The organism is Romboutsia sp. BSD2780061687b_171204_C1 (assembly GCF_015560225.1).
Lineage (GTDB): Bacteria > Bacillota > Clostridia > Peptostreptococcales > Peptostreptococcaceae > Romboutsia_C > Romboutsia_C hominis.
This window is the reverse complement of sequence record NZ_JADMRK010000001.1, coordinates 115,343-173,013: the sequence shown is the minus strand read 5'-3', so window position 1 is coordinate 173,013 and position 57,671 is coordinate 115,343. Positions and strand designations below refer to the sequence as shown.

Genomic DNA, 57,671 nt, shown 5'->3' with positions numbered 1-57,671 from the left:
TATCAAATAATGCATCATATAATGGTCTTAAATATGGATCTACTTTATCTTTTAAATCCCCTGGTAAAAAACCTAAACTTTCGCCTGCTTCTACCGCTGGTCTTGTAAGTATTATTCTACTTACTTCATCCTTTTTAAAAGCTTTAACAGCCATTGCTACTGCTAGATATGTTTTACCTGTTCCAGCTGGCCCTATTCCAAAAGTTATATCATTTTTCTTTATTAAATCTATATATGTTTTTTGACCAAGAGTTTTTGGCCTAACAGGATTACCTTTTTTAGTTAATACTATAGTTTCTTCTAGGTCTTTTATCTTTTCTTCACTACCTTCAAATAAAAGAGATAAAGAATAAGATATACTTTGCTTGTCTAAATGTTTTCCATTTTGTACTGTTGAATGTAGTTCATCCATTAGTCTTAAGGCTTTTTCTACATATTTTTCTTCACCCATTAAAACTATATTGCCTTCTCTTAATATTACATCTATATTTAAAGCATCCTCTATCAATTTAATGTTTTCATCAAAGTTACCAAATAATTCTCTTTCAAACTTCTCTTCTGATACTATAAATTTCTTTTGTACTATCAATTTACGTCCTCCTTAGTTTGTATTTGAATTTTTATCTTTTTCTTTGCTTTTATCATTTTCTTCTTTATCTTTATCTTCAAATTCATTTCTTATATCATTAATCGGTCTTTTATCAGGATTTTTAGGAATTTCTTCCTCTGACTCATTTTTTTCACTTTCTTTTATATATTCCTCTGCTTCTGACTTGCTAAGTGCGTAAGTATGCGCAATATTCTCAGTTGTTTGTACTGTTAACACATATTCTAACATATTATTTTTATTTACTTTATAATCATGGTCTACTTTTATGATTCTAGCTGATGGAGGTATAATATATTCTATTTCTTTTTGAGCCCTTTCTGATATTTCTTTTTTCAATTCTTCTTTATTCTTGCTTATCTTTTTATTCTTAGCTTCATAGAAAGTACTTACTTCAATTTTTATAGGAAAAGTATAATCTCCTATAGATAATTTATGTGTTTTGTTTTCTATAATATAATCCTTATACTTTATATTTCTCCTTAATGTATATTTTTTATCATAGAAACTTATGGTATATACTCTTTTTTTATTTCCTGTTTTTTCTTTTATAGTATCTTCATAGCTATCAGTTTTTTTAACTTCATAAAAAGTTGTTGCCCATATTTCAGGGAGAGACTTTGTATTTGCGCCACTTACTAACACATCTCCCTTTTTTACTATATCTCCAGGATTTACACTTGGGTTTCCACTTCTTGGTATTACCTTTTCTATTATACCATTTTTACTAGCAATTATATTACAATAATTTGAATCTTTAGTAGATTTTAGAGTTTCTGCTTTTTTCGTTACAGTTACAAATATATTTGTACCTTTAACATTTATAGATATGTATGCTATATCATTAAATTCTAACATTATATGGTCTCTTATTTCTTTTCTATCAATATTCTTTTTATAAACTCCAGGCTTTAGTCCTGCATTATATAGCTCTTTTCGTACATCATCTTTGTTTATCCCTTCTGGAACCTTTATGTATATATCTGTTACAAATTGAGATGTCATAATAAGTAAAAACAACGATATTATAGCACAAATCCACATTCCCTTTAATTTATAGATTCTCTTAAGTATAAAGGGTACACCTGTTTTTTGCTTTACCTTTATATCAAAATTATTTCCCCTATAAGCTCTTTTTAAATCCTTCATATCTTCTCTATTTACACAAAATTCTATTTTAGTCTTACTTATTCTTTTTACATTATAAACTTTTACATTACTTCTTATTAAAAGGTTTATAAACTTTTCTATCTCCACTCCCTCTACACTTATAACATAATATCCCCTTATATAGCTTATCATACGTATTTCCCCCTAATCTATATATTCTACTGTGTATATAACTCCTTTTACACCTATTTCTTCTTCTTGTATATATTTAAGTGAAAGATCACTTCCACATATTTTTATTGTTTTTTCTCTAGTTTTTATTTTTATTAAATCTGATTCATAGGTGATTATAGATATATAATTTTCTATACTTACGAAGGTATTTGAAATTATAGTAACTGTTGGTTTATTTACTAACAATTCTTCTGAAATATCTATCATACTATTCCTCCTTAATTTTTTTACTTATTTTTCTTTTATGGAATTTAAGCCTAATAACTCAATACTAATATGATTATTTTTTTATTTAAATAAAGTCAGCGTGTAAACTTATAATATCTATTTGAATAAAATATCTATATATTTATGTTATTAAAAAAGAGGTGATTAAATGAAAAATATTTTTGTAAAAATCATACAAAATTGCATTTACCTAGATATATATTTAAGCTATCTCATAGATTATTCTTATTCGATTGATACGTTAACTTCTATAAAAGAGGAAAATAGTAGGAATACGAAGCTACTCTCTCAACTTTATAAAAATATATATCATAATTCTCTAGATAATGAATTTATAAGAACAACAAATTCATTATCCATAAATGAGGTAGATTTAAATTCTATACTTATACTTAGCTTTAATATACTTTCTGATCTAAAACGTTTAAAAAAATATGCGATAAGTAATTATTCGAAAAATATACTTACATCTCTTAATAATAGTTATTTTAATTTAATTTCATCTATGCAATCTTTATATCCATTAATTAAACCTAAATCTAAAATTAACTTAAGAAATTCTTATAATTTATCAAGTGACTCACGCATATTAAATATATGCGAAAAAACAAAAGATGATACTTTAGATACTACTTCCGATGAATATTTACGTTTTATTTGTATAAAAACTATAAATGCTATATTTGATGATTCTCTTTGTGAAGAATCTATAATAGATGAAGATTTTGATATATTTTTCGATAATAATGATGCACTTAAGTTTTATCAGTATTTTTTTAAGACTAAAAATAAAATTTACAAAATAAGAATTTCTAAAAAAGATAATAAAATATTTTATATCTATCAGCGACCATATTTTAATTTAAAAATTCTTCCTATTCAAAGCAAAGATTTTTATCAAAAAATAGTTGATGAATTTTTAAAAAATAAATTAAGTAATTCTTATAATGATTTATACTATGATAAAAACTATATAAAAACTTATCAATATGATAATATAATTGAAAGTTATACATTTAAATATGATTATAAACATAATAATCTTAATAAAAGTTTATATATAAATATAAATACTCTTAATTCTCTAGTATATGAGTTGCTTCTTCTAGAGAATAAAATATAAAAAATACTGAGAAAAATCTCAGTATTTTTTATAAGCTACATATCTTTATTCATGCTCTATTAATCCATACCCACCATTTTTCCTTTTATATACAACATTTATTTCATAATTATCTTGATTTCTAAATATAAAAAAATTATGTCCTAAAAGTTCCATCTGAAGTACTGCCTCTTCTATGCTCATAGGTTTTAGATTGAATTTTTTTCTTCTTTTTATTATTATTTCATCATCTTCTTCAGCTTCTTCTGAGTCTTTTATTATTAATGGGTCTGTACTAAATTTCAATTTTGATTTATACCTTATTAGCTTGCTATATACTTTTTCAAAGGCAGCATCTACTGCAGAGTACAAGTCTTCATTTATACTTTCCACTTTTCCAATATTTACATTATCTTCACTCATTAAAACCTCAATGTTATACATGCTTTCATCTTTTTCTATAATAACTTTGACACATCCATCTTCTAAAGAGCTTTTTAACTTATCAAATTTTGAATTAATATACTCTTTTATACCATCCCTTAATTCTACATTTCTACTACATATACTACGTTTCAATCAAATCCTCTCCTTAAAGTCTAATAAAATTGTATTTTATTTTTCACTTTATAGTCTCCCTTAATTTAATCATTGGCTTCTACTAATGTTTTATATTATAAGTTTTTTAATTATGATTAATTAAGTATATGTAGTATGTTATATATTGTTGCTTGTTCTATTTATTTATTATCCATATAAAATAATTTAAATATAAAGCATACATAAGCCATAGAATATACGGTATATTTATATAAGTTGCTTTTTTATTTATTTTAAAGAATTTATATGTCATAACTATTACAATTAACAATATTATTACAAGCACTATTAATGCTGTTAGTCTTAAATCAAATCCAAAAAATAATATGCTCCATAAAAAATTAAGTCCAAGTTGTAACCAATAGTAAAACATTGCATCTTTTACTTTAGTAGATTCATAACCTTTTTTTAATATTAAATAAGCTGATATTCCCATTAATATGTATAGAATTGTCCATGCTATTGGAAATATAAAGCTGGGTGGTGCAAAGTCTGGTTTTATTAAACTTGCATAGTTGGCTGCTGTATTTGTTCCTGCTATTATTTGAGATATCATACTACTAGCATATCCTACTACTAGTGGTATGAGGACACTTATAAAAAAATTTATAACTTCTTTTACGGATATAATCAAAGTTATCCCCCTCTTTTCATTGTTTTCTTATTTATAAGTATGTACAAGTTCTCTTTTTTATGACAAGTTTATTTTCGGTATGTCAATATAAAAAATCATATATATAATTTCATAAGCAGTATTTCTATTTCTCAAATTTTATAGTTTTTAATTATAGATTATCAACAAAATAGGTAACTTATGATTTCTTAATATAAATAAAAGCCAATTCTAATTAGAACTGGCTTTTATTTATATATTATTCTTTTTTCTTTTTTTTATTATAAATACAATGATACCTATTAAAGCTATAATACCAACTACTAATATAGCTATATTTTTTATATTAGGTATTTTAACTTTAGCATATATATTATCTACTTTTCCTAAGTTAAAATTCCAATTATATGTATGTATACCATCTTTTTCTGAGTTAGATGTTGCATTTGATTCTATCAATTCTAAAGGTGTATTTAAGTGGAAATTCAAATCAAAACCAGAACCAAGTAGACCTAACATACCTACTTCTTCACTACTCATATTTTTTTGCATATAATCTTTTAGCATTATGTTAACATCATATATATTATATAAAAATTTATCTTCTTGATTTATTTTTATTAAATCAGCGTATTTGCTTAAATCCTTGTTGTTATCAATTTTTATATCTTTGATATTTCCTATGTTTTCTGTTATTTTATAACCTGTTTTTCCTGGTTCTGTTATTTTTTCTACATTAGAATATGATTCTTTTAATTTGGCTTCATCTATACCTTTCATTAGGTAATCACTACTTAATATTTGTGCCGATGCACTTATATTTCCCTTTTTGTCTATATCTAATGTTATGTCTGTATTTACACAACCTGTCAAAACAAAAATAGATATAAATATTGTTATTAATGTTGTTAGTTTTTTCATATTATCCTCCAGTTGTTATTGCTATGATTATTTTACCATATTATATGGAAAGTATTTAAATTTTATATTTTAATTCATAATTTATTCCATTTTTAATATAATATAAATACAAGCAAAAGGATATACAAATCTTAATTAGATTTATCTTTACTTTCGTTTTTAGATTTTATAGCTTTGTATACAACTCTTTCAATAGAAGCGTTACATCTTCCACATCCCATACCAGCTTTTGTTTTTTTCCTTACTTCATTTATAGATGTTATCCCTTCATTTACCGCATTTTGTATATCAGCTTTAGTTACTTCAAAGCAACTACAAACTACTTTATTTTTGTTGTCTTTGTTTTCTTTATACTTTTTAATTATATTCTTAAGCATTTTATACTCCTTAAACTTTTATAATATTTATATTATACCCATAGTTTCATACTTAAAAAACATCTACTACAAAGTGTTTTCTATTTAGTAAATACATTTTTCAAGTATTTTTAATTTTATCTGATAAATAAATATTATTATATTTAATATAAATTTAAATAACTAGACAATATAAACTCCTTATACTATAATAGTTGCAAAGTAAATGAAGTATTTTATATTATGTAAATTTAAAATATAGAAAGGATAATTATGAATAAAATAGGATTAATATTAGAAGGTGGTGGTATGAGAGGAATTTATACTGCTGGCGTATTAGATTTTTTCATAGAAAAGAATATAGGAGTTGATATGGTTGTTGGAGTTTCTGCTGGAAGTTGCCATGCTTCTTCTTATTTATCAAAACAATATAAAAGAGCTTATCATGCTACTGTAGATTATGTAAATGATAAAAATTACTTAAGCTTTCGTAATTTAATTAAAACAGGTTCTATATTTGGTATGGACTTTATGTTTAACAAAATACCTAATGAGTTAAATGTTTACGATTACGATGCTTTTAATAAATCTACTACTAAATTTATAGCTGTTGCTACTAACTGTGAAACTGGAAAACCAGAGTATTTTACTTTAAGTGATTTAAGAAAAGATATTATTTATCTTCAAGCCTCTTGTTCTATACCTATGTTTGCAAATATAGTTGAGGTAGACAATTATAAGTTGGTTGATGGTGGAGTATCTGATTCAATTCCTATTGAATACGCTATAAATCAAGGATATAAAAAAAATATAGTAGTACTTACTAGAGATTATACTTACAAAAAAAATAAACAAAAATTTACTTCAATTGTAAAAAGAAGATATAAAGCTTATCCTAATCTTGTTAGTGCTATTGAAAATAGACATATTAATTATAATAAAAGCCTTGATTTAGTAGATGAATTATCTAAAAAGGGAGATGTCCTTGTTATTAGACCTAAAAAACCTGTTAAAGTTAGTCAAGTTGAAAAAGATGTTAATAAACTTACAGCATTGTATGAAGAAGGTTATAATGACGCAAAAGAGCTATACGATGAAATATTAAATTTTATAGTTTAAATTTAAAATTCAAATAAGGACTAGAAAAATTTCTAGCCCTTATAATAATCTTCTTTAGTTATCTCACATCTATGGATTTTTCCCATAACCATTTTACCTTGTAGCTTTATTTCTCTTTCTTCACTTCCTAAATATTTCATACCACATTTTTTCATTACATTACCTGATTTTATATTTCCGTCATAAAATTGTGCTTCTATTTTTTCTAATTTTAAATCATCAAATCCAAATTTTATTAGCCTTGTTACAACTTCAGTCATTATGCCTTTATTCCAATAGTCTGGGTTTAGACAATATCCTAGTGTTGCTACTTTATTTTCTATTCTACAAAACCCTGATGTTCCTATAAATTTGTTATTTTCTTTGTATGTTATACCATACTCATAAGATATTCCTTGTTTATACCTTTCTATAAAAAAGCTTTCTATTAAGTTTTTAGTATTTCCTAAACTTTCATGTTTTGGGAATGTCATATATCTTACTACTTTTTCTTCTTTTGCGTATTCATACATATCTTTTGTATTTTCTAGACACACTTCTTTCAAAATACACCTTTTAGTCACTAATATTGGTAGCATAATATCCTCCCTTAATTAAAAATTTAATACATATTCTATATTGATACTTTCAAAATACCCCACTTCTTTTAGATATATTTTAATATTGTAGCAGAACATTATATGTGTTTCATTAATATTTGTATTTATTTATATGGATATATTGTTTTTCAATGGCTATAATTTAAGTATAATTTTTATTTAAACTTATTTTTAGAAACTCTATATCTATTTTTTTATATAATATTTTAAAGGAGGATTTTATATGGATATTCTATTGGATATAGGTGAAATTATTGCCGACTTTATATTAACTATATTTTCCGGTGATGACTTAAAAAAATTAAATAAGCACATTAAAAAACCTAGAGACTAGTCTCTAGGTTTTTCTATCTATTGTAAGTTAGCTTTCACTAACTCGTTTATTAGTTTTCCATCAGCTCTTCCCTTAACTTTAGGTCTAACAACTGACATAATTTTTCCCATATCCTTCATAGAAGTAGCTCCTACTTCAGATATAGTTTCTTTTATAATTGTGTTTAGCTCTTCTTCGCTTAACTGTTGAGGTAGGTACTCTTTTAAAACTTCGATTTCAGCCTCTGCTTCACTTACTAAGTCTTCTCTTCCAGCTTTTTTAAACTCAGCTAAACCATCTCTACGCTGTTTTAACTGCTTAGCTATTATATCTATAATGCCTTCATCATCAAGCTCAACTCTATTGTCAACCTCGAATTGCTTTATAGAAGCTCTTATTAAAGTTACCACAGATTTTCTTACTGTATCTTTATTTTTCATAGAAGACTTTAAATCTTCTTGTAACTTTTGTTTAAGGGACATTACCCTCACCTCTTTATTTCTTTTTTAACTATTTCTTAGCGTTTTTTCTTCTAGCAGCTTCTGCCTTCTTCTTACGTCTAACGCTTGGCTTATCATAGTGCTCTCTTTTTCTAACTTCAGACATGATGCCAGACATTGCACATGAACGCTTGAATCTTCTTAACGCGCTGTCTAATGTTTCGTTTTCTCTTACTCTTACTTCTGACATTTCATTTTCCCTCCCTCCGATAGTGCGAATTCTGCTGTGTCTATAACAAAGATTATAACATTTATATGTATTATAACCTCACACTTTGTTTATTATAAACTACTTTTATTTTTTTTTCAAGTATTTTATTTAAGAAGAATTTTTTAAATTTTTCTTACTTATTCATAGCTTCATACATCGGTAATTTTTGGCCACCTAGTATATGATAATGAAGATGTTTTACTTCTTGACCTCCATTTACGCCACAGTTGTTTATAACTCTGAAACCATCTTTATCAAAGCCTTGTTCTTTAGCTATTTTGTTTATCACCTTATGTATATGCGCCATTATGTCCATTTGTTCCTCAGATATATCTATTAAACTATCAAAATGTTCTTTTGGTATTACTAATATATGTATAGGTGCTACTGGATTTATGTCATTAAATGCTAATACTTTATCATCTTCATAAACTTTAGAACATGGTATTTCTCCATCTATTATTTTACAGAATATGCAACTCATAATATTTCTCCTTTTTGTTTATTATTTAACTTTTTAGGCTACTTAATCTATTTGTATATAATTATTTTACCTACTATTATTTAAAATGCCTTACACAAACCTTTAAACGCGTATTACGCAATTTTTTTAATATATACTGTATTTAATTAAATGTACTAAAAGAAATTATGACAGTTTTTATAAATAGCCATAATTTCTTTTAAGTCATTTTATATTTCTACATATTATACTAAAATTCCTTCTACAAATTCATCATTAACCTTAGTTATCTTAACTTTAAGTATTTGACCTTGTATATCTTTTTCACTATCAACTATAACTCTTATATAATTAGTTGTTAATCCTTCAAATTTATTATCCTTCATTCTATGTTCAAATAGTACTTCTACTTCTTTACCTTCATATTTTGATGCAAACTTTTTAAAGTTTGTATGACCTAAAGCTATAAGCTTATCACTTCTTAACTGCTTCATTTGAGGATCTATTTGATTTTCCATAGTTGCAGCTGGTGTCCCTTTTCTTGGTGAATATTTAAATACATGCATTTGTGAAAGTTCTATTTCTTCTAAGAATTTATTTGTTACACTAAATTCTGCATTAGTTTCCCCTGGGAAACCTACTATAATATCTGTTGTTATTGCAACATCAGGTATATGTGCTCTTAATCTATCAACTATTTCTTTGTATTCTTTAGTTGTATATCTTCTATTCATTCTCTTTAGTGTTTCGTCACATCCACTTTGTAATGATAAATGATAGTGAGGACACACTTTGTCCATTTTAGAAACTTCTTCAACAAACTCTTCTGTGAATAATACTGGTTCAACTGAACTTAATCTTATTCTTTCTATGTTTTCTATTTCATCTATTGCTTTTATAACAGTTAATAAATTCATATTAGCATCTGTTACATCTTTTCCATAAGATGCAACATGTATACCTGTTAGAACTATTTCTTTGTATCCTTTATCTGCTAATTTGTTAGCTTCATTTACTATACTTTCTAAATCTCTACTTCTTACTTTTCCACCTCTAGCATAAGGTATTATACAGTAGGAACAAAATCTATCGCATCCATCTTGTATTTTCATAAATGCTCTAGTTTTTCCGTTTGTTTGATTTATTTCTATTTCTTCAAAGGCTCTTACCTTCATTATATCATCTACTGTACTAGCTTTTTGAGATGCATCTAGTTTTTTAATTTCTTCAACTATTTGTCTTCTTTCGTTAGTACCCATTACTAAGTTTACTTCTTCTATCTCAAGTATTTCTTCTGGTGATACTTGAGAATAGCAACCAACAACTGCTATTATTGCGTCTGGATTTTTCTTTTTCATTCTTCTTATATATTGACGTGATTTTCTATCACTCATATGTGTTACTGTACAAGTGTTTATAACATAAACATCTGCATAGTCTTCGCTTTCAACTTGAACATATCCATCTTTTTTGAACATTTCAAGCATAGCTTCTGTTTCGTATTGATTTACTTTACAACCTAATGTGTAAAATGCTACTTTTTTCACTTATGCTTGTCCTCCTAAGTCACTTAATTCATATAAAACTATAGAAGATGCTACTACTGATGCCGTTTCAGTTCTTAGTATTCTAGGTCCAAGAGATACCGATTGACCATTTATATCTTCTATTTGTTTAATTTCTTCTTCTGCAAATCCACCTTCTGGGCCTACAAATATTCCTATATTATTTATATCTATATCTTTTATAGCTTGTTTTATAGACTTCGTTCTTTCATTTTCATAAGGAACTATATTAAAGTCATTATTTTTCATATCAGCTAATGCTTCTTCGAAACTTAAAACGCCTCTAAGTGTTGGTATTTTTCCTCTTTTACTTTGCTTTGCAGCTTCGTATATTATCCTTTCCCAACGCTCTATTTTTTTGTCTTCTTTTTTATCATCAACTTTGGCTACACTTCTTTTAGTTTGTACTAAGATTATTTCATCCACTCCAACTTCTGTTAACTTTTGAAGTATCATTTCCATCTTAGGACCTTTTGGTAACCCTTGGTATAGCCTTACTTTAAGGTCTGATTCTCTTTTTATATCTATAGTTTCTACTATATCTAGAGTTACTTCTTCTTTAGATATACCCGAAATCTCTGCTATATACTCATTATTGTCATTGTCACATATTTCTAGGCATTCTCCAACTCTACATCTTAAAACTTTTGATATATGTTTTACGTCTTCACCTTCTATTATGCAAGTGTTATTTTCTAGGTTTATGTTTTTCTTTTCTACAAAAAATCTATCCATAATTTCACCTACTTAGCTATTTTAGATACTATAGCATTCCACTCACCTAAAGATTCTACATGTACTATTTCTAATCCATTTGAAACTAGTGCTTCTTTAACTTCATCAACCTTTGCATGTATTATTCCTGAAGATATAAATACTGCATCATCTTTCATAAAGTTTTTGATATCTTTAGCTAATAATTTTATTATATCTGCTATTATGTTTGCAACTACTATATCAGCTTTATCAGTTACAACTTCCATTAAATTACCGTGAAGTGCTTTAACACTTTTAGATACATTGTTAAGTTCTATATTTTCTTTAGATACTTTAACTGCTACTTCGTCTAAGTCAACTGCTAGTACATCTCTAGCTCCAAGCTTTGCAGCCGCTATTGCAAGTATCCCACTTCCACATCCGATATCAAATACTTTACTTTCAGGCTTAACGTATTTTTCTAATTCTCTTATACACATGCTTGTAGTTTCGTGAGTTCCTGTCCCAAATGCCATACCTGGATCTAGCTCTATTATAAGGTCTTCATCACCAGCTTCATATTCTTCCCAAGTTGGTTTTACTACTATTTTTTCTCCTATTTTAGTTGGCTTGTAGTAGTTTTTCCATTCATTAGCCCAGTCTTCTTCATCAACGTATGATAATTCAACTATTGCTTCTCCTACATCTATACCGAACTCTTTTAATCCATCTATTCTTTCTTTTATAGATTTAATATCTTCACTTACATCTCTTTCTTCTGTTATGTATGTTTTTATTATTACTCCGTCGTATCCACTATTAAATATTTCTTCTTCAACGAAATCCCAATCAAATTCATTTTTCTTTTGGAATTTGAAGTCTTTAGGATCTTCTATAGATACTCCTCCTACATTGTGTTCGTATAATATATTAGTTATAGCTTCAACTGCTTCTGTTGAAGTTTTTATTGTTATTTCAGTCCATTTCATGTACTACACCATCCTTTTAGAATTCCTGTTTTTACGTAAATTTTATTATATCATATTTAGTATTATCTTTAAAAATAATCTTTTATACTTTTAAAGAAAATTAATTTTTAAAAGTAGTTTTCTTTGAAAGTATTATTAATTAATTTTATAATATTAAAAAAGGCCAAGAAAATTCTTGCCCTAATTTACATTAGCATATTTACCTATATATTGTATATTTGCCTTTTATAGCTTCTGTTGTCTTTAATTTATTGTCATGTGCTATACCACCCATATCTTTGACTACTTGTGTATATATAATATCCAATACAAACATCTGAGCAAGTTTTGAATACATTGAACCACTTTCAAATACTCCTTCATTTGAAATATACGATAAACATATGTCTGATAAACTCCTAACCTTAGAATCTTTATCATTAGTTACAGAAATTACAGTAGCTTCATTTTTCTTCGCCATTTCTACTGAACTTACTATATCTTCTGTCTCTCCTGTATGAGATACACAAACTATTATATCTCCTTTTTTCATTAAAGAAGACATCATTAATATAGTGTGACTATCACTAAAGTAATTACAATTTATCCCTATCCTCATAAATTTATAATTAATATCTTGTGCGATTATTCCAGAGTATCCAACTCCAACAAAATACACTTTATTTGCTTCTCTTATTAGTTTTGAGCACTTATGAATATCTTCATAGTTTATTATTTGTGCTGTATTTTCTAAAACATATATGTTGTTATGTAAAAGCTTTTTAGCAGTTTCTCTTGCATGTTCCTTATTATCTATACTGCTATCTATTATATGCTTGTTCTGGATATTCGTAACTTCTTGTGCTAAGGTTACCTTAAAGTCTTGAAATCCACTAAACCCTATCTTCTTAGCAAATCTAGTTATAGTAGCTTCTCCAATATTATTATCTTTAGCTATTTCTGATATAGATTTATATGAAAAGTTTTCCATATCATTTTTTATGTAATCTATTATTTGTCTTTCTGATTTAGTAAATTTTAAATTTTTATCATCTAATTTATTTATTATACTCATTTAACCAGCCCTTTTTATAATAATTCTTTAACTTCCTTTAATTATTTTTAATATTAAAAGGTGTATAAAATATTATACACCTTTTAAGTATTTAGAAACTATATAAATTATTCATTAGTTCCTAATATATCATTTATTATATTTTTATATAAAACTGCTTTGGCTCCAAATACTGCTTGTATTCCTCCACCAACTTCTAATACATCTATTGCTCCTATTTTTTTAATTGTAGCTTTATCTACTTTATTGACATCTTTAACCGATACTCTAAGTCTTGTTATACATGCATCAACTTCTTCTATATTTTCTGCTCCACCTAATGCTTCTATTATAACAACTGCATCGTCCTTTAAAGAATCTTTATCAGTTACTTTAACTTCTTCAACTTCATCGTCTCCTCTTCCTGGCGTTGGTATATTAAACTTTGTTATAAAGAATCTAAAAGACACATAATATATTGCAAACCATAATAATCCTACTGGTATTACTAACATCCAATTTGTTTTGTCATTTCCTTGTAATACCCCAAATAATGTGAAATCTATTATACCGCCAGAGAAAGTATTACCTATTGATATGTTTAATATGTCTGCCACAAAGAAAGATATACCATCTAGTACTGCATGGAAAACATATAAAAGTGGTGATATAAATAAGAACATAAACTCTATTGGCTCAGTTATACCTGTTACAAATGAAGTTAAAGCTGCTCCTAAGAATAATCCACCTACTAAATTTCTTTTTTCTTTAGGTACACAGTGATACATTGCTAAACATGCTGCTGGTAACCCAAACATCATTGTTGCGAATCTACCTGCAAAGAATCTTGTTCCTTCTGTAAATAACCCTACATGATTTGGATCTGCTAATTGTGCAAAGAATATATTTTGAGCTCCTACTACTTGCTTTCCTGCTACTGTTGCTACTCCTCCAAGCTCTGTCATCCAAAACATTGGATATATCATGTGATGAAGTCCTACTGCTCCACAAATTCTCATTAAGAACCCATAAAAAAATGTTCCTACTGGCCCAAGTACTGCTATCTTCTCACCTAATACTACTAACCAACCTTGGAATGTTGGCCATACTATAAAGAATATCGCTCCTACAAATATTGATGCAAATGCTGTTGCTATTGGAACAAATCTTGAACCACCAAAGAAACCAAGTACTGCTGGTAATTGTATGTTATTGTATCTATTATGTAGCCATACTGCAACTGATGCTATTGCAATTGAACCTATAACTCCAGTATCTATTGCTGGTGCATCTGGTGTAAATATTCCAAGCATTGCTTTTATAGATGCATTCATTATAACGTATCCTACCAACGCCGCTAATGCCGCTGTTCCCTTATCTTTTTTAGCTAACCCTACTGCTAATCCTACTCCTAATATTAATGCTAAATTTCCAAATACAGCGTCTCCTGCTGATGACATTATAGTAAATATTGCTTGTAGCCACGGTATATTTAAAAATGGATAAGCATTTATAGTATTTGGATTTGATAATGCTCCTCCTATTCCTAAAAGTAAACCTGCTGCTGGTAATATTGCTATAGGTAGCATAAATGACTTTCCTACTTTTTGTAAGTATTTAAACATATTTGTCTCCCCTTTATATGATTTTACTTTATAGCATTTACAAACTTTGCTGTTATAAGTTGTGGTCTAGTTATAGCTGAACCTACTACTGCTGAAAATGCCCCATTTTCATATACATCCTTTAAATCCTTTGGTGTATTTATTCTTCCTTCTGCTATAACTGGTATATATAATTCATTTGATAATTTTTTTATAAGCTCTAAATTTGGACCTTCATGCTTTTCTGAGTAAGAAGTATATCCACATAATGTTGTCGATATACAATCACACCCTAGATTTTGAGCATTTAAGGCTTCTTCATATGTTGATATATCTGCCATTACTAAAATATCAAAGCTATGTATATAATCTATTAAATCTTTTAAAGTTTCACCATTTGGTCTAACTCTATCAGTAGCATCTATTGCTATCATTTCACATTTTGTCTTTGAAAGTTCTTCTACTTCTTTTTTGGTAGGTGTTATATATATTTCTGAATCACTATAATTTCTTTTTATAATTCCTATTACTGGTAAATTAGTTGTTTTTTTTATTTCTAATATATCTTCCACGCCTTGTGCTCTTATAGCTACTGCTCCACCTTCTTTAGCTGCTTTTGCCATCTTTCCCATTACAAATGAACTATGTAATGGTTCATTTTCTAAAGCTTGGCACGATACTATAAGTTTTCCTTTTATTTGTGTAAACATCATCTTCCCCTCTTCGCAATCGTTTTTTATGTTCAAATTTTATCATATCATTTTTATTTCTGCAAGTTTTTTTCCTTTTTTATTATTTTTCTCAGTCTATTATTTATATTTTAGAAAAATATTTTCATTTTTGAAATTAATCAAAATATCTATATTAAATTCAATTGTGAGTATTATCTTCTTTGTATATAAAAAGCTGTCTAAAAGTATTTTAACTTCTTTTAGACAGCTTTTTTCTTATGTATCTTGATTAGATATTTGCCTTGGCCACGAAAGTAAATCTTTTCTAGATATTTCTAATTCTTTTTCTTTAGGAAAATGTATACTACAGAAATAATTATGATAATTTGCAGTCCATACATACTTGTCCCATACTCTCATGTTTTCTCTATTTATAAATAATTGTTCTTCTATTTTCTTTTTATGTCTAAGTAATAATTCATATTGAACTCTCTCAAATTCATATTCATTACTACACTCTGTATAATATTAAATATAGTATTTAAGTAATTTAAAAAACAATTTCCATCATTATCTATAAGTATCTTATTTTTCTGAGGTGCTACATCATAATGGTTCATATAAGTTTGTACTTTTGATACGGTATTGTTATCTAATATAATCCTTGGGTAACAAGCAATCTTACTTTCTGTGTTGTGGGCATCCAATAGCGCTGGTCCAAAAACTATATCTTCATTTATATAAAAGTCCCCCATGCTTATACCACCACGAACGAAAAGTCCTTCTAAGGATAGTTTAAACTGATACTCTGCTACATTTTCTAATATTTCATCTAGTTCTTTTTCTCCATCCCCTTTTATAGGATAGGCCACTACCATGTTATCCGTAAATATTTTTATTTTACCTTTACTGTATTTATTAGGTATTATACATTGTTTATTTTTATTTATAAGGTAGTTTATTTCTGTTAGTAGATTATTCCCATATCCATTTTTAGAGGAATTCACTATCATTTGTGAAAATCCTAGTATGTCTATTGCACATACAATAGAGTTTACCAACCTTGGATTGTCTCATCATATTTTATTACATTCATTTTTACACATCCTTAACTAATAATCATATATATTATACTTTATTTTTTAATAATCTACTATAAGCTTGTATGCGCACATAAATAAAATTATACTACCTTTAACTTATATTTTTTAGTATAAAAATACTCCATATATTTTTTAATATAAAAATATATGGAGTATTTTAGTAATTCTAAGATTTTTTTCTTTATTTATGTTTTTCTATTAATTCCTCAATTTTAGAAATACATCTGCTGCCTTTACATGGACCAGTTGTTGCTTCAGTCTTTTCTTTTACAGCTTCTATACTTGTTGCTCCTTCTTTTATAGCTTTTACTATTGCTTCCTCACTTATGCTTTTGCATAGACATATTATATTTTCACTCATATTTTCCTCCTTATTTTTGCTTGAATGTAGAACATTTTGTTTCCATATATAAGTTTACATTTTCTCCACTTACTTGTACTACATCTGCATTGCATAATTTGTTATTGTTATATGTACATGTAGCTACATTGCATATTAAACAATCACAAGCATTACTTGAATTTTTACCTTCACTTGCATTATTTATTAACGTTGAGTAATGTCTTTTGTCTAAGAAAGAACCACAACATGTTTCTTCTGTATTTTTTGCTCCTTGTCCACCTATATTTACACGATTAGCATAACAAGTATCTTGACAATTATGAGCACAGTTTGTTACACTACAACTTATTTTTTTCATATATACTCATCCTTCTTTTTATATTTTAAACTAATATTATTTTTAACAATTTAAAAAGTATTATACAACTGTTTACTTAAAAATCTTTTCTGTACTTTATTTTTCTTTTGTATAGATTATAATTTAGATGTCTTATTAGAAGTTTCATACTTTAAAATAAATAACATATGCTAATTATATAAACATAGATGCGATAACTTTTTAAGACATAATATTTTAATTTTTATGATTGAACACCTTTTCCTTGGGTATCTACAATTGTAAGAATACATTAAAGTTTAAAGGAGAATTTAAAATGGAAAATAAAACAGTATGTTTTTGTAAACAAGTTAAATATTTAGATATAAAAAAAGCTATAGAAGAAGGCGCTAAAACAGTAGAAGATATTAAAAATGCTACTGGTGCAGCTACTGGATGTGGTAGATGTGTATCTTCTATAGAAGAAATCTTAAAAGAAAAATAATAAATAAATCTTAAAAATGTTACTCATACAAAAAAAGTGCTTAAATTAAGCACTTTTTTGTTTTATTATTTTTTATTTTTAAGTTTAATTATTTGTTTATAAAATTTATATAATAATTTAACAATAAATGATATAACTTTATATAAAGCTTGTATGTGCCAGGAAACTGGAGTTTATTACTATACTACTTACAACAACAGTCAAATAACTGCTATTGATATATTCAAAGAAAATTTAGATGCAGATACTTTAAAGTCTTTTAAATATATTAATAAACCTGTTATACATTTTGCTAGTTAGTTTATGTAATCTAAAACATACTTTAATTTATTTAAATAAAAAAGAGGATAAGTATCCTCTTTTTTATTTTCTATCTAATTTAGTATAAATACATTTTAAATATATAAATTACGCTCATTTAAGTTTTATTTTTATGCTCCTTTTTTCTCTTTTCTATTTTTAGCATATTCTGCCACGGCTGTAAAAAGCACATCCGTAGAAGAATTTAGTGCTGTTTCACAAGAATCTTGTATAACCCCTACTATAAATCCTACTCCTACTACTTGCATTGCTATATCGTTTGATATACCAAATAAGCTACAAGCTAGAGGTATTAAAAGTAGTGACCCTCCTGCTACTCCAGATGCTCCACAAGCACTTACTGCTGACATTAAACTAAGCAATAATGCCATACCCATATCTACTTCTATTCCTAAAGTATTGACTGCTGCTAATGTTAATACTGATATTGTTATAGCAGCTCCTGCCATATTTATAGTTGCTCCTAGTGGTATTGATACTGAGTATGTGTCTTTATTTAAATTTAATTCTTCACATAGCTTCATGTTTACTGGTATATTTGCAGCTGAACTTCTTGTGAAAAATGCGGTTATTCCACTATTTTTCAAACATTTAAATACTAAAGGATATGGATTTTCTCTCATGTATACATAAGCTATTATAGGATTTACTACTAATGCTATAAATGCCATACATCCTATTAATACTACTATTAAATGTCCATAACTAAGAAGTGATTCTATTCCTTGTGTTGCTATAGAATTAAATACCAATCCCATTATACCAAGTGGTGCAAAATTTATTATCCACCTTACAACCGTTGATAGAGCATCTGATACATTTGATATTACTAATTTTGTTGAACTTGAGGCATTTTTTAAAGCTAATCCTAGCATTAATGACCATGATAATATACCTATATAATTTGCATTTAAAAGTGCACTTACTGGATTATCAACCACATTCATTAGTAATGATTTTAATACTTCTACTATACCTTCTGGTGGTACAACATCTTTAGCTCCCTCTACTAATGTTAATGTTGTTGGAAATATAAAACTTCCCACTACTGCTGTTAATCCAGCTAAAAATGTTCCTAACAAATAAAGTACTAAAATTGATTTCATATTTGTTTGCTGACCTTTTTCATGGCTAGATATCGCTGACATTACTAAGAAAAATACAAGAATTGGTGCTACTGCTTTTAATGCCCCTACGAATAAAGAACCAAAAATCACTATTGGACTTGCTATGTCTTTAGCTGTAAGCGCAAGTATTATTCCTATTATCAGTCCTATTAATATTCTTTTTACCAAACTTATTTTATTCCATTTGTTTATTAAACCCTTCATGATCTCCCCCTTTTTCTTTCTTCTATTTTTAGTTCTTATAGAGTATATATGCTTTTTTACTAATCCTATTCTATTTATTTTTAACTTTATATATAAAGTTAAGTAATGATTTGATTGTATAGATTCTAAATTTGTTAATAGTTAATTTTTATAATATTTTTTGAATTTTTAGATATGTTTTTTTGATGTGCTTTAGGGTAAGTACACTACTAATAACAAATTTTATAAAAAAGGAAGCGATTTTTATGTTTGATTTACTAAACAAAATAGTTAATGAAAACAAAAAATACATAAAAAATGGTCATGTAGCTACCTATATACCAGCACTTGCTGAAGTTGATGAAAACCAGCTTGGTGTAGCTATTGTAGATTTGAGAGATTGCAATTGTAAGGAATACTTTGCTGGAGATTATAATAAATCTTTTGCAATAGAAAGTACTTCTAAGGTCATAGCTCTTATAATGGCTATGATGGATAATTCACCACAGTATGTTTTTAGAAAAATAGGGGTTGAGCCTAGTGGTTTTGCTTTTAATTCTATTCTTAATATGAAAATAAATAATAAGCCTTATCCATCTAATCCATTTATAAATGCAGGTGCTATTATTGTTAATTCACTTATAATGGGTAAAAATAGTAATGAGAAAACCAATAGAATATTAGAATTTACTAGAAAGTTAACTAACAATCCTAATATTCATGTAATTGAAGATATTTATTTATCTGAAAAAAGAACTGGTGATATAAATAGGTCTTTAGCTTATTACATGAAGGGGCATGGCCTAATTGATAATGTTGAAGATGTTTTAGACTGTTATTTTAGACAATGTTCTATTTCTGTTACTGCTATGGATTTGGCAAGGATTGGGGCTATTTTAGCTAACAAAGGAGTCAGTCCTTTTACTGGCGAAATGATTATACCTAGAGATATTTGTACTATTGTTAAGTCTATAATGGTTACTTGTGGCCTTTATGATGAATCTGGTGATTTTGCAGTACATATTGGAATACCTGCTAAATCTGGTGTTGGCGGTGGTATACTTGCTACTGTACCTAATAAAATGGGAATAGGTGTATTTGGACCTTCACTTGATGCTATGGGTAATAGTGTTGCTGGTGTTAAGATTTTACAACAGTTGTCTAACGAGCTAGTTTTAGATATATTTGATTAAATTAAAAAGATGCTTAAAATAATTATTTTAAGCATCTTTTTATGATTGTATGTTAAGCATATAGATTATTATGTAATCTATTAATTTTCTCTATTGTTGTTTTTTCTCACTTAGCTCTTCTATTAAAATATCAAAACCTCTTTTATTATTTATTGATTTAACATATGCAGTTCCTATATTACTATTAAGACTAACTATATTTACTGGCTCATTTTGATAATATACTACGATATTTTCCTTTTGCTTTGAGTTCATTATCTCTGCTGCTCTTCTTAATTGCATGATGTTCCTCCTAAATGTTGTTTTAGTCTTAGTTTTTCATTTTTAAATTATTTTATTCTTACATACATATCATAATCCTATATATATCTTTAATATGTTTAATCATATTCCAGTATACTTTTATTTCATCTGCTGCTTTAAATAAATCTCTTTGTCATTCCATAACTCTACTTGTCTATTTATCTTTTCTTGAAGCTCTTTTTGGGTACTTGCCTTTATAATTTTAGTTTCTTTTAAATAAGTATTTTCTATAACTTGTAAACAATTATGTTTCTTTAGCATAATTCCTCCTAAAAACTTTTACATTAGTTTTTTCAAAATTTATTCTATTTATCCATGATTTATCCTTCTAATATTTTAATATTACCATCTGCATATCGCTTTATATGAAACTATTATAAGTTTAGTTGATATATACATTTGTAATTCCTTTTTTTATATGTATAATATATATATAACTTACATTAGATAAACTTTGGTGAATTCAAAGAGATTTATTGCAAGATAAATGTGATTTTTTATTGTTATATAAAAAATCACTTATATACAAATTTAATAGTTTTTTGTAAATTTGATAGATACTATTTTTTATTTCGAACTTAATTAAAAGAGTTGAAAATAGACATTTTTAAATAGGGGTGGTATTATGAAAAAAATAAGTAAAAAGCCTAAAAATCTTTTGCAATACATTTTTTTAATCCTTTTAATGACAGTAACCACTTATTTAGTCGCTAGTACATTAGATATAAATATTTTATCTGATATTTTAAAAGTAATTGATTATAAGTATATAGCTGTTGGATTTTTATTAATGATTTCATATATAATTTTAGAAGGTTATATTTTAAGAGTTATAATAAACTCTATACATGGAGCTAAAACCAAATTTTTAGGATATAAAGTAGGTATATTAGGTCTTTATTATAACTTAGTTACTCCTATGGCATCTGGTAGTCAACCTATGCAAGTTTATGAGTTATCAAAATCTAATATATCAGCTAGCAAAGCTGTTGCAGTTGTCTCTAATAAAACTGTTATATATCAAATTATGGTAACTTTATATTGTATTTTTTTAATGGCTTTTAATGTAGATGTTCTTAAATCTACTTTAAAACCTGTACTTACTTTCATTGCTATGGGTATGTCTCTTAATATAGTTACTTTATGCTTCGGATTTTTTATAGTTTATAGACCAACTCAAACTAAAAAGTTTGTTCACTTTATTTTTAATTTATTAAGTAAAATTAAATTTTTAAAATTTTTAGATAACAAACGACCAAAAGTGAATAGCTTTATAGATGAGTATAATTTTTCCATTAAATCCTTTATAAAGGATAAGAAAGCTTTGTTTAAATCTACATTACTTACAATTGTTCAGCTTACTATTTACTTTAGCATAGCATTTTGTATATATAAAGCTCTTAGATTAAGTGGTGCTTCTTATTTTTATATGCTGTCACTACAAGTCTTTTTATATATGGCTGTTTCTGCTATGCCTACACCAGGCAATGTTGGTGCTAATGAAATAGCATTCTTTACAATATTTGGTGGTATATTCTCTAAAGCTATTATTGGTTATTCTGTATTCTTATATGGAATATTTGTATATTATTTTATTTTAATAGTTTGTGGATTATTTACTATATTATCTCAAGGTAATGTATTTAGAAAAATAAGATTATGGCTTAGATTTGCAAAGTATAAAATGAACACGGCTACTAGTAAGTAGTAGATTCTAATATAAAAATCCAACAGCTTTTACTGTTGGATTTTTATATTTATTTAAAATTACATAATTTATTAATTTATCATATTTATTTTATTACTTTAAAGTTAGTTGTTAAGTTTATATTAGCTTTTTTTCTTATTTTTTCTGCTTGATTCTTTACTTTTTCTAAAAGCTCTACCTCATCTAATACTAATATTTCTTTTTCTTTCATTAACCACTTACCATCACATATTGTTGATTCAATATTTTCACTACTCATAGAGTATACTATATTTCCTATTGGATTATGCATTGGAAGTGAATGTATAGTGTTTGGGTTAAGTATTATCATATCTGCTTTTTTACCAACTTCAAGACTTCCTATTTCCTTTTCTAATAATGCACACTTTGCACCGTTTATAGTAGCCATTTCTAATACTGTCTCTGCATTTACAACTTCTGGGTTTAACGTTCTACCTTTATGTATTAATGATGTTAGGTACATATCTCTCATCATGTCCATTCTATTGTTTGACGGAGCTCCATCTGTTCCTATTGATACAGGTATTCCCTTTTCTAACATTTCAGGTACTGATGCAAACCCTAATACTACTTTCATAGCTGCTGCTGGATTATGTGAAACTTTAACATCATAGAATCTAAATAGCTCTATTTCTCTTTCTGTTAACCATACTGTATGAACAGCCAATAAATTTTTATCTAGCACTCCTAATTTATTTAGATGTTCTACTGTTGTAAGCCCTGCTCTAAGCTTTGCAAATTCAACTTCATCTTCTATTTCAGCAACATGCATATGTATACCTGTTTTGTATTTATCTGCTAATTGTTTAGTTTTAAGTATTAATTCATCAGAGTTATTAAATATTGTTCTAAGAGCAAACCATATTTTTACCCTTTCATTAGATGTATTGTTATATTTATTATATAACTCTTCTTGTGTATCTAATTCTTCTTGTGCAGCTTTATCAAATGCTTTAGGTAATCCTTCCCCCTCATCCATTACTGATTTTGCTAAACATGCTCTTATTCCTGTTTTATTTACTGCTTCTACCATTGCATCTACATATTGTCCGCCTGATTCTAAGAAAGTTGTTACTCCTGAACGTATTAATTCTATACAGCAAGCTGTTGATGATATTAATGAATCTTCATAATCAAAACTACTTTCATAAGGCCATACTCGTTCTCTTAACCAAGTTAATAAATTTACATCATCTGCTATTCCTCTGCCTAGTTGTTGAGACAAATGAACATGAGTATTTACTAATCCTGGCATAAGTATTTTCCCTTTTGCATCATACACTTCTGCACCAGAACTTACTATACTTTCATCAAAATTTCCAACTGCCTTTATTTTATTATCTTCTATTAACAGTTTGCCATTTTCATAAACTTCCCTTTGTCCATTCATTGTTATCAAATATGCATTTTTTATAAGTATCTGCTTCATAATAAACTCCCTTTTTCTCATTTTTTAAAATTATATATTAATCACGAACATTTTTCAATATTTTAAACTTAAAATACGATTTATTTATTTATTATTTTTATTTAATACATCATACTTATTGAATATTTTTTATTAGTATATCATATTTTGTATTTTTTTATAAAAAACTGTTGTATTTTATATAAGTTTTATATTAAAATAAAATCAATCAATGAACATTGGAGGTAAAATATGAGGTTTAAGAAAATATTGACAGCAGGGGTTGTTTTATCATTGATGTCTTTTGCTCTTGTGGGATGTAGTTCAAGTAGTGGTAGTAAAGAATCTGATACTTTAAAGATAACTATGATATCTGACTTAGGTGGTATAAATGACCAGTCTTTTAATCAATCAGCTTGGGAAGGACTGCAAAAAGCTGAAAAAGAGCTTGGAGTTGATGTTGAAGTCATACAATCTAAACAAGTGTCTGATTATGCTCAAAATGTTGAAACAGCTGTAGATAATGATTCTGACTTAGTAATTGGTATAGGTTTTCAAATGGATGAAGCTATAAGAGAAGCTGCTGAAAACTATCCAGATCAAAAATTCGCTATTATAGATCATTCTTATGAAAAGCAACCAGCAAATGTAAACTCTATAATGTTTAATGCTGAAGAAGCATCTTATTTAGTAGGATTAATAGCTGGTATGAAAACTGAAACTAATACTGTTGGTTTTATAGGGGGTACTAAAAATCCAATAATAGAAAGTTTTGAGTATGGTTTCTTAGCAGGTGTTGATGATGCAGGAAAGGGTACTAAAGTTTTAAGACAATATGCAGATACTTATTCAGATGCGGCTAAAGGAAAAGCTATTGCTAATCAAATGCATTCAAATAATGTAGATATAATATTTACAGCAGCTGGAGATACTGGTTCGGGAGCTATAGAAGCTGCTAGAGAAAATAATAAAATGGCAATAGGTGTTGATAAAGACCAAAACTCTTTAGCACCTGACAATGTTATAACTTCTGCTATTAAAAGGGTTGATATGGTAGTATATAATACGGTTAAAGATTTAGTTAACGGAGATTTTAAAGGTGGGGAAATAAGTGTTTTCGGAATTAATGAAGATGGAGTTGGAATAGCTCCTACTACTGAAAAAAATGTTAATGAAGAAATTTTAGCATTTGTTAAAGAACAAACTGAAAAAGTGAAAAAGGGAGAAATAACTATTCCTGTTAATCAAAAGGAATATGATAATAGAAAATAATATTTAAAATATATATGACATTTTAGGAGGATTTAGACATGGGATTAACACCACATAACGCTGCAAATTTAGGAGATATAGCTGAAACTATACTTTTACCTGGAGATCCATTAAGAGCTAAATTTATAGCTGAAAATTTTTTAGAAAATGCAGTTGAGTATAATACGGTTAGGGGAATGTACGGATATACAGGATATTACAAAGGTAAAAGAATATCAGTTCAAGGTACTGGTATGGGTGGACCTTCTATGGGAATATATTCTTATGAATTAATACATTTTTATGGTGTTAAAAATCTTATAAGAATAGGTTCTGCTGGTGCTTTAAATAGCAATCTAAAAATACATGATATAGTTATAGGTATGGCAGCTTGTACTGATTCAAATTACGGGTCTCAGTATAATTTACCTGGTACATTTGCTCCAATAGCTAGTTTTGAATTAGTAAAAAAAGCTCATGATATAGCTTTAGAAAAGGGAATAACTCCAGTAGTTGGTAACATATTCTCTAGTGATGTTTTCTACAACGATGGCGGTTTAGATGCATTAAAATCATGGAGTAAGATGAATGTATTAGCTGTTGAGATGGAGGCTGCTGCTTTATATATGAACGCTGCTCGTGCAGGAGTTAATGCATTATGTATGTTAACAATATCTGATTTACCTTTTGAAGGTGTTGCTACTACTGCTATGGAAAGACAAACTGCTTTTACTAAAATGATGGAAATTGCTTTAGAATTAGCTTAATGTTATTATCTATGAAATTATTTCTTTAAGCACTACAATCATGATATAATACCTAAATTTTTACAATCAATTTCAAATTAAATTAAAAAGCTATATAAACTTTAAGTTTATATAGCTTTTTAATTTAATTTTATGAAGACTATCTTTTAATTGAGATATGACTTTACGTATTAATTATTAATTCTAAATATACCCCACATACCTGATTCTATATCCCATCTTATAAGCCCAGATCTATATAAATAGTCCCCAGGTATCATGGATGCTCCATTTAGTAATTCTATATTAAACACATTTCCTATATTCATAGCTCCTTGAGCTGATATGATTCTTGTAAATGGTTCTTCTGGTTGGGCTTTCCATTCATGTCCATGAAGTACAAAGCAAGTATTTCTAGGCTTATCGGCTGGCATTAGAAGTCTTATTATAACTTTTTCTCCTGGTGAAGCTTCAAATATTGGTGTAGCTGGATCTCCATGAACTTTAGAGCTAAATATTTTTGATATATCATAGTTAGGATTATATTTTAATCTATTAAAAAATCTTTCTGATCTGTAATTAAATCCTTTTTCACCTCTATCTTCAAAATCTACTGGTTCAGGTACTTCACCATCTTCATTTACTTGATTAGTTTTTATTAAATTACCATGTGCATCCAAAAGTCTTATTCCATTGTGCATAAACATTACAAACTCTCTAAATTGTTCATTTCCATCTACAGATACTGTTACTTGTTCTTTATAATTGTCTTTATTTCCATTATTGCTAGAACTACGTATTTGTGATCCTTCTGGCTCTATTATTATTGCTCCAAATAAACCATGATATCTATGATTTCTTATATCTGTAAATGATGATAATAAGCAAGTTCCATATTCTTCATCTGCGTACCATAAATATTCTATACTTTCTCCAGGTCCTACAGTTTGATCTACATCGTTATATCCTATATTTATACCACTACTATTTATTGGATCAAATTTTAAAAATTGTGGGCTAATTCCTACCCTCATAGACGGCTTAATTTCTTTATCCACTGGTACTCCTGGAAAATCTTGGTATGGTATTGGTTTAGTGAATAAATTAGTTAAAGTTACTTTTATATATTCACCTTTATTTGCTCTTAATATTAATGGAATTGGTTCCATCGTTCCATTAATTATAGCATCTTTGTGTTCATATGGCACAAATAACAATCCATCTGGATCATGATCTTTAAAATTATTATATAGTATATCTTTTTGGATGGCTGCTATATGAAACTCTCTAGTGATTATATTTTTATTTTTCATTGTATCCATATTATTTATACAATTATTATTATTACCTATAGGCAATAATTTTTCAGTTTTATCTTTATAAACTCTTATTATTCCCCATAAACCTAACCAGAAATCATCTTGTCCTCCAAAGTAATAAATATAATCACCTGCTTTATAGTCATCTGTTATTTTTATATTAAATGCTTCTGATATTCCTAATGTTTGAGATTGAACTAATGGTGATTTTTTATCTGTTATTTCTTTTCTCCACTTCATTCCATTTATATTAAATGCATGTTGCTCTTCTTGTGCTCCATCTAATAATCTTATTACAATTTCATCTCCTGGATATGTTTCTAGTAATGGTGTCACTGGGTCACCATGTACGTTAGAACTAAATACATAAGCTGGATCATTAAATACATGATTTGGGTCATTACCATTTAATCTTTCTCTTAAGGGTTCGCATTTATAATTTATGCCCATAACACCTGGATCATCATGTGACCCTGAAAATGGCGGTGGATTTAATGGATTTTTATCTTTATCAAATAGTAATGCAAAGTCATGAACAAATAATCCAAACTCCCTGAAAGTTCTACCTGAAGGTGTTTTTATTACTGCTTTTGTCCCATATTTTATTGGATTACCTGTTTTCGGATCATGGTATGTGGATCCTTTAGGTTCTATTATAAGACTTCCAAACACTCCATGTTGTTGATGTGAATTTGGATTAAGATGGTCGTGGAAGAAACAAGCATTTAATTCTTCATTAGCATAATATCTTTCTACTATAGTTTCTCCATAAAAAACAGAAGCCATATTATTATATCCATTTGCACCACCATCTGAAGCTATAACATCAAACTTAACTAAATGTATATGAAAGCCTACATTATCAGTTAAAGTTTCTAATTGAAATTCTGTTTTCGGTAATGTTTCTGGTAAGAAATTAGTAAGTCTAACTTCTATACAATCACCCTCATTAGCTCTTATAACTAATGGCTCTACATTAATCTCTTCATTTTCTATTCCAGCTACATACATTTTAGCTAACTTTTCTTTATTTTCATCTGTCATCTTATGTCCTGTATATTCTTCTATTTGCTCTTTCATAACATAAAATCTTCCATATGGATCATTCCACCCTGCATTGTTATATATCAATTTTGCTTGTAGTGCAAATAGTTCAAAAATAGCATCTGGCTCTTTAAAGTAGCATTTACTTGTATCTGGACAAGGTTGAGTGTATAAAGCTCCTCTAGTAACATCCTTCGAAAGGTTTGCTCTTTCAATATCAGTTGGGCACATTTTATTTTGACCGTTTTGATTAAGTATTCCTAAAGGCGGCTGTTTTGCCCTTTCTTTAAACACTCCATTTATAAACCCTGGATACCCTGGATGGTCTAAATCTTTTTTAGGTGGTTTTTCTCTATCTGGTAAAGGATTTAGAGCTTTTATATAAGTTCCATCTGGATATAGTGGACGTATGATTTCTCCATTTTCAAGTATTACATCTTTGCCTGTTTCTAATCTATCAAATACTCTCCATAAAGACCACATTCCTTCATGAAAGTGAGGGTATAAATGACAATGCCATATGTGATCTCCTATAGACCCAGGTAAGCTTCCTGCTCCGTGTAATATATCTATAGTATGACTTTCTTGAGGGCTTACTGATATAGAGTCTATTATAATAGAATTCGGATCATCTGGTTCTAACTTCCATTGATGTGTATGAAGATGGAATACATGTGTTTCTAATACACCTCCATGTATAAGTCTAAATTTTGAGGGGTCTCCTTTATATGCTCTTGGTATAAAAGTTGATGGATCTCCATAAGTCCATGAGCTCATAGAAACGTCTTCACCATCTACTAGCATATGATTAGGCTCTATTATATCTGTACGGCTGCAGCTATCCTCTGGATTAAAAGGATTACAACATTTAATACCTCTATCTTTTAGCGGTATTAAATTAGCTCTATTTACCATTGGCTCTGATCTATAACTGATAGCAGTTACTGCCATTGGTTGATTAGTATGAGGATCTATTATTTGATTTCCAAATCTATTTACAACTTCAAGTTCATCATGAAAATACACTGCATATTCTCTAAAACTTGGCTTAAATGGATTGTGTATATCAGCAAATATACCGCTTCGAAGTTCAGATCCATCTACAGGGTCTGTCCATGTAGATCCTTTAGCTTGTACTATAAGTGCTCCAAATAGGCCATGTATATTAGTTGCATCTTCACTAAATCTAGTATCTCCCATATCACTAAAGTAAAATATTCCTTCTCTATCTGCATACCATTCATATATTATCTTTTCACCTGGACCAACTGTAGAATCTTCATTGTAACCTACATTAGCACCATCAGATTTTATATTTCTGTACTTAAGTCCTTGCATATGAATTGATAACCTTCTATTTTCATTGTGCTCAAACTCTATTCTTACTGTATCTCCGACATTTGCCCTTATTGTAAGAGGTTGAACTTCTTCTGTAGGTATTGGAAGTGGATCTCCTTTTTGATCTTTATTGTTGAAATTTTTCAAAGCCTTCTCTTTCACTTTCCCTTTATCTTCACTTAATATATACATCATTCCATTTGGATCATAGTCACCAAAAAAGTCATATACAATCGGAATGGATAATACTGTAACATTAAATTTTCTAGTTATATTGTCAAAGTTATTACTATACACCTATATTCCTCCCTTAATTATGTGTTTATATATTAATATGATGTATAGTTTCAAACAGTTACACTTTTATTGCTTTTTTGACATATTATAACCTTGGAAGAATTTAAGTAATTTATAATCTACTAATATATAAAAAAGCCGTATCATTTGATTGTGATACGGCTTTTTTATTATTTTAATTTTTCATATATATTAGTTATTCTATTTATTACATATACATCTTATAAATTAGATAACTCATCATAACTTGATATAACTTTACTTACTATACCATAATCAACTGCTTCCTCTGCATTTAACCAGTAGTTTCTATCTGTATCTTTTTCTACCTTTTCTAAGGATTGTCCTGTAGCAGCACTAATTATATTATTAATTCTTTTTCGAACTCTTACTATCTCTTTTGCTTCTATATGTATATCTGTAGCTTGACCTCTACATCCACCTAATGGTTGATGTATCATATATCTAGTATTAGGCAGTGAATATCTGTCTTCTTTGTCAGCAGCAAGGTAAATTGTTATACCTGCACTTGCAACCCATCCAGTACCTATTATAATAACGCGAGGTTTAATAAACTTAATCATATCATGTATAGTATCCCCTGCTTCTACATGACCACCTTGACTATTAATAAATATCTTTATTGGTTCGTCTCCCATTTCCTGTAGAATTAATAATTGTGTTGCTACTTTTTCAGCCAACTCTTGGTTTATCTCTCCTGAAATGATTATTGATCTAGAATTTAATAGTTTTTCTACTACTACACTAGATGTATCTTTTACATTCTTTTGATTTTCCCCTTGATTATTCATATGTTCCCCCTATTATTTAGTAAATTTAATAATCTGTTAATAATAAGTATAGCATAATTATTCTAAATTATATTTATATTTTAATACTATATAAATATTTTCATATCCATAATAATATTAAAACTAAATCTTTTATAAAACTCATAATTAGTACTTTCTTTTTTGACATATTACACATAATACATTTATTTATAAGTTAAAAACCGCATCACTTATAGTGATATGTTTTTAACTACTTTGCTTCATTATATATAGTATTAATCGGAGGCTTTGATACAGATACATAATCGCCCTCATTTAATGAATTAATAGCTTCTATATCTTCATTTGAAATTTCAAAGTTAAATATGTCTATATTTTCTTTTATTCTATCTTCATTTGACGATTTTGGTATAGGTATAATTCCTCTTTGTATATGCCATCTCAATACTATTTGAGCTATTGTTTTTTTATATTTTTCTGATAAGTTTACCATTAAATCACTAGAAAATACCCTCCCCCTACTTATAGGGCTCCATGCAATAACTTGAATATTATTGTCTTTACAGTAATTTAAAATTTCATTTTTAGTACTAAAAGGATGAATTTCTACTTGATTTATCATTGGCATTATTTTTGCGCTTTTCTTTAGATCTTCTAAGTGATTTACTTTAAAATTGCATACACCTATAGCTTTTACTTTTCCTGTTTCGTATAAGTATTCAAATGCTTTCCATGTTTCATTATTTAATTTATTTGGCCAATGAATTAAATATAAATCTATATAATCTACTTGCAAATTATTTAGTGATTTATTAAAAGCTTCAATAGTTTTTTCATATCCATGGTCATCATTCCAAAGCTTAGTTACTAAAAATATTTCTTCTCTATTTATTTCACTATCTTTTATCCCTTTACCTATGCCAACTTCATTTCCATAAAAATAGGCAGTATCTATCATCCGATATCCTGCATTTAAAGCCTTTATTACTAATCTAGCCGTTTCTTCATCATTTCCTGACTTGTATGTTCCAAAACCAACTAAAGGTATTTTTACATCATTGCTTAATATTTTAAACTTTTCATGCATAATTAATTTTCCCCTTTTAATTAATATCTCATCTATTGATATATTATTTAAATCAATAAAAAAACATTGCCTAGATATATGCTTTTTTTGCATTATTTCATTATCATCTGAGCATTTAACTAGTTACCTTTTAAGTATAGATTACACATTAAATATTATCAATTCTATTTTCAAATTACTTATATATAAGAGAATATATTTTTAATCTACTTTGTGTTATACTATATGTCGTGAAATTCTTACATAAAAATACAAAATTTTACAATATATATTGTAAATATAGTTACTATTTATATAGCTCATAAGCTTAAGTAACTTCATTAACAAATAATTGAGATCATAGTAAGTTTTTTCTTATCAGATTTAAATCTAATAAAAAAAGAAGGTATGATATGGGTAAAATAAATTTTTTTATTACTAAGGAAAAATTAAATTCCAAGACTGGAATTTCGAATTTAAATTATAAATCTAATTTTTATGAATTTATATATTTTCATATACATATGGCTTCATCATGAGTTTTTTAATGATGAATTGTATTTTATAAATTTTTTGATGAAGTTACATAAATCAACCATTTGAGTAATATAAGTATGTATTTAGATATTATTAAACTAAAGTACTAAAATTAAGACATATATTTGATGGAGATATATATTATGAATCAGAGAGAAAGTGAATATTTATTAAGTGTTGCCCTTGAAATTGGAAAATCAATGTTAAGTGCTGGTGCTGAAATATGGAGAGTTGAAGATAGCATTAGACGTATTTGTAAGACTTATAGTATAGATAATGTAGAAATTTATGCTTTAACAACCTTAATAATTGCAACTATAAAAACTAAAGAAGGATATCATTCTACTCAATCAGTAAGAATAGAAAAGGTATCAAATAACTTAGGAAAATTAGAGTCTTTAAATGAATTATCAAGATATATTTGTAAAAATGCCCCAAATATAAAAGATATTGAGTATATGACTAAAAAGGCTGTTTCCTCAGTCAATTCCGGCTATTATAACTGTGTTGGATATATTTTATCTTCTCTATCCTTTGCTATATTTTTTGGAGGAAGCTTTTTAGATGGTATATTAGCAGGGGTAATAGGTGGGATTGTTTTCTTTATGGAAAAATATTGTAATTTGAATGGTTCTAATAATTTGATATATACAATGATTTTAAGTTTTATAACAGGATGTTTCGGAATAATTTTAGTTAAATTTGGACTAGGACAAAATGTAGATAAAATTATGATAGGAAATATAATGTTATTTATTCCTACATTAGCGCTAGTAAATGGTGTTAAAGATATATTTTATAGAGATATTATAGCCGGTCTTTATAGAATAATTGAGTCTGTCTTAATTGCATTATCCGTTGCATTAGGATTTGGCTTATCTCTTGTAGTATTTGGTATTTTTCATATATAGTCTTGGAGGATTTTAATTATGGATAGTAATTCAATACAAATTATAACGGCTGTCTCTGGTACAGTTGGCTTTGCTATTTACTTTAATGTAGATAAGTCAAAGTTAATACCAATCTCATTTGGTGCATTTATTTCATGGATAATGTATTTATTCGTTTTGAATATGAGCAATAGTTTATTTCTAGCAAATTTTTTATCTGCTATATTGGTATGTATATATTCTGAGATTATGGCACGTGTGTTAAAAACACCAGCTAATATTTGTTTAATTCCTTCAGTTGTTCCATTACTTCCAGGTAGTAGCTTTTATTATACAATGTTAGCAGCAATAAGTATGAATATGAATGTATTTAGACAAAAGGGAATGGAAACTTTTATGATAATTTTAGGAATATCTCTTGGAATAGTTATTGGTTTTTTCATATTTGTACAATCATTAAAAGTTTTTCATAAAATTAAATCTTATAATCTTAGTTAAATGATTAAAATAAGTACAAAAAAGACCCTATATCGAAAACACGTAAAAGGTATTTATATGAGGTCTTTTCTGTATAATATTAAACTAGGGTATTTTGCTAATTAAAAAAGCTGACTCCTATTAAGTTTAGTAGTCAGCTTTTGGATACTTAATTATACTCTTTATTATATTAATTTTAATTTGATATTATTTCACTAAATATATTTATACTACATCATAAAGTTCATATATATCTGAAAACTCTAGCTGTATCTTTTGTATATCTACTTTGTAAACATTATTTACTATTTTTTTGCTATTTTCCTCTTCTAAAACTTCATTAGGTAATAAAATAGTAAACTCTGTTCCTCTTACCCCATCACTTTTTAAGTTTATATTACCACCCATTAACTCAACAATAGATTTTGTTATACTTAACCCTATTCCACTACCTTCATTTTCTCTTCTTAATGACTTATCACCCTGGACAAATCTATCAAATATCTTATTTTGAATCTCAATAGGTATACCGATCCCCTCATCCTTTACCTTGATACTTACCCACTTGTTTGTAGTTGATATATCTACTAAAATAATTCCACCATTATCACTAAATTTGATAGCATTTGATAATAAATTTAACATGACTCTTTCTATCATATCTGGATCACATTTTATGTTAAGCTCTTCTACATCTGTATCAAATATTACATCAATTTCTTTTACCTTAGCATAATTTACAACAGATGTACTTATCCCCTCAACAAGTCTTACTATATCATAGTTACTAAAGTCTGGAACTTTAAACCCTACTTCTAATTTAGTTATATCCACTATATTATCTATTAATCTAAGCATTCTTTTGCAATTTATATCTAAGCTATTTTTATATTTTAAGTATATTTCCTTAAAGTTATTTTTATCTAAGCTATAATTTAATAGTTGCATAGTTGAATATATTATATTTAAAGGAGTTTTAAGTTCATGACTTATATTAGCAAAAAATTCATTTTTCATTCTTTCTTCTTTTTTCATATTTTTATATTCTAATAAAGCTGTTTGCATTTTATACTTTTCAGATACATCCTTAATAATTACAACTTTATATCTCTTATCATTTTTTTTAAATAATTGTATAGATATATCTATGAATATATCTTCACCTTCTATGTATATTTCTTTGTTATAATGATCATATTTTTGTAAACATTCTTCTATTTCATAAAAAAATATTTTTCCCTTAAATATCTTGTCAATATTAAGTTTATATTCTCTATCACGGCATAAATAATCTGAATACTCTTCCTTCCTACTTGATATAGCCTTTTTATTTAAATATTTAATGTTATATTTTTCATCACAGATTATTATATTATTATGTTTACTTTCTTCTACTATACTAAAAAATAGACCTTTTTGCTCTTCTAGTTTTTTGTTTTTCTTTACATTTTCGCTAAGTTCTATAAATAACCCTAATATAAACATTATAAAACCTATATAAGTTATTGAAACTGATGTTAATCTAATTTCATCATTCGTATATATATAACTTGCTATAGAATATATAGACTTTGTTGCAAACATGAGTATACTAGATGCTATTACTCCATATATATATTCTTTTTCTGATATACTTTTTATATAAAAAATAACAGCTATAAATAAATATATAAAAAATAGTAGTATATTATATGCTATGAAAAATTCCATATTCATTATACTTTCTGAAATTTTGTAGTTATACTCTATATACGTAACCATAAAAGTGCTAATTACCACTATTATAAATGCTTTAACTTTATTTTCTATAATAAAGCCTTTAAGATTTTCCATGTTACTAATAGATATAAGTGCGATTACAACTCTTATAAACGTTGTCCCTATTGCAAGATATACCTCAACATTATTACTTTCATAGTTTAATTGATTAGAAATACATATATCTAATAAAAAAACTATATACATTAGTGATATTAAAAATAACTCTTTTTTCTTATTGCTACTATATGATAGTAAACAACTTAAAACTCCTAATGCAGCTAAAATCGCATTGAAAAACCTTATAAACTCTGATCTTGTGAATTCAAAATTTGATTGTCCATCTATAAGTGATCCTAATCTTATTATATAAACCCCAAATACTATAATAGATATTAGAAATATAATTATCATATTATTTTTATTTTCTTCTCTTATATCCTCAAAAACATTAAAATTTTTCATTAAAATCCCCCTTCAATACTATGATATGTGATTATATCATATAAATTGTAAATTTTTGTTTTTTAGATTATATTTAATAATATATCTTATTATTTACCATACTAAAAAACTATATATAAACATTAGATTTTATATATAGCTTCTTAGTTTATTTTTTTAATTTTATTATTCTAATCCCTTCATAAACTCCACCTATAATTATACCTAAAAAAAGCCCTAGCATTATTAAAAATTCGATTTCATAAGATTTTACTCCAACCCTAGTTGATAGTACATAAGTTACTAGAACTATTGATGGTACTGTTAAAAATACTATCCATCTAAATACTATCTTTTTCATCTATCTAGTTCCTTTGTTTTAAATATTATTAATAATATTTATGCTAAATTGTAAATATATTATTATAATTAAAAAGCTTTATAGTATATAAGAACTTTCATTATATAACTCATATATATCTGAAAATTCTAATTGTATTCTTTGTATATCTATATCATAATCTTTATGTATAACTTTATTTTGATTGTATTCTTTTAATACTTTATTAGGTAGCAAAATAGTAAATTCTGAACCTATATTTTCCTCGCTTTTTAAGTAAATTTTGCCATCCATCAGCTCAATTATAGATTTTACTATACTCAATCCTATGCCACTACCTTCATTTTCTCTTCTCAAAGATTTATCACATTGAACAAATCTATCAAATACCCTTGATTTAATATGAGAAGGTATACCGATACCTTCGTCCTTTACTTTTATTTTAACCCATTTTTTATTAGTTGATATATCTACTAGGATAGTACCACCTTTATTACTAAATTTTATAGCATTTGATAGCAGATTTAACATAACTCTTTCCATCATGTCTGGGTCTAATTTTATATCAAGTTCCTCTACATCTGTATCAAATATAACTTCTATATTTTTAATACTAGCATAGTTTATAACAGATGTAGTTATCCCCTCAACAATTCCCACTATATCATAGTTTCCATACTGAGGAACCTTATATCCTACTTCAAACTTAGTAACATCTACTATATTATCTATTAGCCTAAGCATTCTTTTACAATTTATATCTAAGCAACCTTTATACCTTAAGTATATATTTTTAAAATCACTTTTTTGTGTACTAGCCGTTAATAATTGCATAGTCGAGTATATTATATTTAATGGTGTCTTTAGTTCGTGACTTATATTAGCAAAAAATTCTGTTTTAATTTGTTCTTGTTGTCTTATATTTTCATACTCTAGTAATGCTTTTTCCATTTTGTACTTTTCAGATACATCCTTTAATCTTACCAACTTGTATATGGTGTTATTTTTTTCAAATTCCTGTATAGAAACATCTACTATCATATCATTTTCTTGTATGTATATACTTTCACTATAATTTTCATCTTTTCTAAGTTTTTTTTCAACTTTATCAAGGACTGATTTGCTTGAATGTATAAACTTTAAGTTATGTTTATCATTATCTCCTTTTGATTCTTTAATATTAAATGCTTTTAGGTTATTATTTCTAGCTCTTTTATTAGCATATTTTATATTGTATTCTTCATCACATATAACAATACTACTGTACTCATTTTCTTCTACTATTTTAAAAAATAAGTCCCTTTGTTCATCTAATTTTCTATTCATCTTTATATTTTGACTAAGTTCTATAAATAGACCTATTATAAATATAATAAAACCCATATATATTACCGATGTTGCAGTTAAGCTAATTTCTTCATTATGTTTTATCAAACTACTATAATCATATATAGATTTTATAGAAAACATTATGGCACTAAAACCTATTACCCCATATATATAATCTTTTTTAACTATACTTTTTATGAAAAATATCCCTGATATAATTAAATATATTATAAATAATGATATGTTATAATTTTTTATAAAATTAATATCTAGAAAATTATTATATAAATTATATTTATACTCTAAGTATATAAATAAAAACGTTATCAATACAATTATTGATGTAGCCTTTATTTTATTTTCATCAATTATATTTTTTAATTTTTCTAGGTTACTAGCTGCTATGCTCATAACTATAAGCCTTATAAAAGATGTTCCTATTGCAAAATATGTATATGTTTTATCACTTTTAATATATATTTGGTTTGATACAAATATATCTATAAAAAATATAGTGTACATTAATGCAACTATAAACAATTCCTTTTTTTTGTTACTATTATAAGATATAATACAACTTAAAATACCTAGTATTGACAAAACGGCATTGAAAAATCTTATAAAATAAGACCTGGTAAGCTCAAATGATACTCCCTCGTTTACAAGCAAATTTAACCTCATTATGTATAAGCTAAATATTATCATTGATATTAAAAGTATTATTACCATACTTATTCTTTTTTGTTCTATGGAATTATTAAAGACATTTCTCACCCTCACTAAAAGCCCCCTTTTATAAATATCTTTACCTAAATTATAACATATAAATTATTCTTTTAACATAAATTGACAAATGCTTTAATTTTTAGAATATGTTTTAATATAGTATTAATTTTTTTAAGATATAATAGCAGAGTATCCATGCCCTTTTTATATATCAATTTTATAATATTACGTTGTAGGTGTTAGTGTCATATTGTAGCCATGTTGTCTAGATAAATAAAAAAATGTTATAAATCTTTTAACATTTTCATTTTCTATATTTAGTTTTTTCATTTCCTTTTTTGCTACTCTTTCTAAAAAATCTATATGATTAAGATTAAATAACATAACCATTCCTGATGTAAAATTTACATCACCTATGCTTATTATTCTTGTAAATACCAAATGGTCTTTATCTAAAGTTCTTGAAAGAGATATATCTATTATATTTATTATTTCTTTTGTATTTATATCTTCTATTTTAATTTTAAAGTCTTTTTTATCTATATCTATTACTTTGTAAAGAGAAGTTTTTGAGTTTTTCATTGATTCTATAAGCTCTATTTCTGATTTGTCTTCTAATTTATGACTTTCTAGAAATAAGTCCACTCCGCTTTTATTATTTAGAGTTTTTTCATATAATATAAAGTCATGACAGTAGTCAAATTCTATATTCTTATCTAAATATACTCTATTATTTTTAAGTAATCCCATTATATTAATATCATTTAACCCTTTTTGGGTAGTTTCTAGATAATCAAATATTTTATCATTTAGTATCTTACTTATTTCTCTATATTCTCTATATGACTTTATAGATTTTTTTGATTCTAGATAAAGTGTATTTATATCTATCAATTTTAAATCTCCTTTTTTCTTTTTATTGGTATTATGAACTTAATACTACAGATTATACAAATATATATCTTTAAATAAATTAAATTTAATATTTATCATATTGAAAATATATAGATATTACTATATAATAATTTAAGTTATAATAGATATTAGTATCTAGTACTAAAACTAGATTAAAAAGGAGACATAATGAAAAAGACATCTAAGAAGACAGTGTTATTTATAGCCATTATAATGGTGTTATCTCTACTAGGTGGTTCCTACTACTTAGGAAAACTAGTGTATGACGGATCTGTTGGTTCATCTGAAGTTAATAAAAGTGAAAATATAGTTGAAGTATTCTCTCAAAAACCTGATAAACCTTTAGATAAGTTAAAAAACTACAAACATGAAAATTTAATGATTAAAACTAAAAACAATTATAAAATAGAATCTTTACTTATAAAGTCTAATAAGAAAACTAATAACACTATAGTAATGGTTCATGGTATTGGTCGTTCTTATTATGATATGCTAAGATACTCTTTTAACTATTTAGATAATGGATATAACGTATTAGTATACAATCAAAGACACACAGGAAAAAGTGGTGGTGATGATTATAGTTTTGGACTTTATGAAAGATATGATTTAGATAGTGCTGTTAAATATATTAAGAAAATATACCCTGATGGAAAAATAGGTGTTCATGGATTTTCTATGGGAGCTGCTACTTCCACTATGCACGTTGCTTTAAATGAAAAGGATAAAAATGTTGATTTTTATATATTAGATTCCCCATATTCTAAAATGGAAGATGCTGTTAGATTAGGTATCGAGGCAGAAAATATTCCTCTTATTCCTACTAGCTATATTAGTTTTTGGGGTGATATTTATACTAAGCTTCATTCTGGATTTAATTTTGATGATGTTATGCCTTATAAAGCTGTTGAAAATTCAACTGTTCCTATAATGCTTATTCATGAGAAAGGCGATAAGGTGTGTGCTTCTGATAATAGTGAAGAAATATATAAATCTATTCCTCATAACAAAAAAGAGCTTTGGATTATAGATGGTAATAATCATATTGGTGGATATGATGATACTGGTAATGAGTATTTTTTTAGAATTTTTAAATTTATAGATAAGTACGCAAAATAATTATAGCACTTTATTGTATAAATAAAGCCTATTTTTCAAAGTTACAATTTTCCTAACTCAAAATTATTTTTTATAATTCTATCTCTATGATTTCTAGCGATTGATTTTATACTTATAAAATTCATTATATTAACTTCAAAGTATTATACTTTTTTGGTATAAATTTCAAAAATATAACTCATATACTACATTGCTAATAACAATATAATATATGAGTTATATTTTACTATTTTTATAGCTACATAATTTATAAAAACTATTAAATTATTAAAATATGTAATTTTAAGCTTTATATTAGTCTTTTAATAATATTATTATTTTGAAGCATCCATTATTTTATCATAATAATTATCCTCTATAGACTTAAATCCTACTTCAATTAAAGATACATAATCATAGGCATTAAAGTTTTTTTCATTTGATATGTAAGTGATTCTAGCCATTATTGTATTATCCTCATGTAAAAAGAAATTAAGTACTAAATTTTCTTCATTAAAAGCATTAATAAGATTTAATAAGTCATTCTTCTTATGTAGATTATCTAATCTACCTATACAATAATATATAGGAGCTAAGTTACCACCATTTAAACTTAAAGATATAATACAATCACCATTCTTTAAAGTTTGCTTAGCTTGGAAAAGTACACTTTTAGAAGTTTCCCTTGAAATAGTAAATATATTGTCTAATCCTCTTTCCTCAAGTGCTTTTATTACTTGAACTTGCTGTAGTTGGTAATTCATAAAAAGACCTCCCCTAAAGTTGATTTGTATAATTTTTTATACCCTATGCAATTTATTGTAAACAAACTAAAAAAAATAGGCAGTATTAAAAATTTTCACAAAATTTTATAATAAATACTTTTCAAGCTTCAAAAGATGATGGTTTAAAGTTAGTTTAGATATGTATAAATTATTTAAAACTTTTGACATACTCTTTAAATACACAATTTAATAAAAATAATTTGAACTACTTATATGTATATTACGCTACCACCAATATCTAATTACAAAGTTTAAAATCATTATCCATTATATTAAATGTTTCTTTAATTCCCTCTGTTATATATACTTCTTTATCATTAGTTATAAATATTGCATCTATATTTTCTAGACTTTCTACAAAATCAAATCCTTCTTCTAGTCCTTTTGTAAAAACTAATGTAGATAAAGCATCTGCATCTACTGAATAATCAGCTATTATTGATACACCTGCTATTTCAGTTTTATAAGGATATCCAGTTTTGGGGTTTAGTATGTGATGATACTTTATATCATTTTCTTCTATAAATCTTTCATAAACACCTGTTGTTACTATAGATTTATTAGCTACTTCTATAGATCCTACTACACTTCCTCTATCGTCAAATGGATTTTGGATACCTATTTTCCATTCTTTATTCCCTTCTTTACTTCCTAGAGCATATATATTTCCACCTAGATCTATTATAGCTTCTTTAACACCCTCTTCTCTTAACAAATTTGCAAGTTCATCTGCAGTATATCCTTTTGCTATACTTCCTAAATCTAGCATCATACCTTCATCACTTAGAAATACTTCTTTGGTTTTATCGTTTATCTTTACTTTTGAATAATCAATAAGTTTTATAACTTCATCAATTTCTTCTTTTGTCGGGACCTTTGCACCTTCAAGGCCTATACTCCAAAGTTTAACTAATGGACCTATAGAAATATCATATCCACCATCAGATAGCTTTGAATATTCTATTGCTTTTTTTATAATTTTATAACTAGTATCACTTAGTTTTACTGAAGATTTACCTGCATTTTTATTAAGTTTATATAATTCTGTACCTTCTTTGTTTATACTCACTAGGTTTTCTATTTCTGAAACTTTACCAAATGCTTTATCTAATATTTCTTTGCTACCCCCGCTATGCAAGGTAATTGTTATTGGTGTCCCCATAAATATTTCCGTTCTTCCTATTTGTTCACCTTGTTCTTCTTTTTGACATCCCACTAAAATGATAGTTAAAATTATTATTATACTAACAACCATTTTTCTGCCCATATTTAATTTCCCCTTATATAATAATATTTGCTATCCCTATAATCTCTAATTATAACTATATTCTGTATACACAATAATTAAAATACTTACCCTTTTTTATTTTTATGATACATAAGTACATTCTTTTATATATAGATTTATCATTATTTGATTGCAAAGTCAATATTTAAACAATTATTTAGTTATAAAAATAATTATATATATTAATAGTTTTTCTTTTTACTTAATTTGTAGTTTTTTTGCTCTTTGAGTTTTAAATTTTTTCTTCAGTTGAAGAACATTCCATTTATAATGGGATTATACACTCTAATTTAGTAAACATATTAATATTTTTTTATAAAATATATTTTTTAGATTGCCATTTATATTTTATATCCTTTAAAATTCAATTATATGAAGATTTAATATTTTTGAATAACCTAAAGGAGAAATCATTTATGAAAAGTTTAAAAAAGCTTGATATTATTATTATTGTATCATTACTTATTTTATCTTTTGTACCGAGTATAATTTTCTCAAAATCCCTTTCTAAAAATTTTAATTCAACTTATGTTAGTATAAAAGTTAATGGTAAATTTTATGATAATATACCTTTATCTTCTTTTAAAGATGAGAAAACCTTTACTATAAAATCTAAACATGGTACTAATGATGTATTAGTAAAAGATAATAAAATAAAAATTATAAAAGCAAATTGCAAAGATGAGCTTTGCATAAAGCAAGGTGAAATATCTAATGTAGGTGAAAATATTATTTGCCTACCAAATGAATTAATAATTGAAATTAAAGGAGCTGAAAAAGATAGTTCATCTGATGATATGATACTATCACACTAATTATGAAATTAAACAAAACTTCTAAAATGATTTATATGTCATTACTCGTGTCAATGGCGTTAATACTATCCTTGATTGAACGAATGATGCCAATTCCATTTGTAACTCCTGGTGCTAAACTTGGACTTGCAAACTTGATTATAATAATATCAATCTATACATTAGATAATTATAAAGATTCTTTTATTATACTTATATTAAGAGTATTTTTAGCTGCAATCTTTGGTGGTAATATATCTACACTGTTGTACAGTGCTACTGGTGGTATATTTAGTTTTATTGCCACTATAATTACTAAAAAATTAGGTGGTAAACATGTTTCTGTAATAGGTGTTAGTTCTTGTGCTGCGGTATTTCATAATGTAGGCCAATTACTTGCAGCATCTCTTATTTTAAATAATTTTGGAGTATTTCTATATCTTCCAGTATTGTCTACAATAGGTATTATTACAGGTATATTTATAGGACTTTCTGCAAATTATCTCTTGAGCCATTTATCCCAATTACCTTATTTTAGAAATAGATTAAATTTGGATAATAAAAAATCTTCATTAAAATATAATTAAAAAAGGAGGTATCTCAAATCGAGATTCGCTCCTTTTTTAATATAGTTTTAATATTTGCTTAATTGTTCCATGAACCAAATATTCATTATAAGATAATATATCCCATATTTAGTTACATAATTTCACTAAAAAATAATACAGATATTACATGTCAAAATAGATTAAACTTCCCCCCTTGAAGTTATACAGAGCTCTTGCAAATAGCAAGTTCATGTCCACCTCCCTCTGTATTTCTAGACTTATCTCCTCAATAGTCATATTTTTAAAGGTAATTTGAACATTTTTATATTCATCTACTATATAAATATACTCTCAAATTTTCCATAAGATATTTACTTATATTTACAAGTAAATTTATAAATGATATATTAAAATAAATTTGTAATTTCCCCAGTATACATATCTACATTATACCATCCTAGAGTAGCTATATGTGAACCCTCTCCCTCTATTTCAACAAGTTCATAAACTTGTATAACATAATTATTACCTTCTATATGATCTACTTTAATTTTTGCATTCAACCCTTCTCCTATTAATTTATCTTTAACTAGATAAATAGCCTCTTCTTCTGATAGTTTATTTGTCATATTTTCAGTAGGTTTTAAATCTTCATTTTTACTATTATCTACATTTATTTTTACTGTTTCTCTTTCTATCTCTGTTCCATCTTTATTAAATCCATAAGCTACTACATAGTATCCTTTATTACCTAATTCATCAGTCCAAGTTATGCAATAGTTTGGTATAGTTTCTGGTTCATGTAGTCTTATTATTATTGAATTATTTTTATCTAATATTACATCCTCAAGTTCTATATAATTAAGTTCACTATATTTTTCTAAGTATGCATCTATATCAACTCCTACATCCATAAATTCTTCACCTAACTCATGTACTCGTATATTTTTTATGGCTCCGTCAGTTTCAAGTAATAATAATACATTTCCTTCTATTTGCGTATTTGTGTATATTTTGCTGCTTTTAGATTTTGATTTTAACTCATCTATACCTTCTTTAGAAGTATCATAAGATTTTTCTATAAATAATGTCTTTTCTTTTAATTCATTACTGTCTTTAGTTATTTTCAAATCTTTACCTGTTTTTCTAGCTGATTCTTTATCTTCTTTTTTAGCTGCCTCCATGACTTCTACCGATACATTTGACTTAGTACTTGTTTTTTCTCTAGGTTTTTCTTCAGCATTAGAACACCCCACTAATAATAAAGAAATTATTAAAATTAATAGATTTAATGTTATTTTAATTTTACTAACTAATATATTTTTCATATAATACCACCTCTATTATATATATGTCCTAATTGAGTATATGATTTTTAATTATTAATTAGTATAAAAGTTTTCTACAATAAGTTGTAATCCTCACTATTTTTCTAAGAATCCTAATTTTGGATAATTCATAGCCAAAGTATACTTAAATATAGTTATAATTTTATAATAATTATATTTAGATTTTCATTTTAATTTTTCACCCCTTGTAAGTTTTATTATTATATAGTAATATGTATAATCAATAATTCGATAAGGAGTCATATTATGAATAAATTTTTAAATGAGTTTAAAGAATTTGCTGTTAAAGGAAATATAATAGATTTAGCAGTAGGTGTTGTTATCGGAGGTGCGTTTTCTAAAATAGTCACTTCTTTAGTCAATGATATTATAATGCCAATAGTAGGAATGGCTACTGGTGGAATAAACTTTTCAGAGTATAAGATAGTATTAAAAGAATCTATAGGATCTATTCCTGCCGTTACTTTGAATGTAGGTAATTTTTTACAGACTTCAGTTGATTTTTTAATAGTAGCATTTTGTATTTTTATATTTGTTAAAGCTATAAACAAGTTAAAGTTTACTAGAAAAAAAGAAGAGGCTGCAACTAAAGAGGAAAATGTTGCTCAAACACCTGAAGAAGTTTTGCTACTTAGAGATATTAAGGATTTATTAAAGAATCAAAATTGATAAAAAAGGATAGACAAATTAAGTCTATCCCTTTTTATTAATTTTTAATTTAGTATAGCATTCTTTAAATTTATACTGAAATCGCTTAAATTTTTAACTATTTTATTTTTTACCATAAAAATTAAAGTTTACTTATATTATTTAATTTACTAAGTTAATACTAAGCAAAATATTCATTAGTGGCTTTTTTTACTTTTGGAACTAATACAATCAATGCTAAAAGATTTGGTATTATAAGAAGCCCAAGAGCACAATCTTGTATCAGCCATACTATATCCATACTAACTAATGCTCCAATAATACTAAATATAGGAAAAACATATTTGAAATTAACTGCTACAGTTTCTCCCAGTACATAATTTAGTCCTACATATCCAAAATACCACTGACTCATAAGAGAAGTTAATGAGAATAAAATTAAACTTAAAGATACAATATACCCCATTAATGGATGTATTGTTTTAAACGCATTTATTACTAAAATAGATGGATGTTCACCACTATTTAATACACCTGTACATCCTAAAATCAATCCTGTTATGGTACATATTACAATTGTATCTATAAATACTTCAGTAACACCAAATATAGCTTGTTCTACAGGATGTTTTACATTTGCTGCCGAATGAATTACTGGAGCAGAACCTTCCCCTGCTTCGTTTGAGTATAAGCCTCTGGCTACACCAAATCTCATAGCTTCTTTGATAGTATGACCTGCCATACCACCTACACCAGCTTCAAATGTAAATGCACTTTTAATTATATCCTCTAATACACCTGGAACTTTATCTATATTAACTAATATTAAAAATAAGCCAAACAATATGTAGAATATAGCCATTATAGGAACAATTTTTTGAGTAACAGTTGCTAATCTTTTAAGTCCACCATAAACTATGGTAAAAACTATAGTAACTAATAATATACCAGTTATCAATGGAGATACGCTAAATGTATTCTTCATCACACTAGATATAGTATTAGATTGTATAAGATTACCACCTATTATTTGAACAGTCATAAGTATAGCAGTTATACTTCCTAATATAGGTAGATTTAACCCTTTAGAAATATAATACATAGGTCCGCCTATATATTCACCTTTATTATTTTTTTCTCTATATAAAATACCTAAAATAATTTCCCCAAACTTAGTTGCCATTCCTAAAAATGCAGCTACCCACATCCAAAAAATTGCACCTATTCCCCCAGATGCAAGTGCAGTAGAAACACCTATAATATTTCCACTACCTACGCAACTTGCTAAAGCTGTGCACATTGCTTGAAATGACGTTATAGACCCCTCAGAACTTGATTTATCTCCTTTAAAATTTTGCTTCATAGGATTTATTATTGTCTGGTTTATTATATACGGAAAATTTTTAAATTGAACAAATCCTGTTGCAAAGGAATATAATAAACCTACTGCTAAAAGGGTAAATAATAACCAATTTCCCCATAAGATACTTGCAAGCTGTCTCAAAAAAAGTTCCAAATTTTCCATACTTCTCCCTCTCAATGTCAATACATTTATTTTGACTTTATATCATCTATAAATATAGGATTGCTCCATGCTATTTTACCATATTTATCAACACATTCTATTCTTATATATGTTTCATTTCCTCTTAGCTCAAACTCTGCTCTTGTAATACTATCTTCTTTAGGCTCTCCCCAATATGAAAAACCACCATTTATAGCATTTCCAGACATAAAGTTGACATGATTTACAGGAGAACATTCTACATATGCAACTCCATCTTTTATACCAAAATCATATATTTGAGGACCTGATGAAGAATAGTAATCTCCATTTATTAATGCATTTATTATATTATCATGTTCTAGAGATTCAGCTTTAACCATTACCCATCCTCCAAATGAATCCGGTAAGAAATCTTCATTATGATTATCATCTGATGCAAATGCAAATACTTTATTTCCTTTTCTCAACATAGTATCCCAATGAGTTGTATCATATCCTGTATTACTTTCTAATACTGTACCATGATTATATATTTCTAAAGCAAAGATTCCTTTTGTATCTATAAAATCTTCTTGGTCTACTCTTGACCATAAAGGGTGATTATAAGTTGATATACACCCCTTAGCTTCCATAAGATTAGCTATGTCTTGAGCGGTTTTAGCACCTTCCCATACTAGAGGTTCTAAAATTTCCATATGTTTGAAAAGCTTACCCTTAGCCTTTTCTTGCATTTCTGTAGTTCCCAATAATCCATGCAAATGATGTATTTTTTTTCTTTGATTATCCTCATCATATAATACACTTGAGCATTCTATCCCAGGTAATATTATAAATCCTTCACTATTTAATTCTCCTCTAAAATCTGTGTATATATCATGCTCACTTAAGCACATAAAATCATATCCATTTCCTTTATACAGATTCACTGATTCCTGTGGAGTTAATTTTCCATCTGAAACTGTAGTATGACTATGTAAATTTCCTTTAAACCATTCTCCATTTCTCTTAAAACCATTTATATTTATATTTTTCATATTATTTTTCTCCTATTTTAAATAATACATGTTCTATGATTTTATATATAATTACTTCTATAACCTATGGATATATCCACAGGTTATAGAAAATTTTTTAATTTTTTATTTAACATATCTCTTATACTTATCTTGCATCTTCTGCTTGCTTACGTTTTATAACTCTAACTAAGTAAGAACTTATAAAAAATCCTAAAATTGAGAATCCTACCATTGTCATAAATACCATTTTATATCCTGATAATCCTGGACTTTTATCTAACATACTTCCATAAAGAGTGTATGCAAATGTTGATGGGAAGTACCCTACAAGAGATCCTATAGACATCGCTGCACCACTTATTTCTTTTGGTACTTTTATTTCATCCATTGGAGCAAAAAATACTGCTCTCATTGTGAATATTATAGCTCCAAATCCTAGTGTTAAGCTCATCCCAGTATATATACTCATTGATTCATGAGGTAAAAATATTATTATTGTCATAGCTATTGCTGCTACAACAAATGCTGCTCTTATATATTTAGCTGTAGATTTAGTAACTTTATCTGCTAGGAATCCTCCCACTGGCCCTCCTACCATCTTTAGTCCATATTGGTTTATTATACCATATGCCCCTACTAATGTTGCTGGCATAGCATATACATCACTTAAAAATGGTATAAAGTATGTAAGGCCACAATATACACAATATACAGAGAATATTGTAAATGCAACAACCCATATTTCTTTCATCTTTATAGCATTAATCATGCCTTGGAATGCAGCTGCATTTTTACCAATTTTTTCGCCTGATTCATTTACTTCCTTTATTTCATCATGTGGAACTGTAAAAAACGATATTATCCCAACTACTATAACAACAGCTGAAAAAAACAGTATACCAGCTTTAAGACCTTGTGCACTTTCACCCATTGCTGAGAATATAGCTAAAGCTGAAAATGCTACTATTGTATCAACTATACCACGTCCAGCTTCTAAAAAACCAAATATTCTACCTTGCTCTTTTTCAGTAGCTATAAGTCTAACTGCTTTTAAAAGTACTGGCCAATAAATAACCTCTCCGAATATAGCAAGTACGGCAAATGCTGCTAAAAATCCTGCATACGGAGGAAATGTTGATAAATAAATACCTACAAGTCCTACTCCTATCAATGAGAAAGATATCATATATTTCTTAGAAAACCTATCTGCTAAATAAATTGAGAATATTAATCCAACCGTTTGTACCATCCCATATGTAGATAAGGCCATACCTATTTGAGTATGATTTAATCCCATATATTGTTGCATAGGTATGTAAAATGCATCTTTAAGTGAACTAAGCTTAAATATAGTTCCTGCACCTAGTACGAGAATTGCAAATGTAAACCACCTATTACAAGCATACTTTGTTTTTATTTGTAATTCTTTTTCGTTCATCTTAAACCTCCATGATTAATTTTATAAAATCGTTTTCAAGGTTAAATATATTTACCCTTTTCTTGTTACGGTTATAATTATAATTGGTTTTTTTTGTAAATACAAGTTTTTTATTGTTTTTTTTTGTTTTAAATTGTTTTTTATAGCTTTTTATATTGTTTTTTATAGCTTTTTATCCTTTTTCCATTACTTTTTTCTATAATAAGTGGATTTTTATAAATTTTTGATATATAATTTATAATTAATACCAAAAATATACAATCTAAAATTGTTTTTATCCAATTAAATCAACATTTTTTGATGTCAATATTTTTAAATTTATTCTGGAGGTGGTATTTATAATAGCTGAAGAAAGATATGCCATAATTTTAGATAAGCTAAAATTTGATGGTATAGTAAAAACATCTGATTTAAAAAAAGAATTAAATGCCTCTTCTGAAACTATAAGAAAAGATCTTAAATATCTTGATGAGGCAGGATACTTAGATAGAGTTCATGGAGGAGCTATTCCTAAATCTGATGTAAAACCTGATGATAATGATGATGATGTATATATATCATTTAAAGTTCGTCAATCACAAAATTCTGATATGAAACAATCTATAGCCCTTAAAGCTGCTGAATTAGTCAAAGAAGGTCAATCAATTGGACTAGATTCTGGGACTACCTCTTATGAGCTTGCTAAGGTTCTAAAGAAAAAATTTAATAACCTTACAATAGTTACTAATTCTTTAATAAATGCTTATGAGCTAGTTGATAAAAAAGGATTCACTGTAATTGCGACAGGGGGAGTACTTACCCCTGATGAAAATTCATTTGTTTCTGATTTCGCTACCCTTATACTGGATAAAATAAATCTGGATATGATGTTTTTAACAACATGTGGCGTTTCCTTAGAAAATGGTATAACAGACCAAAGAATGGATGAAGTTGTTATACATAATAAAATGAAAGATTGTTCAAAAGAAGTTGTGGTTTTATCTGATAGTACTAAATTTAATGAAGTGTCACTTATAACAGTCTGCCCTCTTGAAAGTATAGATTGTATCATTACTGATTCTAACATTGATATAGAATTGGTAGAAAAATTTAGAGCTCAAGAACATAATATAATTATCGCTGAATAATGGTTGTACTAATCAGCAATAAAACGAATTTAGAAGTATAATTGTATATTCTTAAAATTTAATTTAAGTGGTTAATTAAATTTTATATAGGGCTATAACTACTTAGATATAGTCCTTTTTCATAATTTCTATAAAAATAAATTTTATTGCTTATGATATCATTTTAAGTTTAATGTCCTTATATACTCTCTTTTCCCAGTTAAAATTTTTTAATACAAATAAAAAAGGAAGTTTTAAATCACTTCCATTTTTACACTATCCTACAATTCTGTATTAGTTTCAAGTGCTTCCACTATCCTTATAATATCAACCTTAAAAAAATTAACTCCACCTATACACATTCTATCATCTGTATTTTCGTCAACTAAATAAACTAATTCTTCTAATTTTTCCTTAGATAAGCCTTTTAAATGTTCTTCTAATGCTTTAACTTCTTGTTCATATGTTGGTCTCATTTTAATTTCTCCTATTTATTTAAAATTTGATATGAATATCCCTATTTTGAGTAAGAATCTGTAAGTTATTTAATATTCTCACTTTTTATAATAATTTATACCCAAATTAATCATTATAATTCTAACTATATTTCTTAATATATATTATATATAATACTAAGAGAATACTTCAATAATTTTCTTTAGCTTTTAAACTTACTCTTAAATCAAATAAGATTTTATTAGCTTAATAAATATAGTAAATAAAAAAGATATAAGCATCTTAGTCATAGCAGACTATACAACCTATATCTTTAAATATTATATTTAAACACTTAGCTTTACTTATTATATTTTTTACTATAATCTAATTGTACATAAATATCCCTATTAATATAATAGATACAATCAACATAATTATAGTACTACAGATAGTTATAAAGCTTTTTACTTTATTATCATATTTAAATATACTTTTAATGATAGTATAAATACCTATTCCAATAATCCCACCAATCGTATTTGTTATAATATCAGTTATATCACTAGCACCTATACCTAATATATATTGACTAATTTCAAATATAAAACTTATTATAACTATTATACATATACTTTTAGATATCCTTACATCCTTTATTATCATATTTATATATATCCCAAATGGTATAAATAAAATTATATTCCCATATATATCCATTTTATTAAATTTACCCTTAAATATATCATTAAATGGAATTATATTAAGTGTCTGTGAAAAAAACCTATCATTACTGAATATCTCTAATGGAGATACATATTTAAACAAAATATTCCACAAAATAAACAATAAATAGAAAATAAATCCCATAATAAATAGAGTATTAATTATTTTCTTGCGCATTTAATTTCCCCCTAGTTTTATATTAAACGTCTTATACCTACAATATAATTATATTGTAGGTATAAATTATCATATTTAATTATAACTTAAACTCTACTTAGTATCTATAACTTCATGTGCCATTTTAACTAATTCATCTTGTGATAAATTGCCATCTCTAACTAGGAAATTATAGTAAATACCATTTTGCTTCCAATTTAAATATTTAACCTCACTTACCTCTATTTCTTTAGATCCATAGCTAAACACATATTTACCAGATAACTCATCTTTTTTATCTTGTTCTGTCATTTCATAATCACCTGGTACAAGCTTATTTTTATATACATTATAATATATCTCTATACCTTTATAAGTATCAACCACTGTTTCTCTATTGGATTTTTCACCTAATATTCCTTCTTGCATTGAAAGATTTATTTTATCCTTGCCATTTTTATAAACAAAATCTATTGTTTTTGACTTCTCAAGTGAACTTCCTTCCTCATCGATACCTTCATAATTTGTAGTGTATCCATTTTCAAATACATATCCATTACTAAATTTATCTACTAACTTTGGTTCAAAACCAAAATCTTCTTTTACTTCTTTATCTGTTGGCATATCAGTATAAATTGGTATATTACTAGAGTGTCCAACTATAGAAAGTATTTTCCCTGCTGCAAATACAGTTGTCCCTAATGCCATAGTTGCCACTAAAGCGGCTATAATCCTTTTTTTAGCCGATACCTTCTTATACACTTTTCTATCTTCCATTTCACTATTCCCCCTTTTTTCTGGTAAGTTATCTAAAGTATCTCTTACCATATTTTTAAAACTTTGTGGTGTATCTAAAAAAATATTATTTAAATTTTTTTTATTCATAAATTACCTCCATATTTTTTAACTTTATTTTTAATAGCTTTCTTCCTTTTGATAATCTACTTTTTACAGTTCCTGAAGGTATTTTTAAAATTTCTTTAATTTCATCCACGCAATACCCTTCTATATAGTAAAGAACTATTGTAATACGAATTCGTGGAGGTAATTTACAAATAGCCAAATATAGTTCACTATAGTCTTTTTTATCATCATTGTAGACTTCAATGCATTCTTCATAAGGTACTACTTTACTTGCTCTACGTTTTAAACTATAGCATTCATTTATAAGTATTCTAATTAACCAAGTTTTAAAATACTTCTCTTCTTTTAATGTATTCAATTTATCATAAGCTTTTAAAATTGCTCCTTGAACTGCATCCTCACAATCTTGGTCATAAATCAAGATTGACTTAGAAACATGATATAAAGTATGTTCAGCTTCAAGAACTTTCTCTATAAATGTACTTTTATTCAATATACTTCCTACCTTTCCTTGCAAATTATAGCGCTATTTCTTTGCTTTACACTAATTAGATGTTTTAATAGAACAAACGGTTCATTTTATTTTAAAATTTTTTAAACTTAAATTTGTAATTTAATTGCAATCAAAAAGCATCTAGCTTTAAACTAAATGCCTATATTTTATATTATTAAATTATTTTTTATTTTTAAATATGTATTTTATATTCTCTCTACTTTGTATCTAAGCACTGTTTTTAACTTTTCAGGTTCAGTCTTTCTAAAATCTGATAAATATATTTCTCTATGAACTTTAGTCCTTAATCTTAAATTATTTTCATCACAAAACTTTTGCATGATTTCAAAAGTTATAGGCTCATCATCATAAAATCCAATATGTAACATTTGTACAGATAAACTATCTTTAATACTTTCAAATTTCACCTTATCTAATAATCTATGTGGCTTTTTCCTTTTTACTTTTTCCATGGCTCTATTAAATACTTCATCATTTACAAAGCTAGGTTGTCTAATCATTAGTGTATATATTAGCTCATTTTTATCTAAATATTCTAGCCCTCTTCCATTTTCTTTTAAATCCCATAATCCTTCTAGAGGATATACTGTATATTCAAAATATCCTTCTGGTATATTATCACTTTTATGCATCATTCTAACTGTATAAGCTAATTAATATAACACTCCTATAGCTTCACTAAATTCCTCACTATTTGGATTACTTCGCCCCTTTATAGTAAAAAATTTAAACTCTGGTATTTCTATTAACTGCGGTTTTTGCTTTGGTATGTAATATTCCTTTTCTTTTTTTCTCCACTCGTGCTTCATACTTACCTCCTTTATTATTTAATAGCTATCTAAATAATATTATACATTCTTTTTGGTTTAAATTGGCAACACTAAGTGTTTAACTAAAAGAGCCTACTATATTTGTCATAAAAAATAAAAGAGTATCAATATATTAATACTCTTTTATATAAATAGCTATTTATTTCCTTTTAAAATTTTTTTTAATTTACATATATCTAATGGCCTATAATAAACATACCCTTGTACCATGTCACATCTAAACTCCCTAAGTATATCTACTTGCTCTCTACTTTCTATTCCTTCACAAACTACATCGATGTTATACTCCTTGGCTAAATTAATAATAGCCTTTAATAAACTCTTAGTCTTTTCATCTTCTTCTATATCAATTGATAAAGTCCTATCTATCTTTAAAACATCTATATCAAGTCTCTTTAAATTGCTTAGATTTGAAGAACCTGTTCCAAAATCATCCATAGAAACCTTGATACCTAGGCTTTTTATATCTCTTATTCTATTATTAATATAATCAATATCATTTAAGGCTGCAGTTTCTGTTATCTCAAATTCTAAGTATTCTGGTGAAATATCATATCTCTTCATAGTATTTCTTATATAATCTATTAGATTATTTTGATAAAGCTCTACCCTCGATAAATTTATAGCAATAGGAACTATATTATCTTTATTTACTTCGCATTTTTTTATTTCTTTGCAAACTTCTTTTATAACCCATCTTCCTATAAGATTTATATCTCCATTTTTCTCAGCTATTGGTATAAATATATTTGGTGATATATATCCTACATCTTTATGTTTCCACCTTATTAAAGCTTCTGCAGATACTATCTTTTCACTATTAATATCTACCTTAGGTTGATATAATATTTCAAATTCTTCATTTTTTAAAGATCTTTTTAAATCCCTTTCTACTATCAGCTTTTGTTGTATCTTATACTCTAGTTCATCATTATATAAATAGTATAATTTATCTCCTACTTTTTTTGATTCTATCCTAGACTTATTTGCATTATCTAAAGCCTTATCAATTTCAATACATTCCTTTTTCATCTTAAATACACCTATATGGGTATTTAATTCTAATTTTTTATTAATATAACGTTGCTTTGTAACATGCTTATTTATATACTCGATTTTTTTTTCAAAGTCTTCATCGTCCTCTATTTTGAATAATAGTGTGAATATATCTTCCCCTATTCTTGCACTAATATTTTCAAACTCTATACTTCTTATATTATCAGCTATCATCTTCAATACCTTATCTCCCTTATCATAGCCAAATAATTCATTTATAGCTTTGAAATTCTTTATATCAAATGCCACTATTACACAAACATAATCCTTAGCCCTATTTAATATTATCTTTTTTGCATCTAATTTAAACTTTAACAAATTTCTAAGATTAGTTAAGGAATCTACATAACTAGCTTCTTCTAATTCTTTTTTATTTTTTATATCTTCATAAGTACCAATAATTACGTATAAGAATAATGACAATATAATTGTAAATAAAGATAATTTTATTGTACTATGTGTTCCTGTAAATACTTTTGCTATAGGAACTATAGATATAGCATACCAATTGTTACTGTTTTTTACCTTATTATAAGCAATTACATTTTTTTCCCCATGTTCATCAAAACTATCTATACCATTATTTCCTTTTTCATTGATTAATTTTAATATTATATCTCTATACATGCCTAAATTTTCTTTAGACCCTAACACTATGTTCCCATTAGAAGTAACAATATATACCTTTACTTTATCTGAAAATGTATTATTTACCAAATTTTTATCTAATATCTCCTTAGGTTCAATCCCTACAATTGCTCCTTTGATTTTTCCATTTATAATTAATGGTCTTGAATATACTGTACCTAGTTCATATTCTAATCTATTTTCTATAAGTTTACTTACATGGTTCCCCCCAGATATGGCTTTTTTAAAATACTCTCTATCCCCTACATATACCTTTTTATCATTATCACCTATATTTATGTAACCATCCATACCCACTATGCCTATGTACTTAAATAAACTTCCACTACTAATTCTATTTATATTTTTTAAAAATATGTCTTCATTATACTTATCTTTGTATTTTTTCATATCTTCGTTTATATATTTATTTATATAATCTAATTTCTCCATTCCATTGTATATATCTATAGATACTTTATTCGAAACCTGCCTATTAAACTCTGCTATACTTCTTTTAGATTCTTCATACAGATTCATTTCTACTTTGGTTATAAATATTATACTTATTAATGTTATTAACAATATCCCCTTCATTCGCTTTAACATTGATTTAACATTAAATACACTCATGCTTGTGTTGTTGCTATCCATTCTAATTCCTCGTAATTTTTTACATTAGATTTCTTATTTTTAATTATTATACTATATTTTTTAATCCTTTTATATGTTAAAATTAAAATACCACTTCAAAAAAATTACCCTGAAGTGGTATATAACTTAATTTAGCTTTTTTCAAACTTTCTAATAATATAATTTTATCTATTCCCTTTTAACTACTATGATATTTAACTATAATATACTGCCCCTTATTTATTGATATTTATTACTCATATATAAACACATTATAAAACACCCCATATAAATTACAAACAAAATTGCTAGATTCATAAAATACTCTCCCACACTTTAATATTTATTAGTATTTTTTCGATATTATTAATCTACCTTATATGTATTATTAAAAAATTTATTTCCCCAACTCTACACACATAATTATTTATTTAATTCAAAGTTTTTTATTTTTCACTAAATATCTAAATTTATATAATATAAATAATTTCTCTATACTTTTTATAATCATCTCGATGTTGTTTACATATAAATCCCACCAAATATATGATAATCCTAATCAAAATCAAAATCAATTTATTTCCTTTTCATTTTCAATAATTTTATGTAAATAGCAATTTTAAAGTATAATTTAGATTTATATATTAATAATAAATTTACCTATAGATATGCTTATCAAATACTATTTAGCATGAACAATTTCCAAATAAATTATCTAATCTTATCTTAAGTTCTTTATTCTTAGATCTACTTATAGGTATTTCAAATCCTCCTATAATTATAGATTTTTCCCTTAGTTCTTGGATTTTCTTTAAATTTACTAAATAACTATGATGACATCTGTAAAAGTTATAACCTAAAACTTTTCCTTCTAATCTTCTCATACTAGCTTCGATAGTATAAGTTTTTTCTTCTGT

Annotated in this window: 61 protein-coding genes (2 of these 61 running past the window's edge); 15 read left to right on the top strand and 46 right to left on the bottom strand. The window is 26.6% G+C overall.

Features of this window, described 5'->3' with window-relative positions; translation table 11 throughout:
• The 3 genes in view from I2H23_RS00895 to I2H23_RS00885 are tightly spaced (at most 12 nt apart) and all read right to left on the bottom strand, a layout consistent with a single transcriptional unit that may run on beyond the window.
• Positions 1-589: the 5' portion of a PhoH family protein gene (locus I2H23_RS00895; RefSeq protein ID WP_195580865.1), read on the bottom strand. It extends 404 nt beyond the left edge of the window; the window shows 589 of its 993 coding nt (coding positions 1-589); its start codon is at positions 587-589; its stop codon lies off the left edge, out of view.
• A 12-nt stretch (positions 590-601) separates the two neighbouring features.
• Complete coding sequence (yqfD, locus tag I2H23_RS00890) at positions 602-1,909, bottom strand: sporulation protein YqfD (RefSeq protein WP_092927039.1); 1,308 nt, start codon at positions 1,907-1,909, stop codon at positions 602-604.
• A gap of 12 nt (positions 1,910-1,921) precedes the next feature.
• Positions 1,922-2,158 (bottom strand): YabP/YqfC family sporulation protein, encoded by a 237-nt coding sequence (locus tag I2H23_RS00885; protein ID WP_092927041.1) that lies wholly within the window; start codon positions 2,156-2,158, stop codon positions 1,922-1,924.
• A 169-nt stretch (positions 2,159-2,327) separates the two neighbouring features.
• Between I2H23_RS00885 and I2H23_RS00880 the strand changes: the two genes are divergently transcribed.
• Complete coding sequence (locus I2H23_RS00880) at positions 2,328-3,302, top strand: hypothetical protein (RefSeq protein ID WP_092927043.1); 975 nt, start codon at positions 2,328-2,330, stop codon at positions 3,300-3,302.
• A 45-nt stretch (positions 3,303-3,347) separates the two neighbouring features.
• Here the strand turns inward: I2H23_RS00880 and I2H23_RS00875 are convergent, their stop codons facing one another.
• The 4 genes from I2H23_RS00875 to I2H23_RS00860 all read right to left on the bottom strand — a co-directional run bounded on the left by I2H23_RS00875 (position 3,348) and on the right by I2H23_RS00860 (position 5,792).
• On the bottom strand, positions 3,348-3,860 hold the full coding sequence (locus tag I2H23_RS00875) for an HPF/RaiA family ribosome-associated protein (RefSeq protein ID WP_092927045.1): 513 nt from the start codon (positions 3,858-3,860) through the stop codon (positions 3,348-3,350).
• A 157-nt stretch (positions 3,861-4,017) separates the two neighbouring features.
• Entirely contained in the window at positions 4,018-4,515 is a 498-nt protein-coding gene (locus tag I2H23_RS00870; protein ID WP_092927047.1) for a TspO/MBR family protein, read from the bottom strand.
• A 231-nt stretch (positions 4,516-4,746) separates the two neighbouring features.
• Entirely contained in the window at positions 4,747-5,415 is a 669-nt protein-coding gene (locus I2H23_RS00865) for an LPXTG cell wall anchor domain-containing protein (RefSeq protein ID WP_092927049.1), read from the bottom strand.
• Positions 5,416-5,546: 131 nt separating this feature from the next.
• Positions 5,547-5,792 (bottom strand): (2Fe-2S)-binding protein, encoded by a 246-nt coding sequence (locus I2H23_RS00860; RefSeq protein ID WP_092927051.1) that lies wholly within the window; start codon positions 5,790-5,792, stop codon positions 5,547-5,549.
• A 252-nt stretch (positions 5,793-6,044) separates the two neighbouring features.
• Here I2H23_RS00860 and I2H23_RS00855 point away from each other — a divergent pair, with 252 nt between their 5' ends.
• Positions 6,045-6,890 carry a patatin-like phospholipase family protein gene (locus I2H23_RS00855; RefSeq protein ID WP_092927052.1) on the top strand — a complete coding sequence of 282 codons (846 nt, stop codon included), beginning with the start codon at positions 6,045-6,047 and terminating at the stop codon, positions 6,888-6,890.
• A gap of 32 nt (positions 6,891-6,922) precedes the next feature.
• Here the strand turns inward: I2H23_RS00855 and I2H23_RS00850 are convergent, their stop codons facing one another.
• From I2H23_RS00850 to I2H23_RS00790, 14 genes are all read right to left on the bottom strand, one after another.
• Entirely contained in the window at positions 6,923-7,468 is a 546-nt protein-coding gene (locus tag I2H23_RS00850) for a GNAT family N-acetyltransferase (protein WP_092927054.1), read from the bottom strand.
• Positions 7,469-7,840: 372 nt separating this feature from the next.
• Positions 7,841-8,284, bottom strand: coding sequence for a GatB/YqeY domain-containing protein (locus I2H23_RS00845; protein WP_092927056.1), 444 nt, complete (start codon positions 8,282-8,284; stop codon positions 7,841-7,843).
• A gap of 28 nt (positions 8,285-8,312) precedes the next feature.
• Positions 8,313-8,492 (bottom strand): 30S ribosomal protein S21, encoded by a 180-nt coding sequence (rpsU, locus tag I2H23_RS00840; protein ID WP_021125460.1) that lies wholly within the window; start codon positions 8,490-8,492, stop codon positions 8,313-8,315.
• Between the two features lie 154 nt (positions 8,493-8,646).
• Positions 8,647-8,997, bottom strand: coding sequence for a histidine triad nucleotide-binding protein (locus tag I2H23_RS00835; RefSeq protein ID WP_092927058.1), 351 nt, complete (start codon positions 8,995-8,997; stop codon positions 8,647-8,649).
• A gap of 224 nt (positions 8,998-9,221) precedes the next feature.
• Positions 9,222-10,523 (bottom strand): tRNA (N(6)-L-threonylcarbamoyladenosine(37)-C(2))-methylthiotransferase MtaB, encoded by a 1,302-nt coding sequence (gene mtaB, locus I2H23_RS00830; protein ID WP_092927060.1) that lies wholly within the window; start codon positions 10,521-10,523, stop codon positions 9,222-9,224.
• Complete coding sequence (locus tag I2H23_RS00825) at positions 10,524-11,276, bottom strand: RsmE family RNA methyltransferase (RefSeq protein WP_092927062.1); 753 nt, start codon at positions 11,274-11,276, stop codon at positions 10,524-10,526.
• Positions 11,277-11,284: 8 nt separating this feature from the next.
• Positions 11,285-12,226, bottom strand: a complete 942-nt coding sequence (gene prmA / locus I2H23_RS00820; RefSeq protein WP_092927064.1) for a 50S ribosomal protein L11 methyltransferase — start codon at positions 12,224-12,226, stop codon at positions 11,285-11,287.
• A 199-nt stretch (positions 12,227-12,425) separates the two neighbouring features.
• Positions 12,426-13,280, bottom strand: a complete 855-nt coding sequence (locus tag I2H23_RS00815) for a MurR/RpiR family transcriptional regulator (RefSeq protein ID WP_092927066.1) — start codon at positions 13,278-13,280, stop codon at positions 12,426-12,428.
• A gap of 107 nt (positions 13,281-13,387) precedes the next feature.
• A complete protein-coding gene (locus I2H23_RS00810; RefSeq protein WP_166504949.1) occupies positions 13,388-14,884 on the bottom strand; it encodes a PTS transporter subunit EIIC in 1,497 nt (498 codons plus the stop codon).
• 23 nt (positions 14,885-14,907) lie between these two features.
• Positions 14,908-15,573 (bottom strand): N-acetylmannosamine-6-phosphate 2-epimerase, encoded by a 666-nt coding sequence (locus tag I2H23_RS00805; protein ID WP_195581164.1) that lies wholly within the window; start codon positions 15,571-15,573, stop codon positions 14,908-14,910.
• Positions 15,574-15,810: 237 nt separating this feature from the next.
• Positions 15,811-15,954, bottom strand: a complete 144-nt coding sequence (locus I2H23_RS15260) for a hypothetical protein (protein ID WP_240276131.1) — start codon at positions 15,952-15,954, stop codon at positions 15,811-15,813.
• 29 nt (positions 15,955-15,983) lie between these two features.
• The gene (locus I2H23_RS00800; RefSeq protein ID WP_243248160.1) at positions 15,984-16,547 is read right to left on the bottom strand and encodes a hypothetical protein; all 564 of its coding nucleotides are present in this window, start codon (positions 16,545-16,547) and stop codon (positions 15,984-15,986) included.
• A gap of 271 nt (positions 16,548-16,818) precedes the next feature.
• The gene (locus I2H23_RS00795; RefSeq protein ID WP_092927072.1) at positions 16,819-16,998 is read right to left on the bottom strand and encodes a (2Fe-2S)-binding protein; all 180 of its coding nucleotides are present in this window, start codon (positions 16,996-16,998) and stop codon (positions 16,819-16,821) included.
• 10 nt (positions 16,999-17,008) lie between these two features.
• Complete coding sequence (locus I2H23_RS00790) at positions 17,009-17,338, bottom strand: DUF1540 domain-containing protein (protein ID WP_092927074.1); 330 nt, start codon at positions 17,336-17,338, stop codon at positions 17,009-17,011.
• A gap of 295 nt (positions 17,339-17,633) precedes the next feature.
• Between I2H23_RS00790 and I2H23_RS00785 the strand changes: the two genes are divergently transcribed.
• On the top strand, positions 17,634-17,801 hold the full coding sequence (locus I2H23_RS00785) for a (2Fe-2S)-binding protein (protein ID WP_092927076.1): 168 nt from the start codon (positions 17,634-17,636) through the stop codon (positions 17,799-17,801).
• A 123-nt stretch (positions 17,802-17,924) separates the two neighbouring features.
• A complete protein-coding gene (locus I2H23_RS00780) occupies positions 17,925-18,101 on the top strand; it encodes a linear amide C-N hydrolase (protein ID WP_330615390.1) in 177 nt (58 codons plus the stop codon).
• Between the two features lie 131 nt (positions 18,102-18,232).
• On the opposite strand, the gene sstT is transcribed toward I2H23_RS00780, so the two are convergent.
• Positions 18,233-19,453 (bottom strand): serine/threonine transporter SstT, encoded by a 1,221-nt coding sequence (gene sstT, locus I2H23_RS00775; RefSeq protein WP_092927080.1) that lies wholly within the window; start codon positions 19,451-19,453, stop codon positions 18,233-18,235.
• 245 nt (positions 19,454-19,698) lie between these two features.
• Here sstT and glsA point away from each other — a divergent pair, with 245 nt between their 5' ends.
• The gene (glsA, locus tag I2H23_RS00770; protein WP_092927082.1) at positions 19,699-20,625 is read left to right on the top strand and encodes a glutaminase A; all 927 of its coding nucleotides are present in this window, start codon (positions 19,699-19,701) and stop codon (positions 20,623-20,625) included.
• A 90-nt stretch (positions 20,626-20,715) separates the two neighbouring features.
• Here the strand turns inward: glsA and I2H23_RS00765 are convergent, their stop codons facing one another.
• Entirely contained in the window at positions 20,716-20,907 is a 192-nt protein-coding gene (locus I2H23_RS00765; RefSeq protein ID WP_092927084.1) for a small, acid-soluble spore protein, H family, read from the bottom strand.
• Between the two features lie 120 nt (positions 20,908-21,027).
• Positions 21,028-21,189, bottom strand: coding sequence for a hypothetical protein (locus I2H23_RS00760; RefSeq protein WP_166504944.1), 162 nt, complete (start codon positions 21,187-21,189; stop codon positions 21,028-21,030).
• Between the two features lie 364 nt (positions 21,190-21,553).
• On the opposite strand from I2H23_RS00760, the gene I2H23_RS00755 reads away from it, so the two are divergent.
• Positions 21,554-22,636, top strand: a complete 1,083-nt coding sequence (locus I2H23_RS00755; RefSeq protein WP_166504943.1) for a lysylphosphatidylglycerol synthase transmembrane domain-containing protein — start codon at positions 21,554-21,556, stop codon at positions 22,634-22,636.
• Between the two features lie 85 nt (positions 22,637-22,721).
• Here I2H23_RS00755 and I2H23_RS00750 read toward each other — a convergent pair whose 3' ends face one another.
• On the bottom strand, positions 22,722-24,086 hold the full coding sequence (locus I2H23_RS00750) for an amidohydrolase (protein WP_092927088.1): 1,365 nt from the start codon (positions 24,084-24,086) through the stop codon (positions 22,722-22,724).
• 231 nt (positions 24,087-24,317) lie between these two features.
• Here I2H23_RS00750 and I2H23_RS00745 point away from each other — a divergent pair, with 231 nt between their 5' ends.
• Complete coding sequence (locus I2H23_RS00745) at positions 24,318-25,337, top strand: BMP family lipoprotein (RefSeq protein WP_092927090.1); 1,020 nt, start codon at positions 24,318-24,320, stop codon at positions 25,335-25,337.
• A 38-nt stretch (positions 25,338-25,375) separates the two neighbouring features.
• Complete coding sequence (gene deoD / locus I2H23_RS00740) at positions 25,376-26,083, top strand: purine-nucleoside phosphorylase (protein WP_092927092.1); 708 nt, start codon at positions 25,376-25,378, stop codon at positions 26,081-26,083.
• A 170-nt stretch (positions 26,084-26,253) separates the two neighbouring features.
• On the opposite strand, the gene I2H23_RS00735 is transcribed toward deoD, so the two are convergent.
• The 3 genes from I2H23_RS00735 to I2H23_RS00725 all read right to left on the bottom strand — a co-directional run bounded on the left by I2H23_RS00735 (position 26,254) and on the right by I2H23_RS00725 (position 31,941).
• On the bottom strand, positions 26,254-30,060 hold the full coding sequence (locus I2H23_RS00735) for a multicopper oxidase domain-containing protein (protein WP_195580864.1): 3,807 nt from the start codon (positions 30,058-30,060) through the stop codon (positions 26,254-26,256).
• 221 nt (positions 30,061-30,281) lie between these two features.
• Positions 30,282-30,872: an ATP-dependent Clp protease proteolytic subunit gene (locus tag I2H23_RS00730; protein ID WP_092927096.1), complete on the bottom strand. Its 591-nt coding sequence runs from the start codon at positions 30,870-30,872 to the stop codon at positions 30,282-30,284.
• 232 nt (positions 30,873-31,104) lie between these two features.
• A complete protein-coding gene (locus tag I2H23_RS00725; RefSeq protein WP_092927098.1) occupies positions 31,105-31,941 on the bottom strand; it encodes an aldo/keto reductase in 837 nt (278 codons plus the stop codon).
• 659 nt (positions 31,942-32,600) lie between these two features.
• Between I2H23_RS00725 and I2H23_RS00720 the strand changes: the two genes are divergently transcribed.
• Together I2H23_RS00720 and I2H23_RS00715 are read left to right on the top strand one after the other, a co-directional pair.
• Complete coding sequence (locus I2H23_RS00720) at positions 32,601-33,368, top strand: threonine/serine exporter family protein (protein WP_176698703.1); 768 nt, start codon at positions 32,601-32,603, stop codon at positions 33,366-33,368.
• Between the two features lie 18 nt (positions 33,369-33,386).
• Complete coding sequence (locus tag I2H23_RS00715) at positions 33,387-33,845, top strand: threonine/serine exporter family protein (RefSeq protein WP_195580863.1); 459 nt, start codon at positions 33,387-33,389, stop codon at positions 33,843-33,845.
• A 204-nt stretch (positions 33,846-34,049) separates the two neighbouring features.
• On the opposite strand, the gene I2H23_RS00710 is transcribed toward I2H23_RS00715, so the two are convergent.
• The 4 genes from I2H23_RS00710 to I2H23_RS00695 form a co-directional block, all read right to left on the bottom strand.
• The gene (locus tag I2H23_RS00710) at positions 34,050-36,047 is read right to left on the bottom strand and encodes an MFS domain-containing histidine kinase (protein ID WP_092927104.1); all 1,998 of its coding nucleotides are present in this window, start codon (positions 36,045-36,047) and stop codon (positions 34,050-34,052) included.
• A 148-nt stretch (positions 36,048-36,195) separates the two neighbouring features.
• Entirely contained in the window at positions 36,196-36,387 is a 192-nt protein-coding gene (locus tag I2H23_RS00705; protein ID WP_092927106.1) for a hypothetical protein, read from the bottom strand.
• A gap of 78 nt (positions 36,388-36,465) precedes the next feature.
• Complete coding sequence (locus tag I2H23_RS15550; RefSeq protein ID WP_092927108.1) at positions 36,466-38,475, bottom strand: sensor histidine kinase; 2,010 nt, start codon at positions 38,473-38,475, stop codon at positions 36,466-36,468.
• Between the two features lie 171 nt (positions 38,476-38,646).
• Positions 38,647-39,315, bottom strand: coding sequence for a hypothetical protein (locus I2H23_RS00695; protein ID WP_166504939.1), 669 nt, complete (start codon positions 39,313-39,315; stop codon positions 38,647-38,649).
• A gap of 189 nt (positions 39,316-39,504) precedes the next feature.
• Between I2H23_RS00695 and I2H23_RS00690 the strand changes: the two genes are divergently transcribed.
• Complete coding sequence (locus tag I2H23_RS00690; RefSeq protein WP_092927112.1) at positions 39,505-40,455, top strand: alpha/beta hydrolase; 951 nt, start codon at positions 39,505-39,507, stop codon at positions 40,453-40,455.
• 314 nt (positions 40,456-40,769) lie between these two features.
• Here I2H23_RS00690 and I2H23_RS00685 read toward each other — a convergent pair whose 3' ends face one another.
• The gene (locus I2H23_RS00685; protein WP_092927114.1) at positions 40,770-41,198 is read right to left on the bottom strand and encodes a hypothetical protein; all 429 of its coding nucleotides are present in this window, start codon (positions 41,196-41,198) and stop codon (positions 40,770-40,772) included.
• 259 nt (positions 41,199-41,457) lie between these two features.
• On the bottom strand, positions 41,458-42,486 hold the full coding sequence (locus I2H23_RS00680; RefSeq protein WP_195580862.1) for an FAD:protein FMN transferase: 1,029 nt from the start codon (positions 42,484-42,486) through the stop codon (positions 41,458-41,460).
• Between the two features lie 437 nt (positions 42,487-42,923).
• On the opposite strand from I2H23_RS00680, the gene I2H23_RS00675 reads away from it, so the two are divergent.
• Complete coding sequence (locus tag I2H23_RS00675) at positions 42,924-43,322, top strand: NusG domain II-containing protein (RefSeq protein WP_166504936.1); 399 nt, start codon at positions 42,924-42,926, stop codon at positions 43,320-43,322.
• Positions 43,323-43,357: 35 nt separating this feature from the next.
• Positions 43,358-43,888, top strand: coding sequence for a Gx transporter family protein (locus tag I2H23_RS00670; protein WP_271892026.1), 531 nt, complete (start codon positions 43,358-43,360; stop codon positions 43,886-43,888).
• Positions 43,889-44,256: 368 nt separating this feature from the next.
• Here the strand turns inward: I2H23_RS00670 and I2H23_RS00665 are convergent, their stop codons facing one another.
• The gene (locus I2H23_RS00665) at positions 44,257-45,177 is read right to left on the bottom strand and encodes a hypothetical protein (protein WP_092927122.1); all 921 of its coding nucleotides are present in this window, start codon (positions 45,175-45,177) and stop codon (positions 44,257-44,259) included.
• Between the two features lie 267 nt (positions 45,178-45,444).
• Between I2H23_RS00665 and mscL the strand changes: the two genes are divergently transcribed.
• Positions 45,445-45,867 carry a large-conductance mechanosensitive channel protein MscL gene (gene mscL / locus I2H23_RS00660; protein WP_092927124.1) on the top strand — a complete coding sequence of 141 codons (423 nt, stop codon included), beginning with the start codon at positions 45,445-45,447 and terminating at the stop codon, positions 45,865-45,867.
• 160 nt (positions 45,868-46,027) lie between these two features.
• Here the strand turns inward: mscL and I2H23_RS00655 are convergent, their stop codons facing one another.
• The 3 genes from I2H23_RS00655 to I2H23_RS00645 all read right to left on the bottom strand — a co-directional run bounded on the left by I2H23_RS00655 (position 46,028) and on the right by I2H23_RS00645 (position 49,807).
• Entirely contained in the window at positions 46,028-47,371 is a 1,344-nt protein-coding gene (locus I2H23_RS00655) for an alanine/glycine:cation symporter family protein (protein WP_195580860.1), read from the bottom strand.
• 26 nt (positions 47,372-47,397) lie between these two features.
• Positions 47,398-48,387 (bottom strand): PHP domain-containing protein, encoded by a 990-nt coding sequence (locus I2H23_RS00650; RefSeq protein ID WP_166504932.1) that lies wholly within the window; start codon positions 48,385-48,387, stop codon positions 47,398-47,400.
• A 127-nt stretch (positions 48,388-48,514) separates the two neighbouring features.
• Positions 48,515-49,807, bottom strand: a complete 1,293-nt coding sequence (locus tag I2H23_RS00645; RefSeq protein WP_166504931.1) for an MFS transporter — start codon at positions 49,805-49,807, stop codon at positions 48,515-48,517.
• Between the two features lie 329 nt (positions 49,808-50,136).
• Here I2H23_RS00645 and I2H23_RS00640 point away from each other — a divergent pair, with 329 nt between their 5' ends.
• Positions 50,137-50,934, top strand: a complete 798-nt coding sequence (locus I2H23_RS00640) for a DeoR/GlpR family DNA-binding transcription regulator (RefSeq protein WP_092927132.1) — start codon at positions 50,137-50,139, stop codon at positions 50,932-50,934.
• Positions 50,935-51,194: 260 nt separating this feature from the next.
• On the opposite strand, the gene I2H23_RS00635 is transcribed toward I2H23_RS00640, so the two are convergent.
• The 8 genes from I2H23_RS00635 to I2H23_RS00605 form a co-directional block, all read right to left on the bottom strand.
• Positions 51,195-51,389, bottom strand: coding sequence for a hypothetical protein (locus I2H23_RS00635; protein WP_092927134.1), 195 nt, complete (start codon positions 51,387-51,389; stop codon positions 51,195-51,197).
• 346 nt (positions 51,390-51,735) lie between these two features.
• Positions 51,736-52,251 carry a VanZ family protein gene (locus I2H23_RS00630; RefSeq protein WP_092927136.1) on the bottom strand — a complete coding sequence of 172 codons (516 nt, stop codon included), beginning with the start codon at positions 52,249-52,251 and terminating at the stop codon, positions 51,736-51,738.
• A gap of 93 nt (positions 52,252-52,344) precedes the next feature.
• Positions 52,345-53,115 (bottom strand): hypothetical protein, encoded by a 771-nt coding sequence (locus tag I2H23_RS00625; protein WP_195580859.1) that lies wholly within the window; start codon positions 53,113-53,115, stop codon positions 52,345-52,347.
• Positions 53,108-53,611 carry an RNA polymerase sigma factor gene (locus I2H23_RS00620; protein WP_330383772.1) on the bottom strand — a complete coding sequence of 168 codons (504 nt, stop codon included), beginning with the start codon at positions 53,609-53,611 and terminating at the stop codon, positions 53,108-53,110. The genes I2H23_RS00625 and I2H23_RS00620 overlap by 8 nt, the downstream gene beginning before the upstream one ends.
• A gap of 182 nt (positions 53,612-53,793) precedes the next feature.
• Entirely contained in the window at positions 53,794-54,243 is a 450-nt protein-coding gene (locus I2H23_RS00615) for a GyrI-like domain-containing protein (RefSeq protein WP_330615383.1), read from the bottom strand.
• A gap of 18 nt (positions 54,244-54,261) precedes the next feature.
• Positions 54,262-54,417: a hypothetical protein gene (locus I2H23_RS15545; protein WP_330405564.1), complete on the bottom strand. Its 156-nt coding sequence runs from the start codon at positions 54,415-54,417 to the stop codon at positions 54,262-54,264.
• Positions 54,418-54,573: 156 nt separating this feature from the next.
• The gene (locus tag I2H23_RS00610; protein ID WP_195580858.1) at positions 54,574-56,775 is read right to left on the bottom strand and encodes a bifunctional diguanylate cyclase/phosphodiesterase; all 2,202 of its coding nucleotides are present in this window, start codon (positions 56,773-56,775) and stop codon (positions 54,574-54,576) included.
• A 665-nt stretch (positions 56,776-57,440) separates the two neighbouring features.
• Positions 57,441-57,671: the 3' portion of a LytR/AlgR family response regulator transcription factor gene (locus tag I2H23_RS00605; RefSeq protein ID WP_195580857.1), read on the bottom strand. It continues 468 nt past the right edge of the window; 231 of the gene's 699 nt are visible here — the last part of the coding sequence; its start codon lies off the right edge, out of view; it ends in the stop codon at positions 57,441-57,443.

Excerpts from the sequence above, each read along its gene's own strand:
- I2H23_RS00800 (WP_243248160.1), bottom strand. The coding sequence starts at position 16,547 with ATGATAGTGAATTCCTCTAAAAATGGATATGGGAATAATCTACTAACA.
- I2H23_RS00720 (WP_176698703.1), top strand. The coding sequence starts at position 32,601 with ATGAATCAGAGAGAAAGTGAATATTTATTAAGTGTTGCCCTTGAAATT.
- I2H23_RS00835 (WP_092927058.1), bottom strand. The coding sequence starts at position 8,997 with ATGAGTTGCATATTCTGTAAAATAATAGATGGAGAAATACCATGTTCT.
- I2H23_RS00885 (WP_092927041.1), bottom strand. The coding sequence starts at position 2,158 with ATGATAGATATTTCAGAAGAATTGTTAGTAAATAAACCAACAGTTACT.
- I2H23_RS00750 (WP_092927088.1), bottom strand. The coding sequence starts at position 24,086 with ATGAAGCAGATACTTATAAAAAATGCATATTTGATAACAATGAATGGA.
- I2H23_RS15260 (WP_240276131.1), bottom strand. The coding sequence starts at position 15,954 with ATGAGAGTATGGGACAAGTATGTATGGACTGCAAATTATCATAATTAT.
- I2H23_RS00790 (WP_092927074.1), bottom strand. The coding sequence starts at position 17,338 with ATGAAAAAAATAAGTTGTAGTGTAACAAACTGTGCTCATAATTGTCAA.
- I2H23_RS00860 (WP_092927051.1), bottom strand. The coding sequence starts at position 5,792 with ATGCTTAAGAATATAATTAAAAAGTATAAAGAAAACAAAGACAACAAA.
- I2H23_RS00760 (WP_166504944.1), bottom strand. The coding sequence starts at position 21,189 with ATGCTAAAGAAACATAATTGTTTACAAGTTATAGAAAATACTTATTTA.
- glsA (WP_092927082.1), top strand. The coding sequence starts at position 19,699 with ATGTTTGATTTACTAAACAAAATAGTTAATGAAAACAAAAAATACATA.
- I2H23_RS00765 (WP_092927084.1), bottom strand. The coding sequence starts at position 20,907 with ATGCAATTAAGAAGAGCAGCAGAGATAATGAACTCAAAGCAAAAGGAA.
- I2H23_RS00650 (WP_166504932.1), bottom strand. The coding sequence starts at position 48,387 with ATGAAAAATATAAATATAAATGGTTTTAAGAGAAATGGAGAATGGTTT.
- I2H23_RS00710 (WP_092927104.1), bottom strand. The coding sequence starts at position 36,047 with ATGAAAAATTTTAATGTTTTTGAGGATATAAGAGAAGAAAATAAAAAT.
- I2H23_RS00610 (WP_195580858.1), bottom strand. The coding sequence starts at position 56,775 with ATGGATAGCAACAACACAAGCATGAGTGTATTTAATGTTAAATCAATG.
- I2H23_RS00655 (WP_195580860.1), bottom strand. The coding sequence starts at position 47,371 with ATGGAAAATTTGGAACTTTTTTTGAGACAGCTTGCAAGTATCTTATGG.
- I2H23_RS15545 (WP_330405564.1), bottom strand. The coding sequence starts at position 54,417 with ATGAAGCACGAGTGGAGAAAAAAAGAAAAGGAATATTACATACCAAAG.
- I2H23_RS00615 (WP_330615383.1), bottom strand. The coding sequence starts at position 54,243 with ATGATGCATAAAAGTGATAATATACCAGAAGGATATTTTGAATATACA.
- sstT (WP_092927080.1), bottom strand. The coding sequence starts at position 19,453 with ATGAAGGGTTTAATAAACAAATGGAATAAAATAAGTTTGGTAAAAAGA.
- I2H23_RS00705 (WP_092927106.1), bottom strand. The coding sequence starts at position 36,387 with ATGAAAAAGATAGTATTTAGATGGATAGTATTTTTAACAGTACCATCA.
- I2H23_RS00730 (WP_092927096.1), bottom strand. The coding sequence starts at position 30,872 with ATGAATAATCAAGGGGAAAATCAAAAGAATGTAAAAGATACATCTAGT.
- I2H23_RS00850 (WP_092927054.1), bottom strand. The coding sequence starts at position 7,468 with ATGCTACCAATATTAGTGACTAAAAGGTGTATTTTGAAAGAAGTGTGT.
- I2H23_RS00805 (WP_195581164.1), bottom strand. The coding sequence starts at position 15,573 with ATGTTTACACAAATAAAAGGAAAACTTATAGTATCGTGCCAAGCTTTA.
- I2H23_RS00745 (WP_092927090.1), top strand. The coding sequence starts at position 24,318 with ATGAGGTTTAAGAAAATATTGACAGCAGGGGTTGTTTTATCATTGATG.
- prmA (WP_092927064.1), bottom strand. The coding sequence starts at position 12,226 with ATGAAATGGACTGAAATAACAATAAAAACTTCAACAGAAGCAGTTGAA.
- I2H23_RS00630 (WP_092927136.1), bottom strand. The coding sequence starts at position 52,251 with ATGCGCAAGAAAATAATTAATACTCTATTTATTATGGGATTTATTTTC.
- I2H23_RS00680 (WP_195580862.1), bottom strand. The coding sequence starts at position 42,486 with ATGGGCAGAAAAATGGTTGTTAGTATAATAATAATTTTAACTATCATT.
- I2H23_RS00670 (WP_271892026.1), top strand. The coding sequence starts at position 43,358 with ATGTCATTACTCGTGTCAATGGCGTTAATACTATCCTTGATTGAACGA.
- I2H23_RS00810 (WP_166504949.1), bottom strand. The coding sequence starts at position 14,884 with ATGTTTAAATACTTACAAAAAGTAGGAAAGTCATTTATGCTACCTATA.
- I2H23_RS00725 (WP_092927098.1), bottom strand. The coding sequence starts at position 31,941 with ATGCATGAAAAGTTTAAAATATTAAGCAATGATGTAAAAATACCTTTA.
- I2H23_RS00795 (WP_092927072.1), bottom strand. The coding sequence starts at position 16,998 with ATGAGTGAAAATATAATATGTCTATGCAAAAGCATAAGTGAGGAAGCA.
- I2H23_RS00865 (WP_092927049.1), bottom strand. The coding sequence starts at position 5,415 with ATGAAAAAACTAACAACATTAATAACAATATTTATATCTATTTTTGTT.
- I2H23_RS00645 (WP_166504931.1), bottom strand. The coding sequence starts at position 49,807 with ATGAACGAAAAAGAATTACAAATAAAAACAAAGTATGCTTGTAATAGG.
- I2H23_RS00815 (WP_092927066.1), bottom strand. The coding sequence starts at position 13,280 with ATGAGTATAATAAATAAATTAGATGATAAAAATTTAAAATTTACTAAA.
- I2H23_RS00625 (WP_195580859.1), bottom strand. The coding sequence starts at position 53,115 with ATGAATAAAAAAAATTTAAATAATATTTTTTTAGATACACCACAAAGT.
- I2H23_RS00755 (WP_166504943.1), top strand. The coding sequence starts at position 21,554 with ATGAAAAAAATAAGTAAAAAGCCTAAAAATCTTTTGCAATACATTTTT.
- I2H23_RS00690 (WP_092927112.1), top strand. The coding sequence starts at position 39,505 with ATGAAAAAGACATCTAAGAAGACAGTGTTATTTATAGCCATTATAATG.
- I2H23_RS00685 (WP_092927114.1), bottom strand. The coding sequence starts at position 41,198 with ATGAATTACCAACTACAGCAAGTTCAAGTAATAAAAGCACTTGAGGAA.
- I2H23_RS00785 (WP_092927076.1), top strand. The coding sequence starts at position 17,634 with ATGGAAAATAAAACAGTATGTTTTTGTAAACAAGTTAAATATTTAGAT.
- rpsU (WP_021125460.1), bottom strand. The coding sequence starts at position 8,492 with ATGTCAGAAGTAAGAGTAAGAGAAAACGAAACATTAGACAGCGCGTTA.
- mscL (WP_092927124.1), top strand. The coding sequence starts at position 45,445 with ATGAATAAATTTTTAAATGAGTTTAAAGAATTTGCTGTTAAAGGAAAT.
- I2H23_RS00855 (WP_092927052.1), top strand. The coding sequence starts at position 6,045 with ATGAATAAAATAGGATTAATATTAGAAGGTGGTGGTATGAGAGGAATT.
- I2H23_RS00845 (WP_092927056.1), bottom strand. The coding sequence starts at position 8,284 with ATGTCCCTTAAACAAAAGTTACAAGAAGATTTAAAGTCTTCTATGAAA.
- I2H23_RS00675 (WP_166504936.1), top strand. The coding sequence starts at position 42,924 with ATGAAAAGTTTAAAAAAGCTTGATATTATTATTATTGTATCATTACTT.
- I2H23_RS00880 (WP_092927043.1), top strand. The coding sequence starts at position 2,328 with ATGAAAAATATTTTTGTAAAAATCATACAAAATTGCATTTACCTAGAT.
- I2H23_RS00665 (WP_092927122.1), bottom strand. The coding sequence starts at position 45,177 with ATGAAAAATATATTAGTTAGTAAAATTAAAATAACATTAAATCTATTA.
- deoD (WP_092927092.1), top strand. The coding sequence starts at position 25,376 with ATGGGATTAACACCACATAACGCTGCAAATTTAGGAGATATAGCTGAA.
- I2H23_RS00825 (WP_092927062.1), bottom strand. The coding sequence starts at position 11,276 with ATGGATAGATTTTTTGTAGAAAAGAAAAACATAAACCTAGAAAATAAC.
- yqfD (WP_092927039.1), bottom strand. The coding sequence starts at position 1,909 with ATGATAAGCTATATAAGGGGATATTATGTTATAAGTGTAGAGGGAGTG.
- I2H23_RS00635 (WP_092927134.1), bottom strand. The coding sequence starts at position 51,389 with ATGAGACCAACATATGAACAAGAAGTTAAAGCATTAGAAGAACATTTA.
- I2H23_RS00715 (WP_195580863.1), top strand. The coding sequence starts at position 33,387 with ATGGATAGTAATTCAATACAAATTATAACGGCTGTCTCTGGTACAGTT.